General features: G+C 60.9%; 30 protein-coding genes and 1 pseudogene. 16 read left to right on the top strand and 15 right to left on the bottom strand.

What is annotated here, in order from left to right; all coding sequences use genetic code 11:
- The 4 genes from GHO03_RS13320 to GHO03_RS13305 form a co-directional block, all read left to right on the top strand.
- On the top strand, positions 1-219 hold a 219-nt coding region (locus GHO03_RS13320; protein ID WP_153399970.1), incomplete at its 5' end, for an ABC transporter permease subunit.
- A complete protein-coding gene (locus tag GHO03_RS13315; RefSeq protein WP_095002515.1) occupies positions 216-1,094 on the top strand; it encodes an ABC transporter permease in 879 nt (292 codons plus the stop codon). The genes GHO03_RS13320 and GHO03_RS13315, both read left to right, overlap by 4 nt.
- Entirely contained in the window at positions 1,091-2,797 is a 1,707-nt protein-coding gene (locus GHO03_RS13310; RefSeq protein WP_153399968.1) for an ABC transporter ATP-binding protein, read from the top strand. Before GHO03_RS13315 ends, GHO03_RS13310 begins: the two co-directional genes overlap by 4 nt.
- A gap of 25 nt (positions 2,798-2,822) precedes the next feature.
- Positions 2,823-4,049, top strand: a complete 1,227-nt coding sequence (locus tag GHO03_RS13305; RefSeq protein WP_153399966.1) for an acyl-CoA dehydrogenase family protein — start codon at positions 2,823-2,825, stop codon at positions 4,047-4,049.
- A gap of 106 nt (positions 4,050-4,155) precedes the next feature.
- On the opposite strand, the gene GHO03_RS13300 is transcribed toward GHO03_RS13305, so the two are convergent.
- From GHO03_RS13300 to GHO03_RS13255, 10 genes are all read right to left on the bottom strand, one after another.
- Positions 4,156-4,950 (bottom strand): ABC transporter substrate-binding protein, encoded by a 795-nt coding sequence (locus GHO03_RS13300; protein WP_153399964.1) that lies wholly within the window; start codon positions 4,948-4,950, stop codon positions 4,156-4,158.
- A gap of 13 nt (positions 4,951-4,963) precedes the next feature.
- Positions 4,964-5,743, bottom strand: coding sequence for an ABC transporter permease (locus GHO03_RS13295; RefSeq protein ID WP_095018739.1), 780 nt, complete (start codon positions 5,741-5,743; stop codon positions 4,964-4,966).
- A 2-nt stretch (positions 5,744-5,745) separates the two neighbouring features.
- The gene (locus GHO03_RS13290) at positions 5,746-6,612 is read right to left on the bottom strand and encodes an ABC transporter ATP-binding protein (protein WP_095031919.1); all 867 of its coding nucleotides are present in this window, start codon (positions 6,610-6,612) and stop codon (positions 5,746-5,748) included.
- On the bottom strand, positions 6,612-7,643 hold the full coding sequence (locus tag GHO03_RS13285) for an ABC transporter substrate-binding protein (RefSeq protein ID WP_095002509.1): 1,032 nt from the start codon (positions 7,641-7,643) through the stop codon (positions 6,612-6,614). The genes GHO03_RS13290 and GHO03_RS13285 overlap by 1 nt, the downstream gene beginning before the upstream one ends.
- Positions 7,644-7,743: 100 nt before the next feature.
- A complete protein-coding gene (locus GHO03_RS13280; RefSeq protein WP_130872484.1) occupies positions 7,744-9,075 on the bottom strand; it encodes an LLM class flavin-dependent oxidoreductase in 1,332 nt (443 codons plus the stop codon).
- Positions 9,076-9,106: 31 nt separating this feature from the next.
- Entirely contained in the window at positions 9,107-9,871 is a 765-nt protein-coding gene (locus GHO03_RS13275) for an ABC transporter ATP-binding protein (RefSeq protein WP_095002507.1), read from the bottom strand.
- 25 nt (positions 9,872-9,896) lie between these two features.
- Entirely contained in the window at positions 9,897-10,685 is a 789-nt protein-coding gene (locus GHO03_RS13270; protein WP_095027123.1) for an ABC transporter permease, read from the bottom strand.
- Complete coding sequence (locus GHO03_RS13265) at positions 10,682-11,584, bottom strand: ABC transporter permease (RefSeq protein ID WP_130872483.1); 903 nt, start codon at positions 11,582-11,584, stop codon at positions 10,682-10,684. Before GHO03_RS13265 ends, GHO03_RS13270 begins: the two co-directional genes overlap by 4 nt.
- Positions 11,585-11,664: 80 nt before the next feature.
- Entirely contained in the window at positions 11,665-12,759 is a 1,095-nt protein-coding gene (locus GHO03_RS13260) for an ABC transporter substrate-binding protein (RefSeq protein ID WP_095002504.1), read from the bottom strand.
- A 36-nt stretch (positions 12,760-12,795) separates the two neighbouring features.
- Complete coding sequence (locus GHO03_RS13255; RefSeq protein WP_095002503.1) at positions 12,796-13,707, bottom strand: TauD/TfdA family dioxygenase; 912 nt, start codon at positions 13,705-13,707, stop codon at positions 12,796-12,798.
- Between the two features lie 505 nt (positions 13,708-14,212).
- Here GHO03_RS13255 and GHO03_RS13250 point away from each other — a divergent pair.
- From GHO03_RS13250 to GHO03_RS13200, 11 genes and pseudogenes are all read left to right on the top strand, one after another.
- Positions 14,213-14,452, top strand: a complete 240-nt coding sequence (locus tag GHO03_RS13250) for a type II toxin-antitoxin system RelB/DinJ family antitoxin (RefSeq protein WP_095002587.1) — start codon at positions 14,213-14,215, stop codon at positions 14,450-14,452.
- Positions 14,442-14,722, top strand: a pseudogene (locus GHO03_RS13245) (type II toxin-antitoxin system RelE/ParE family toxin). Before GHO03_RS13250 ends, GHO03_RS13245 begins: the two are co-directional and overlap by 11 nt.
- A 128-nt stretch (positions 14,723-14,850) precedes the next feature.
- Positions 14,851-16,062 (top strand): CmpA/NrtA family ABC transporter substrate-binding protein, encoded by a 1,212-nt coding sequence (locus tag GHO03_RS13240; protein WP_095020657.1) that lies wholly within the window; start codon positions 14,851-14,853, stop codon positions 16,060-16,062.
- A gap of 14 nt (positions 16,063-16,076) precedes the next feature.
- Positions 16,077-16,652 (top strand): ANTAR domain-containing response regulator, encoded by a 576-nt coding sequence (locus GHO03_RS13235; protein ID WP_019827366.1) that lies wholly within the window; start codon positions 16,077-16,079, stop codon positions 16,650-16,652.
- A 226-nt stretch (positions 16,653-16,878) separates the two neighbouring features.
- On the top strand, positions 16,879-18,090 hold the full coding sequence (locus tag GHO03_RS13230) for a NarK/NasA family nitrate transporter (protein WP_095002501.1): 1,212 nt from the start codon (positions 16,879-16,881) through the stop codon (positions 18,088-18,090).
- A gap of 7 nt (positions 18,091-18,097) precedes the next feature.
- Entirely contained in the window at positions 18,098-19,768 is a 1,671-nt protein-coding gene (locus tag GHO03_RS13225; protein ID WP_153399962.1) for a bifunctional protein-serine/threonine kinase/phosphatase, read from the top strand.
- A gap of 317 nt (positions 19,769-20,085) precedes the next feature.
- The gene (nirB, locus tag GHO03_RS13220; protein WP_095002499.1) at positions 20,086-22,539 is read left to right on the top strand and encodes a nitrite reductase large subunit NirB; all 2,454 of its coding nucleotides are present in this window, start codon (positions 20,086-20,088) and stop codon (positions 22,537-22,539) included.
- Complete coding sequence (gene nirD, locus GHO03_RS13215) at positions 22,536-22,853, top strand: nitrite reductase small subunit NirD (protein ID WP_095002498.1); 318 nt, start codon at positions 22,536-22,538, stop codon at positions 22,851-22,853. Before nirB ends, nirD begins: the two co-directional genes overlap by 4 nt.
- Positions 22,853-25,570: a nitrate reductase gene (locus GHO03_RS13210; protein ID WP_153399960.1), complete on the top strand. Its 2,718-nt coding sequence runs from the start codon at positions 22,853-22,855 to the stop codon at positions 25,568-25,570. Before nirD ends, GHO03_RS13210 begins: the two co-directional genes overlap by 1 nt.
- Before the next feature lie 10 nt (positions 25,571-25,580).
- Positions 25,581-26,357: a uroporphyrinogen-III C-methyltransferase gene (gene cobA / locus GHO03_RS13205; RefSeq protein ID WP_095002496.1), complete on the top strand. Its 777-nt coding sequence runs from the start codon at positions 25,581-25,583 to the stop codon at positions 26,355-26,357.
- A gap of 279 nt (positions 26,358-26,636) precedes the next feature.
- Positions 26,637-28,037 (top strand): metallophosphoesterase family protein, encoded by a 1,401-nt coding sequence (locus tag GHO03_RS13200; RefSeq protein ID WP_153399958.1) that lies wholly within the window; start codon positions 26,637-26,639, stop codon positions 28,035-28,037.
- A 115-nt stretch (positions 28,038-28,152) separates the two neighbouring features.
- Here the strand turns inward: GHO03_RS13200 and garD are convergent, their stop codons facing one another.
- The 5 genes from garD to GHO03_RS13175 form a co-directional block, all read right to left on the bottom strand.
- On the bottom strand, positions 28,153-29,706 hold the full coding sequence (gene garD / locus GHO03_RS13195; RefSeq protein WP_153399957.1) for a galactarate dehydratase: 1,554 nt from the start codon (positions 29,704-29,706) through the stop codon (positions 28,153-28,155).
- Between the two features lie 11 nt (positions 29,707-29,717).
- The gene (locus GHO03_RS13190) at positions 29,718-31,073 is read right to left on the bottom strand and encodes an MFS transporter (protein ID WP_095002494.1); all 1,356 of its coding nucleotides are present in this window, start codon (positions 31,071-31,073) and stop codon (positions 29,718-29,720) included.
- 150 nt (positions 31,074-31,223) lie between these two features.
- Complete coding sequence (kdgD, locus tag GHO03_RS13185) at positions 31,224-32,135, bottom strand: 5-dehydro-4-deoxyglucarate dehydratase (RefSeq protein WP_095002493.1); 912 nt, start codon at positions 32,133-32,135, stop codon at positions 31,224-31,226.
- 354 nt (positions 32,136-32,489) lie between these two features.
- On the bottom strand, positions 32,490-33,239 hold the full coding sequence (locus GHO03_RS13180) for a FadR/GntR family transcriptional regulator (RefSeq protein ID WP_095002585.1): 750 nt from the start codon (positions 33,237-33,239) through the stop codon (positions 32,490-32,492).
- A gap of 263 nt (positions 33,240-33,502) precedes the next feature.
- Positions 33,503-38,215 carry an AAA domain-containing protein gene (locus GHO03_RS13175; protein WP_153399955.1) on the bottom strand — a complete coding sequence of 1,571 codons (4,713 nt, stop codon included), beginning with the start codon at positions 38,213-38,215 and terminating at the stop codon, positions 33,503-33,505.
- 182 nt (positions 38,216-38,397) lie between these two features.
- On the opposite strand from GHO03_RS13175, the gene GHO03_RS13170 reads away from it, so the two are divergent.
- Positions 38,398-40,486, top strand: a 2,089-nt coding sequence (locus GHO03_RS13170) for an autotransporter domain-containing protein (protein WP_153399953.1), incomplete at its 3' end; no start/stop codon positions are given.

Here is a 40,486-nt window from a genome sequence, read left to right as displayed (position 1 = left end):
GCCCTGCTCGGCGGCGCCGCCGTCACCGAAACCCTGTTCGGCTGGCCCGGCCTGGGCCGTCTCACCCTCGAGGCGGTGATGTCCCGTGACTACAACCTGCTGCTGGGCATCCTGCTGCTGTCATCGATGCTGGTGGTGGTGATCAATATCGCCGTCGACCTGCTGCAAGCCTGGCTCGACCCGCGTATCCAGGTCGACAGAAAAGGAGCTGCCCCATGACCACTGCCGTACTGCCAAACGCTCCGACCGGCTACAGCGAAAGCGTCTGGACGGCCCTGTTGCGCAATCCCTCGGCGCTGATTGGCGCGACCATGCTGGCACTGGTGCTGACCCTGGCACTGCTGGCGGGCACGCTCTACCCCGGTGACCCGCTGGATATGGTCGCCATGCCGATGCTGTGGCCCGGCGACGATCCGGGCTACTTTCTGGGCAGCGACTCACTGGGCCGCGACGTAGCTGCCGGGATCGCCCACGGGGCCCGCGGGTCTTTACTGATTGCCGCCAGCGCCACCCTGATCAGCGTGCTGATCGGCGGGCTGGTCGGGGCTCTGGCCGGCTACCACGGCGGCAAGCTGGGGGATGTGCTGATGCGCCTCTGCGAAGTGTTCCAGACCGTGCCGTCTTTTTTGCTGGTGATCGTGATCGTGGCCATCGGCAACCCGACGCTGGGGGTTATCGCGCTGGCGATCGGTATCTCCTCATGGCCCACGGTGGCACGCCTGGTACGCGCCGAGTTCCGTACCCTGCGTGAAGCCGACTTTGTCACTGCCGCGCGCAGCCTGGGCTTCGGCAACAGCGCGATTATCCTGCGCGAAATCCTGCCCAACGCCCTCGCGCCGCTGGTGGTCACCACCTCGATCCTGATTGCCCAGGCGATTCTGGTGGAAGCCGGGCTCGCCTTCCTCGGCATGAGCGACCCGAATCAGGCCAGTTGGGGCGCCATGCTCGGCAGTGGCCGCGAGCAGATCGCCAGCGGCTGGTACCTCACCGCCCTGCCGGGGCTGGCAATCATCTTCGTGGTGCTGGCCCTCAACCTTCTGGGCGACGGTCTCAATGACGCCCTCAACCCTCGCCTGCGACGGTATATCCCATGAGCCTGCTGGACGTACGCGGTTTGCGCGTGAGCTACGACAACGCCGATGCCGTCAAAGACCTGAGTTTCACCCTGCAAGCCGGCGAGACACTGGCGCTGGTGGGTGAGTCCGGCTGCGGGAAATCCACCACGGCTCTGGCCCTGATGGGCCTGCTGCCGGACAACGCCCGGCTGGGCGGCCAGGTGCTGTTCGAAGGCCGCGACCTGCTGGCCATGCCCCCCCGCCAACGGCGCCAATTGCAGGGCAGTGCACAGGGCATGATCTTTCAGGACCCGCTGTCGAGCCTCAACCCCGTACTCACCCTGGGTGAGCAAGTCAGCGAAATCCTGCTGACCCACACTGACCTGACCCGGCGCCAGGCCTGGCAGCGGGCCGAAGAACTGTTCGCCCTGGTGCAATTGCCGCGCCCGGCAGCGCATTTACGTGAGTACCCACAGCACTTGTCGGGCGGCCAGCGCCAGCGGGTAGTGATCGCCATGGCGATTGCCTGCCAGCCCCGACTGTTGATCGCCGACGAGCCGACCACGGCGCTGGATGTCAGCGTGCAGGCGCAGATCCTTGAGTTGCTGGCTCGTTTGCGGGGCGAGCTGGGCATGGGTCTGCTGCTGATTACCCATGATATGGGCGTGGTCGGCCAGCACGCCGACCGGGTCATCGTGATGCACGATGGCCACGCCCTGGAAAGCCGGTCGACCCGCGACCTGATTGAGCACCCGCAACACCCCTACAGTCGAGGCCTGCTGCAGGCGTCGCTGGGGGCTGAACATAAGCAGCATTACTTGAGTAACCGTCTGGCTGAAATCAATGTCGAGCGCCAGTCGGAGCAGGCCACCCGCTATGGCGTCAAGTCCACCCTCTACGCGCCGGGCCGCCAGCCTCGGGCACCCACGGGCAACCCGGCGCTGCTCAAGGTCAGCGACCTGACCACCGGCTATGGTAACAGCACCGTACTTGACCGCATCAGCCTTGAAGTGGGCGAGCGTGAGAGCGTGGGCCTGGTGGGCGAGTCGGGTTGCGGCAAGTCGACCCTCAGTCGCACCCTGCTGCGTTTACTGCCCGCACGCAGTGGCACAATCGAATTCGACGGACGCGATATTGCCAGCCTCAAGGACGAGTCGCTGCTGGGCTGGCGCCGTCAGGTGCAAATGATTTTTCAGGATCCCTACGCGGCGCTTAACCCGCGCCACAGCGTGGAGAGCATTCTCGATCGGGTGCAGCGCCTGCACGGGCAGACCGACCCGGGCCAACGCCAGCAGGCCCGCTTCGCAATGCTCGATGCCGTGGGGTTGGCGCGCAGCAGCCTGGCGCGCTTGCCCCATCAGTTTTCCGGTGGCCAGCGCCAGCGCATCGGCATTGCCCGGGCGTTGATCCTCAAGCCGCGGCTGGTGATCTGCGACGAACCGGTATCGGCGCTGGATGTTTCGACCCAGGCGCAGATCCTCAACCTGCTGGTGGAGCTGCGCGAAGAGCTGGGCCTGTCCTATCTGTTTATCTCCCACGACCTGTCGGTAGTGCGCTATTTCGCCGACCGGATTCTGGTGATGGAACAAGGGCAAATTGTCGAACAGGCCACCCCGCAAACCCTCTGGCATTCACCCCGGCACCCCTACACCCGTCGCCTGCTGGCGGCGATCCCCGGCGCCGCTGCGCCGGAACCGGCCCCTCAACCTGTATCCGGCCTGCGCTTTGCCGTCGGCTGGTAAACCGCTCAACGCCAAGGAGCACGACATGTCGCAAATTGACTCTGCCTGGGGCGCCGTCCCGTCGGCGCGATACGAAGCATTGGCGGACCGTTATCGGCCGGTCTTTGCGCAGATTCGTCAAGGAGCCGTAGATCGCGAACTGGAGCGGCGCTTGCCGCTCCAGGAGTTGCAATGGCTCAAGGAGGCAGGCTTCACCACCCTGCGCGTGCCCAAGGAATATGGCGGTGCCGGCGCCAGCCTGCCGGAACTGTTCAACCTGCTGATCGAACTCGCCGAGGCCGACTCCAACCTGGTGCAATCGTTGCGCGGGCACTTCGGTTTTTGTGAAAACCTGCTCAACAGCCGCGACCCTGAGTATCAGGGCGTGTGGCTGGAGCGCCTGGGTCGTGGCGAAACCGTCAGCCCGGCGTCCGGCGAAGTGGGCAATGCCAAACAGCTTGAATTCGGCACCCGCCTGAGCCTGCACGGCGGCCACTGGCAATTGAGTGGCAGCAAGTTCTACACCACCGGTGCGCTGTATGCCGACTGGGTCGATGTCAGCGCCAACAACCCGGATGAACAGCGCGTATCGGTGACGGTGCGCACCAATGATCCGGGGGTGGAAATCATCGACGACTGGAACGGTTTCGGCCAGACCTTGACCGCCAGCGGCACCGCGCATTTTCGCGAAGTGCCGGTGGACCCGCTCAATGTGATCCTGGCTGAAAACCGCTTTCGCTATTCACCGGCTTTTTTCCAGTCTGTGCACACGGCAACCCTGACCGGGATTGGCCGCGCGCTGGCCGAAGAAACTGCCGGGCATGTGGCCAGGCGCACCCGCAGCTTCAGCAGCGGCAATGCACCGCGCGTGGCCCACGACCCGCAAGTGCTGCAAGTGGTGGGCAACCTGCGCAGCGCGGCCTATGCCGCCGGCGCTATTGCAGCGCAGAACTTCCAGGCGCTGGAGCGAGTCCATCAGGCCCATTTGAGCAATGATGAACACGCCCTGAGCCACGCCGTGAATATTGCCGAACTGGAAGTGGCGCAGTCGCAAACCATAGTCTCGGACTTGATCATCAAGGCCAGTGGCGATCTGTTTGATGCACTGAGTGCATCGGCCACCCTCAAGCCCTTGGGACTGGACCGTTTCTGGCGCAATGCGCGCACGCTGTCGTCGCATAACCCGCGTATTTACAAGAGTCGCATCGTGGGGGATTTTGCGGTGAACGGCACACCGCCACCGGCGCAATGGCGCATTGGTGTGGCGGAGTAAACCCTGTGGGAGCGGGCTTGCTCGCGATGGCATCGACGCGGTTTGCCTGACAGACCTCACCGTTTGCATCGCGAGCAAGCCCGCTCCCACCGTGGCGTGGTATCGCTCAGTGACACACCAGCCCGTCGCCGATCTTCAGGCTGTCCACCAGCAACGCATTACTGCGCAGCTCCCATGCACGGTTCTGGCCGCCACGGGCCTGCCAGTCGCGCAGTGCCGCATTGATCAACGCGCGGCTCTGCTTGTCGACTACGGGCAGGTAAACCCGCAGGTCGCTGCTTGCCTTCAAGGTCTGCGGTAGCAGCGCATAGAAGCGCCAGTCCGGTGCCTGTGCCAGCGCCTGCAAGCTGTTGCGCTCTTCAGCCAGCAGGTTGCACTCGCCCGCCATAAACGCCACCGCGGCACGGATCGACGACACATAAGTGCGCAGCTCGGCGCCCTGTTGCTGCAGGGTTTGCGCCCACGGGCTACCCATCGCCAGGCATACGCTTTGCCCGCGCACAGGACGGGCGGGAGCATTGCGCAAGCCAATCAACGCCCCCGCACGGTAATGCACCGGTAAATCCCGCAAGCTCGCCACCCGGTCAGCTTCGACCGGCAGTTTCAGACTGCCGGCAATGACCAGGTCGAGGTGGCCGTCACTCAACGGGCCACTCTGCGGCAATGCCTGCAACTGCACCTTCAGTCCAAGGTAAGCCCCCAGGGCCTCGGCCAACTGACTGTCCAGTTCATCCGGCTCAGCCACCAGCGCCTCTTGCCCCAGACTCGGCCGTGGGTAACTGCGTACGCCCACACGCAAGACCTGGCGCTGTTCGGCTGCCTGCAACAGCGGCCCACGAGGCATCTCACCCGGTGCCAATGGCCATTGCCAGGCGACCAGCGACACAGCGCCAAGCACCATTGCTGCCAGCCACCTAACCACCGTGGCGCAAGCCCCGACGCCAGTAGGTAAAGCGCCGTTCCAGCAAGGCCAGCAAAAAGTTGAGCAGCAAACCCACCACCGCCAGCAGCAAAATGCCTGCGTACATGCTGGGAATCTGGAACACCTCCTGGGAGTTCAGCGTGAGGAAGCCCAACCCGGAATGAGCACCAATCATCTCGGCGGCCACCAGTGCCGTGATGCAATACGCCCCCGCCAGACGAATCCCGGTAAAGATCGACGGCGACGCCGCCGGCAGCACTATTTTGGTAAACAGAAACCAGCGGTTCGCGCCCATCGACAGCGCCGAGTTGATCAGCAACCCGTCGACCTGCTTAACGCCGCTGATGGTACTCAACAGGATCGGCCAGAACGACGCCCAGAAAATGATCGCGATTTTCGACAGTTCACCGATACCCAGAAACAGAATAAACACCGGAAACAATGCCAGCGCCGAGGTCTGGCGGAAGAACTGCAACAACGGATCAAGCACATGTTCGACCCGTGCAAACCAGCCCATTATCAACCCCAGGCTGACACCGCAGGCAATCGCCAGCAGCAGTCCGGCAAAGGAACGAAACAGGCTGGCCTGCAAGTGCTTGATCAGATCGCCACTGCTGGCCAGGTCCAGCACCGCACCCAGCACCGCCGATGGCGGGCTCAGGTAGCCGGGGTTGACCACGCCCAATTGCGGCAAGGCCTCCCAGAGGGCGAGGAACAGGACAATACCCACCGAGCTTTCGATCACCCGCCGTGAAGTCAATTTAAAGCCCATGTTTACACTCCAATCCGATAACCACCCAGGGTCGCGATGCTCTGCCAGTTCTGAGGCACTGGCGCCGCAACGGGCTCACGGGCCACGTCTGTGACCTCGTCGCGCAGGGCTTCCCAGGCACGCTGGCGGTAGTGCACAAAGGCCTGGGTATTACGCAATTCCGGCTGGCGCGGGCGCGGCAGGTCGATGTCGAAGATCTCCTTGATCCGCCCCGGGCGCTGGGTCATCACCGCCACCCGGTCCGACAGGAAAATCGCCTCATCCAGGCTGTGGGTAATAAACACGATGGTTTTTTTGTGCGTATCCCAAATGCGCAGCAACTCACTCTGCAGGGTCTCGCGGGTTTGCGCGTCGAGGGCGGCGAAAGGTTCGTCCATCAGCAGCACATCCGGGTTGTAGGCCAGCGAGCGGGCAATCGCTACGCGCTGGCGCATGCCGCCGGACAACTCGTGAGGGTAGCGCGAGGCGAAGCCATTGAGGCCCACCAGCTCCAGGTATTCGCGGGCAGTTTCCAGCCGCCGGGCCTTGGCCACCCCGCGGATCTCCAGGCCCACGGCAATGTTGTCGAGCACCGTGCGCCAGGGCAGCAATGCATAGCCCTGGAACACAACACCCTGGTTACGGTTGATGCCCTGCAGGGGCCGGCCATCGACCAGAAGGTCGCCGCCGGTTTTGTGCGCAAGCCCTGCAAGGATATTCATAAAGGTCGACTTGCCGCAGCCCGAAGGCCCGAGGATGGACAGGAACTCGCCCTCGCGTACCTGCAGTTCAAACCCCTCCAGCACGGGCACCCGCTCCTCTCGCCCCGCTTCATTCAAGGCCCGGTACTCCATGCTCAGGTCACGGGCGACGATCTTGTGTTCCGGCATCAGGCATGCCCCCGGGCGAACGGGTTGAAGTCGTTGGTGTAGACATCCTTGACCCCTATCGAACCTTTTTTGATCTTGCCTTCGTTTTCAAGAATGTCGATGTAGTACTGAATCGGCGGCTCGGTCACTACCAGGTCATCGACATAGGCAAAGCGCTCCACCAGCTCGAGCTTCATGCCGATGCGCTCGGAGGTGATTTTGCGCGCGTCGTCGGGGTTGGCATTGACCCAGTTGGCCGCGCGGGCGATCGCGTTTACAACGTCGCGGGTAGCCTCCGGGTTCTCGCGGCTGAACTTGCCATACACACTGTAGGGCGCCATGCCGCCCAACCCGCCATCCAGATCGTAGTCGCTCCACAGCTTGCGCAATGCCGGGTTGTGCTCGGCACCGCCGGACGATGGCGGATGAATGATTGCAATGTCGATATTGCCGGTGGCCAGGGTCTGCTCGGCCTGGTTGTCCGGCACCACCACCCAGTTGATCTTGTCGACATTGACGCCCTGCTCGCGCAGGTATTTTTTGGTGACAAATTCGGCGCAGGCGCCAAAGCTGTTGAAGCCTACGGTCTTGCCTTCCAGGTCTTTGGGCTTGACGATGCCGGAGTCGTCGCGCACGAAGTATTTCATGTGCGGAGCCTCTTGCAGGGTCTTGCCGCCGGCGGCCACCACCTTGAGGTCAAGACCACTGGCGATGGCTGAAATCACCAGCGGTACCATGCGCGCGCCGAAGTCTATTTCGCCGGTGCCGGTCAATGGAATGATCTGGGGCGCGGCAATACGGCCGATGTACTTGGGCCGTGCCCGCGAGCCTTCGAAATAGCCGAGGGAGTCGGCGACATAGACCAGATCGAATGAGGGGTTGTCGGGGTATTTGAAGTCCACCACCTGATCGGCGCGGCTCTTGATCACGGCGGCGCTTTTAGCGCCGCTGTCCTTTTTTTCGCAGCCGGGCAGCAGAATGCCCGCAGCGCCGACCGCACCCAATACCGCGCAACTACGCAGGAATGCTCTTCTGTTGTTGATCGGGTTCATGCCCGCTCCTTGTGGGTTTTGAATTGTGGGAGCGAGCCTGCTCGCGAAGGCATCAAGGCCTGCTTCGCGAGCAGGCTCGCTCCCACTAGGGTGGGGGGAGTCAGGCGGTTTTCAGGGTGTAGCGCGACTCCGGGCGAGTCAGGCCGTAGTGTTCGCGCAAGGTGCTGCCCGCATACTCACTGCGGAACAAGCCGCGCTGGCGCAAGATCGGCAGCACTTCGTCGAGGAAGACTTCAAAACCATCGGGGAATGCCGGCGGCATCACGTTGAAGCCATCGGCCGCACCGCTGCGGAACCACTGCTCAATCAAGTCGGCAATCTGCACCGGGGTACCCACCGGCACCCAATGCCCGCGCGCGCCCGCCAGGCGGTTGATCAGCTGGCGCAAGGTGACGTTTTCGCGGTCGACAATATCGATGATCAGCTTGAAGCGGCTGGACTGGCTTTCGACGCCTTCGAAGTTGATCAGATGGCGCGGAAACGGGGCGTCCAGATCCTGACCCGACAAGTCCACACCCAACATGCGCCGCAATTGGCCCAGGGACACGTGGGGCAATACCAGCTCATTGAGTTCATCAAACTTGCGCTGGGCTTCGGCTTCGGTGCTGGCGATATATGGGCTGATGCCCGGAAGAATTTTCAGCTGGCGCGGGTCGCGGCCCACGGCTTTCGCCCGGGCGCGGATGTCATTGGCAAATTCCGTGGCGCTTTGCAGCGTCTGGTGCGCGGTAAAGATGGCTTCTGCATGCCTGGCGGCAAAATCACGACCATCCTCGGATGAGCCGGCCTGCACCTGCACCGGTCGCCCCTGGGGCGAACGCGGCGAGTTCAGCGGGCCCTTGACCTTATAGTAAGCGCCGACGTGGTTGATCGAGTGCACCTTGCCGCTGTCGGCAAATACCCCGGCGGTTTTATCCAGCACCAGCGCATCGTCTTCCCAGCTGTCCCACAGGTCACCGACCACCTGTACGAACTCTTCGGCCTGGGCGTAGCGATCATGGGCCGAAGGGTGTTCATCAAGCCCAAAGTTGGCCGCTGCGGCAGCCATTGACGTGGTGACAATGTTCCAGCCCGCACGGCCCTTGCTCAGGTGATCCAGCGCGCTGAACGAACGCGCCAGGTTGTAAGGTTCGCTGTAGGTGGTGCTGGCCGTGGCAATCAGGCCGATGCGCTGGGTAACCGCCGCAATGGCTGCCAGCCAGGTCACCGGCTCGAAGCGGATGCGCAGGCCTTCGCGGCCGCTTTCGGCCAGTGACGGCGAGTCGGCAAAGAAAATCGCATCGAGCTTTTCGCGCTCGGCGCGTAACGCCAGCTGCTGGTAGTAGCCAATGTCCATTGACGACTCCGGCACTGACTGCGGGTGGCGCCAGGCGGCTTCGTGATGGCCGTTGGGGTAGATAAACAGGTTGAGGCTGAGCTGACGTTCGGACATGTTCTGTTCTCTGAATTCAGGTGGCAGGGGTTCAATGCAATTCGGCGAAGTCACTCAGCACGTCGTCGCGCAGGGCGATAAAGCGGCTGTCACTGCGGTTGCGCGGGCGCGGCAGGTCGATATCGAGGATGCGCCGGATACGCCCGGGGTTGGGCTGCATGACCACCACGCGATCACCGAGAAACACAGCCTCATCCACATCGTGGGTCACCAGGATCATGGTGATTTTTTCCTTGGCCCAGATGTTTTGCAGCTCGCCCTGCAAGCGCGCCCGGGTCAGAGCATCGAGGGCGCCAAGGGGTTCGTCGAGCAACAGCACGCTGGGGCGGTTGACCAGCCCCCGGGCAATCGCCACACGCTGGGCCATGCCGCCGGAAATCTGGTGCGGGTAGGCGTCGATAAAGTCCTGCAGGCCCACCAGTTCGATATGTTCGCGCACGGTGTCGCGCTTTTCCTTTGTGCTCAGCGGCGAGTTTTTCAGCGCCACGGCAACGTTCTGTTCAACGTTGAGCCAGGGGAACAAACGGTGATCCTGAAACACGATGCCGCGCTCCAGCCCCGTGCCGTCGATGGGCTGGCCATTGAGCAGGATGCGCCCCTCGTACTCCTCGTCCAGGCCCAGAATCAGGCGCAGCAGGGTGGACTTGCCGCAACCGCTGGCACCGACGATGCTGATAAATTCGCCGGGAGCGATATCCAGCTGGATATTGTCCAGCACTTGCAACTGGCTGCTGCTACCGGGGCGCGAAGCAAAGCGCTTGCTGATGTTTTCCAGGGTCAGGCTGTTATTGAGCATGCTGCAATCCTTTTGAAAGTGCCGATCAACGCGGTTCAATGCCGTACAGGCGTTGCATGCGTCGCTCAAAAATTCGGGCCAGGGCATTGAGGCTCCAGCCCACCAGGCCGATGACCACCATGCCGAACAGCACCAGGTCCATCATGAAATGCTCGCTGCCATCGATCAGCGTGTTGCCGATGCCCTCCCCCGACACCAGCAGATATTCGGCGCCGATGGTCGCCAGCCACGAGTACACCAGCGCCAGATACAGCCCGGTGAAAATCGAGGGCAAGGCGGCGGGCAGCATGACTCCGACGATGGTCTGCCAACGGCTGAAGCGGTAGACCCGCGCCACTTCCAGCAGGTTGGGCGGCACATTGCGCAGGCCGTCGCAGGTATTGACCACCACCGGCACCAGGGCCGCCAGTGACAAAAACACCACCTTGGCCACATCGCCCAGGCCGAACCACACCGAGATCAGAGGGATCCAGGCGAACAGCGAAATCTGTTTGAAGGTGTTGAAGCTCGGGCCTACCAAACGCTCGAAATAGTGCGACAGGCCCAGCAGGCAACCCAGCACCAGGCCCAGGGCGGTGCCGATAAAAAAGCCGCTCAGGTTGCGCGTCAGGCTGGCGCTGATGGCCCGCCAGAACTTGCCCGAAGCGATCTGGTCCCAGGCCGTGGCCGCCACTTTCTCCGGTGAAACCAGCAGCCCGGACTGGCTCCAGCCCAAATGCGAAGCCAGCCACCACAGGGCGACGGCACTGATCGGCAACACCCAGCCGCGATAGCGACGGCTGCTGCCATGACTGATAGCCAATGCGCTGCTCATGACAGGCGCCCCGCTACCGATGCGCGGCCACGATTAAGGCGGCGCTCGGCATAATCAAAACCACGGTCGATCACCAGGCCGATCGCCCCGACCACCACCACGGCGGCCATCACCAGATCCAGCTGGAACAGTTGGCGACCATAGACAATCAGGTAACCCAGCCCTTCGCTCGACGCCACCAGCTCAACCACTACCAGCGACAGCCAGGCCTTGGTGAAGCCCAGGCGCAGGCCGGTAAACAGGGTCGGGATAGCCGCCGGCAACACGATAAACACCACACTTTGCCAGCGGCTGAAACCATAGGCCCGCCCTGCTTCCAGCAAGCCCTTGGGCGCCTGGTGGAAAGCCTGCAAGGTGCACAGGGTGATCGGCACCATCGCCGCCTTGGCAATCAGCACGTACTTGAGCGGCTCGCCGATGCCGAACAGCAACAAGGCAAACGGCAACCAGCCCAAGACCGGGATTTGCACAATGGCATTGAAGGTGGGCAGCAGATAATCCTCGACGGTTTTCGACAACCCCATCGCCAGCCCCAGCGCCACACCGATAGCGCCCCCCAGGGCAAACCCGACGACTACCCGCTGCAGGCTGGCGGCAGCATTTATCCACAGGTCGCCAGAAGCAAAGAGATCCGACAGGGTTTCGTAAACATAGGCTGGCGGCGGCAAGACCTGCTCTGACAGCCAGCCCTGCTCAACCCCCAGATACCACAGGCCCAGCAGGGTCAGCGGCAAGAGCCAGGGCAAGCTCCGGTCACCCAGGGTCGTGGCCCAGGCCGAGGTGCGCGGCACTTCGACCTTGCGTACCGGGCGTGCCGGGGCCGGTGGCAAACGCTTGACGTTGCCCTTGGGTAGCGCCGGTGCGTACTGCTGCGGTATGACGGTCTGTGCCCTGGCCATATGCCTGGCTCCTTTGTTGCTACTACAAAAAACGGATTCCCTGTGGGCTCCCACAGGGGTATCCCCATAAGGGTATGCAGCTACTTGCCCGCTACCGCATTGCCGGCGGGCTGTTTGCCATCCACGCCATAGGCCGTCCAGAAGCTCTCCAAGCCCTTGGCTTTCAACGCGGTCTGCAAATAGTTCGGCTCAAACCAGCCTTCGATACTCACCGGGCGGCGGATCAGCTTTTCGTCCTTGGCCTGCTCTGCCACTGCCTGGTAGCGACTCACCAGAAAGGTGTCGATCAGCGGCGAATTCCGGTCCCGCAAACTGACCCCGGTAAAGTCGGCGCGCAGTGAGTCCACCGGGTCGTTGCTCTTGGCCCACTCGCTGAACACCTCATCACGATGGCTGTCTTCGGACGCCCATTTCGCCGCATCCACCAGGGTATCGACGACTTTTTGCACATTGCCCGGGTGCTCTTTTTCATAGGCACCGCGCACCACCAAGGCGGTCTGACGGGTGTAGCGCACATCCTGGGCAGGGTTGTCGTAAACGATGTCGATCAGGCCCTTGTCACGCAGCTTGAACAGCTCACGACCACCGAAGGCCGCATCCACGCCATTGGAAACCAGGGCTGCCTGGGTACTGCCGGCATCGAGGTTGATCACCTTGATATCGCGCTCGCTCATGCCGTGCGCTGCCAGCAGGTTGATCGACACCAGATGACCGTTGGTGCCGCGAAACACCGCGACCTTCTTGCCTTTGAGGTCTTCGATGGTCTTGATGTCAGAGCCCTTTGGCACCGCCAGATACAGGTTGGCCCGCACCCCCAGTGCTGCCAGCAGTTTGGTGTCCAGCCCGTTGGAGCGCCCGACCACCGCCGGCAGATCACCCTGATAGGCGAAGTCCAGCTGCTGGTTGGACAACGCTTCGTTGACCGCAGGGCCAGCGCCTTTGAAGAAGAACCACTGCACCTCGGTGCCGGTACCGGCGAAGGCTTTTTCCAGCAGTTGCTGGTTGCGCACGATGCCCAGCGGCGAGCCACTGAACGTGACCGGATCACCGCCACCGGCGCTCGCCACACCGACGCGCAACACATCGGCCTCGGCCAGCGGAACAGCCATGACCGCCGCCAGCACGGCGGCAATGCGGGTCTTGCGCAACAGGGCATTTACTTTGAATGTGGCCATGGGCAGGTCTTCCTTGAAGCAATAAGGCGCGGGCCGTCAGGCGGCGAGGTGTTTTTTGTCGGCTTCGGTTTTCGGCGAGCGGGTGTCCGGGGTCGGCTTGAGCGCCTGGCTCAGGCGGCCGTCGACACCCACCGGCACATCGCCGTCGATGGTGGTGCGACGTACGATGCGCGGGGCATCGCCGTAGTCGTTGATCGCAATATGCTGGGTGGCGCGGTTATCCCAGATCACCACATCACCTTCCTGCCAGCGCCAGCGCACGGTGTTGTCGACATGGGTAATGCGGTCATGGAACAGGCGAATCAGTTGCTTGGAATCGTTGCTGCTCACACCCTGAATATCTTTGACAAAGTGGCCCAGCAACAAACTTCTTTCGCCCGATTCCGGGTGAACGCGAACCAGCGGATGTTCAGTTTCATAAACTTCGGCAGTGAACTGTTCGCGATAGCGCTTGAGACCGGACTCATCGGTACCGCGAGGCGTCGCATAGTCATAAACATTGGTGTGCAGGGCGCGCAAGTTGTCCGCAAGTTGCTTTAATGGCTCGGGTAAATCGTTATAAGCCGAGGCGGTATTGGCCCACACCGTGTCGCCGCCATAGGGTGGAATGACCACACCGCGCAAGATGGAGATTTTCGGGTAATTGGCCACAAAGGTCACATCGGTATGCCAGGAGTTGGCGCGGGTTTCCTTGGCGTCCAGGTGCAGGATGGCGGAACTTTGCTCGGCAGAGCGCACGGTCGGGTGGGGCACCTGATCACCGAAGCGGCGGGAAAATGCTTCGTGCTCGGCGTCGCTTAAATGCTGGTCGCGAAAGAACAGGACTTTATATTTCAACAAGGCCTGATGAATAAACTCGAATGTTTCGCCACTGATATCACCGCCCAGTTTTACGCCTTCAAGTTGTGCACCAATTCGACCCGCTACGGGTTTTACTTGAATAGTCATCGCCCCACTCCTGCTTCACGAGTTGTTGTGAACAGATCATAAAGGCATAAAAACTCGGGCAGCCAATCACTTTTTAGTCTAACGATAGATGAGCAGTTTTATAGAACATGTCCGGTGTTAGCGACGTTAAATGGTTATAAACTTTTCAGTTGTAAGTTAATAACCCTTTCAATTATTCACCTGTTTGCCTGGCTCGCGCATAACCGCTTTACGACGTGGCAACCGGCCATTGAGCAGCGGTGGAGCGAGACTCTTCCCCGATTTGGACAGGCGCAAGCGAGCGGAATTACGCTCGGATGTTTCACGGGAATGAAAGCGAATCGTCGTACGAATCACCTGATTATCTCTAGCTAGGCTCACAGAACTGACCACCCTTCTTTGGTTTGGTGGCTTAAATTCAGGAGCGCATATGAACAACGCAGAACACTTAACCGCCCAATGGCACTTGCAAAAGAAACGGGCAGAGGTCAGCGTAATGACAAACGTCATTACACGAGTCAAAGCCATGGCCTCCATCAACATTCGCATTGACGATGAACTCAAAGCCCGCGCTTACCAGGAACTTGAGCGCCTGGGTGTCACCCCCTCTGAACTGGTCCGCCAGGCATTTCAGTACGTAGCCGAACGCGGCCAACTGCCCTTTCGCCCCATGCTGGTAACCGAAGAAGACGAAGCCCTCATCAACACTGTGCGCGAACGCCTGGCTGCACCGCAAAGGGTCAAGGTAACACTGGATGACCTTTGATCTTGAGTTTGACCAGCGCGCACTCAAGGAATGGCACAAGCTCGCAAACCGGTCATGCAGCAACTCAAGAGCAAACTGTCAGAGGTGTTGCTCAACCCCCGCGTTGAAGCCAACCGGCTGCGCAAGCTGCCCGATTGCTACAAAATCAAGTTACGCAGCGCGGGTTACCGACTGATCTATCAGGTCATTGATCAAGAGGTTGTGGTGTTCGTCGTCGCCGTTGACAAGCGCGAACACGAGACCGCGTATCGCAAGGCGCAGACCGTTTGAAGTAAGCCACCCCATTAAAGGCAAGCGCAAATCCAAAGCCCTGTAAAATCCAGGTTTTCAACTGGGTCAACACCTCTGGCATATGCCTTGCACCCTCGCAGTATGCTTTTGCCAAGGTGCTGCCTCCCATGAACGAATCACTCGCCGGGCCTCTGGCCTGGGTCAACGGCAGCGATGCCCCGGAAAAAACCGAAATCAATCTCGGTTTTATGGCCCTCAGCGATTGTGCCTCGGTGGTGGTGGCCGCCACTCAAGGGTTCGCCCAGCCCTTCGGGCTGACGCTGAACCTCAAGCGCCAGTCGTCCTGGGCCAGCCTGCGGGATAATCTGGTCAACGGCCAGCTCGACGCCGCCCACAGCCTCTACGGGCTGATCTACGCCGTGCACCTGGGCATTGGCGGCGTGGCGGCCACCGACATGAGCGTACTCATGGGGCTTAACCAAAACGGCCAGAGCCTCAACCTCTCCCACGGTTTACAGGCCCTGGGCGTGACCCGTCCTGAGGCGTTGCAACAACACGTGCACCAAAGTCGATCGAAACTGACCTTCGCCCAGACTTTTCCCACGGGCACTCATGCCATGTGGCTGTATTACTGGCTGGCGAGTCAGGGCATTCATCCGCTGCAAGACGTCAACAGCGTAGTGGTACCACCGCAACAGATGGTTGCGCACTTGCTGGCAGGTCGCATTGACGGCTTTTGCGTCGGCGAGCCTTGGGCCGACAGCGCGGTCAAACAAAATATGGGGTTCACCCTCACCACTACTCAGGCGCTGTGGCCCGACCACCCGGAGAAGGTCCTCGGCTGCACCCGCGCGTTTGTCGAGCAATACCCCAATACCGCCCGGGCGCTGGTGATGGCAATTCTCGAAGCCAGCCGTTTTATCGAACAAAATCACGAAAACCGTCGCAGTACCGCACAATTGCTGAGCGCCCCCGAGTACCTGAATGCACCCGTAGAGTGCATCGCGCCGCGCCTGCTCGGCGACTACAACGACGGCCTGGGCAAGCACTGGCAAGACCCGCACGCCCTGCGTTTTTATGGTGACGGCGAGGTCAACCTGCCGTACCTGTCCGATGGCATGTGGTTTATGACCCAGTTCCGCCGCTGGGGCTTGCTGCGCGAAGACCCGGACTACCTCGGTGTTGCCCGTCAGGTTCAGCAATTGGCCCTGTACCGCGACGCGGCCAACGCCGTTAACGTGCCGGCAGGTGCCGCAAACATGCGCAGCAGCCAGTTGCTCGATGGCAAGGTGTGGGACGGCTCGGATCCCGCAGGCTATGCCCGAAGCTTTGCGCTGCATGCCATGAGCACCCGCGCTCCTCTTGCTGCCCGTCGTTGACCGGAGCCACCCCCATGCTGCGTATCTTGCTGATCAACGACACGGCGAAAAAAGTCGGCCGCCTGAAAGCCGCGCTGAGTGAAGCCGGATTTGAGGTAATCGATGAGTCGGGCCTGACCATCGACCTGCCTGCTCGCGTCGAAACGGTGCGCCCGGACGTGATCCTGATCGATACCGAGTCGCCAAGCCGCGATGTGATGGAGCAAGTGGTGTTGGTGTCTAGGGACCAACCACGACCGATTGTCATGTTCACCGACGAGCACGACCCCGGCGTGATGCGTCAGGCGATCAAGTCAGGGGTTAGCGCCTACATTGTCGAAGGCATTCACGCACAGCGCTTGCAGCCAATTCTCGATGTGGCCATGGCTCGCTTCGAAAGCGACCAGGCCCTGCGCGCCCAACTGCATGCCCGCGACCAGCAACTGGCCGAGCGCAAGCGCATCGAACTGGCCAAGGGTCTGCTGATGAAGATGAAAAGCTGCAACGAAGAAGAGGCTTACACCCTGATGCGCCGCCAGGCCATGAGCCGCCAACAAAAACTGATACAGGTGGCGGAACAGATCATAGCCATGAGTGAGCTTCTGGGTTGACCCATGATCCTCCTCAATTGGCACAGTTTTCGCTAAGCAATCCTTACCGGTAACCAACGGCGGTTGCCCCATCTACGACAGAGACGTCGCTCCCCTGATTCGCCCATGGCGGATCCGGCAGCGGCGTTTTTTCGTTTTGGCCCCAGCGACCGGGGCCGGTGGTGCGGCCGTTACGGCGCCCCATCGCAACTCTTCTTCTAAAAACGATCAACCGTTGAGGTGCGCGATGAATTCAAGCTTCTGGAAGTCCGGCCATACTCCAACCCTGTTCGCGGCGTTTCTGTATTTCGACCTGAGTTTTATGGTCTGGTATCTGCTCGGCCCACTGGCCGTGCAAATTGCCACCGACCTGCACCTGACCACGCAACAGCGTGGGCTGGTGGTGGCCACGCCGATCCTCGCGGGGGCCGTGCTGCGCTTTGTGATGGGCCTGCTGGCTGATCGCCTGTCTCCCAAAACCGCCGGGCTGATCGGTCAGGTCATTGTTATTGGTGCGTTGTTTGTGGCCTGGAAGCACGGTATTCACAGCTACGAGCAGGCTCTTTTGCTGGGACTGTTTCTGGGCATGGCTGGCGCCTCGTTTGCCGTTGCGTTGCCGCTGGCCTCGCAGTGGTATCCACCGCAACACCAGGGCAAGGCAATGGGCATCGCCGGTGCAGGCAACTCTGGCACGGTGTTCGCTGCGCTACTGGCCCCGGTGCTGGCAGCGGCGTATGGCTGGAGCAATGTGTTCGGCTTTGCCCTGATCCCGCTGGTGCTGTGCATTTTCGTATTTGCCTGGCTGGCCAAAAACGCCCCGGAACGGCCCGTGGCCAAGTCCATGAGCGATTACTTCAAGGCCCTGGGCGACCGCGACAGTTGGTGGTTCATGTTTTTCTACAGCGTGACGTTCGGCGGCTTTATCGGCCTGGCCAGCGCCCTGCCCGGCTATTTTAACGATCAATACGGACTAAGCCCGGTGACGGCGGGTTACTACACAGCCGCCTGTGTATTTGGCGGTAGTTTGATGCGGCCGCTGGGCGGTGCGCTGGCGGATCGCTTCGGCGGTATTCGTACCCTGTTGGGGATGTACACCCTGGCGACCATCAGCATCGCCGCCGTGGGTTTCAACCTGCCAAGCTCCTATGCAGCACTGGCGCTTTTCGTCTGCACAATGCTGGGGTTGGGTGCAGGTAACGGGGCAGTTTTCCAATTGGTGCCTCAGCGCTTTCGTCGTGAAATTGGCGTTATGACGGGCTTGATCGGCATGGCAGGCGGCATTGGTGGTTTCGCCCTCGCAGCAGGCATGGGCGCGATTAAACAAAGCACCGGCAGCTATCAACTGGCCTTGTGGTTATTTGCCAGCCTTGGCGTACTGGCCTGGTTCGGCCTGCACGGGGTCAAGCGCCGCTGGAGAACAACCTGGGGCTCGGCTGCCGTGACCGCTGCCCGAGTGTGAGGCTGCGATGAGTCTGCAACTGAGTTTCGCCCACGCCAGCGCCATCGGCTCTCGCGCAGAGAATCAGGACGCACTGCGCGAGGTCACGCCTGTGCCCATGCTGGCGGCGAGCAAAGGGCATTTATTTGCCATTGCCGATGGCGTCAGCCAATGCGCCGATGGCGGCCTGGCCGCCCGTTCGACGTTGCAGGCACTGGCGCTGGACTACTACGCCACACCAGAAACCTGGAGCGTCGCCCAGGCACTGGAACGTTTGCTGCAAGCGCAAAATAGCTGGCTGCGGGTCAATGGCGGCGGGCAACCGCTGCTGACCACGGTAAGTGCTGTGGTCATGCGCGGCAGGCGTTTTACGTTGGCCCATGTGGGTGATTGCCGGGTCTACCGCTGGCACGCCACAACCTTGCAGCGCATCAGTGAAGACCACGTCTGGGACCAGCCGGGTATGCAGCATGTGCTCAAGCGGGCGCTGGGGCTGGATCAGTATCTGGTGGTGGATTTTCTGGACGGTGAACTGCAACAGGGCGAGACCTTTGTGCTGCTTAGTGACGGTATATGGTCGACCCTGGGCGATACCGCCATAGCCGCCCTGTTGCGTGATCTACCCGACCTGCAAAGCGCCGCCAGCACGCTGGTGAATGCCGCGCATCGGGCAGGCAGTCAGGACAATGCCAGCGCTCTGCTGGTGAGGGTCGACGCTCTGGGGGAAAGCGCCATCGGCGACGCCCTGGCGCAACTGCAGCAATGGCCACTACCGCCCGCGCTCAAACCGGGGCAACACTTTGAAAACTGGCAGGTCGAAAGCCATGTTGGCCAGAGCCAGCAATCACTGCTCTACCGGGTGCGGGATGCGCAGCAACAGCCCTGGCTACTGAAAACCCTGCCGGCCCATCTGCACGACGATCACCTGGCAGGGCAAGCGCTGCTATCGGAAGAATGGTTCCTCAAGCGCGTGGCGGGTCGTCATTTCCCCGAGGTGCACCCCGCCAGCCAGCGTCAGCATTTGTACTACGTGATGCGTGAATATCCAGGCACCACCCTGGAAAATCTCTATACCAAGCGCGGGCCTCTGCCCCTGGCACAATGGCTGGATCTGGCCGAGCGCCTGTTGCGAGCTGTGGGCCTGTTACACCGACGGCAGATTTTTCATCGCGATATCAAACCGCACAATCTGTTGCTGGGTGACGACGGTGAATTGCGCTTGCTGGACTTTGGGCTGGCCTACTGCCCCGGTCTGTCGGAGGATCTGCCATCAACGTTGCCCGGCACACCCAGTTATCTCTCCCCGGAAGCCTTTCGCGGCGAAAAACCCAGCCCCGGACAGGATCTCTACGCCGTGGGCGTGACGTTGTATTACCTGCTGACCGGGCATTACCCCTACGGAGAAATCGAAGCATTTCAGCGTCCGCGCTTTGGTATGCCTGTCAGCGCCAGTCGTTATCGACCCGATCTGCCGGAGTGGATTGCCCATAACCTTGAGCGCGGGGTTGCCGCCAATCCGGCGCAACGCTTTGAAACGGCCGAAGAATGGCTGCTACAACTGGAGCAGGGTGAGCGCCAGAGCTTGAGCGTGCGCCCCCGGCCCTTGCTGGAGCGCGAGCCGTTAAAGGTATGGCGGACGGTGGCATCAGTGTCGTTGTTGATAAATCTGGTGCTGATATTTTTGCTGTCTCACCCATAAAGGTGTTCGCTACAGGGCAAGCGGCGCCCCAATAACGGGCGAGGCGCATTGCATCGGTGCACAAAAACACCCCGCGAATATCCAGACATCGTGTAAACACGGGCTCTTGTCAACTTGGCACAACCACTGCATTAGCTAATCCATCAAACATAAAACCCGGTCTTCAACGACGAATACCAGGTTTCCCGAGAGAACGGGACAAGGACAAAGGCGTCCTCGCTAGGCAACTAGCGGGACGCCTTTTTTTGTTTTTGCACAATGTGTCGAGCAAGGCCGCAATGCCCCCCAGAAGGCCGGCCTTGCTCGCGGAGAACCTGATGAAAAAACTCAAACTGGTGATGATCGGCAACGGCATGGCCGGGGTTCGCACCCTGGAAGAGTTGCTCAAACTGAGCAACGAGCTGTACGAGATTACGGTCTTCGGCGCCGAACCTCACGCCAACTACAACCGTATCCTGCTCTCGCCCGTTCTGGCCGGGGAACAGACCTTCGAGGAGATAGTGCTCAACGATCTGGACTGGTACCTGGACAACAACATCAAGCTGCTGCTCAACCGCAAGGTGGTGCAGATCGACCGGGCCAGGCGCCGGGTTATCGCCGAAGACGGTACCGAAGCCGAGTACGACCGTCTGCTGATTGCCACCGGCTCTACGCCCTTTATCCTGCCGATCCCCGGCAACACCCTGGACGGTGTGATCGGCTACCGCGATATTGCCGATACCCAGGCGATGATCGATACCGCCAAAACCCATAAACACGCGGTGGTCATCGGCGGCGGACTGCTGGGGCTGGAGGCAGCCAATGGCCTGATGCTGCGCGGCATGCATGTGACCGTGGTGCATATCGGCGAATGGCTGCTGGATCGCCAACTCGACCCGATCAGCGGCCAACTGCTGCAAAATGCTCTTGAAGCACGCGGCCTGCATTTTCGCCTGCGCGAACAGACCAATGCCCTGCACGATGCTGGCAATGGCCGGGTGGGCTCGGTGGAGTTCAAGAACGGCGAGATCATCCCTGCAGATCTGGTAGTGATGGCTGCCGGTATTCGGCCCAATACCGAGCTTGCCGAGCAGGCGGGCATCCCCTGCAATCGCGGCATTCTCGTCAACGACACCCTGCAAACCTACGACCCGCGCATTTACGCCATCGGCGAATGCGCCAGCCATCGCGGCATCGCTTACGGCCTGGTGGCGCCACTGTTCGAGCAGGCCAAGGTCTGCGCCAACCACCTCGCACAACTGGGTTTTGCCCGCTATCAGGGCTCGGTCACGTCGACCAAACTGAAGGTCACCGGCATCGATCTGTTCTCGGCAGGCGACTTTATGGGCGGTGAAGGCACTGAAATCATCACCCTCAGCGACCCGATCGGCGGGGTCTACAAAAAGCTGGTGATCAAGGACGACATTCTGGTGGGAGCCTGCCTATACGGCGACACCGCAGACGGCGGCTGGTACTTCCGACAAATCCGTGAGAATCACGCCATCGGTGAGATCCGCGATCATTTGATGTTTGGTGAAAATGCCATAGGCGATGTCGGCCATCAGGGCCAGGACAAGGCCATGAGCATGGCCGACACCGCCGAAATCTGCGGTTGCAATGGCGTGTGCAAGGGCACCATCGTCAAGGCTATTCAAGAGCACGGGCTGTTCAGCGTTGATGAGGTCAAAAAGCACACCAAGGCGGCCAGCTCCTGCGGTTCATGCGCGGGGTTGGTGGAGCAGATTTTGATCAACACCGTGGGGGGCGCGGCGGACGTCAAACCCAAAAGCGAAAAAGCCATCTGCGGCTGCAGCGACCTGAACCACGGACAAATCCGCCGGGCCATTCGCGAGCAACATTTGCTGACCATCGCCGACACCCAGCGCTACCTGAACTGGCGCTCGCCCAACGGCTGCGCCACCTGCCGCCCGGCGCTCAACTACTACCTGATTTCCACCTGGCCGGGAGAGGCCCGCGATGATCCGCAATCACGGCTAATAAACGAAAGGGCCCACGCAAACATTCAAAAAGACGGCACCTATTCCGTCGTCCCGCGGATGTGGGGCGGCGTCACCAACCCCTCCGAGCTGAGGCGTATTGCCGATGTGGCCGACAAGTACAACGTGCCGATGGTCAAGGTTACCGGCGGGCAGCGCATCGATCTGCTGGGGATAAAAAAACACGACCTGCCGGGCGTGTGGAAGGATCTGGACATGCCCTCGGGGCATGCCTACGGCAAATCCATCCGCACGGTAAAGACCTGTGTGGGCAGCGAGTTCTGCCGCTTCGGCACGCAAAACTCGACGCAACTGGGCATCGAACTGGAACACGATCTGTTCAATATGTGGTCGCCGCACAAGGTGAAGTTGGCAGTGTCCGGTTGCCCGCGCAACTGTTCGGAAGCAGGCATCAAGGACGTAGGAATTATCGGCGTGGACTCCGGCTGGGAGATGTATATCGGCGGTAATGGCGGGATCAAAACCGAGGTTGCCGAGTTCTTCGTCAAACTCAAAACGGCTGAAGAAGTCCGCGAGTACAACGGTGCCTTTTTACAGTTGTATCGCGAAGAGGCCTTCTACCTCGAGCGCACCGTGCATTACCTGCAACGGGTCGGTATGGAGCACATCAAAAAGGCGGTGCTTGAAGACCCCGAACGGCGCAAGGCGCTCAATGATCGCCTGCAGTTTTCCCTGTCGTTTGAGCAAGACCCGTGGAAAGAGCGCCTGGTGCAGCCGTTGCTGAAAAAGGAGTTCGAGGTCATCCCCGTGAACAATCTGGAGGTGCCGGCATGAACTGGCTCGATATCTGTTCACTTGAAGAAATCAACACCCTGGGCTCACGGATCATCAGCGGACCGAAGGGTGATATCGCGATTTTTCGCACAAGCGACGACGAAGTGTTCGCCCTCGACGACCGCTGCCCGCACAAGGGCGGCCCGTTGTCCCAGGGCTTGATCTACGGCAAGCGCGTCGCCTGCCCGCTGCACAACTGGCAGATCGATCTGCAAAGCGGCGAAGCCCAGGCCCCGGATATCGGTTGCGCCCACCACCATCAGGCTCGGGTCGAAAATGGCCGTGTGCAGTTGGCCTTGCGGGATGCAGGCTGATGAGCCGCCAGATCACCGCCTCCACCTGCTGCTACTGCGGGGTCGGCTGCGGCGTGCTGATCGAACATGATGGCGAGCGTATTCTCGGCGTCAGCGGCGATCCGGCGCATCCGGCCAACTATGGCAAGCTGTGCAGCAAAGGCTCGACCCTGCACCTGACCGGCGACCTCAATGCCCGCGCGCTGTACCCGCAACTGCGCCTGGGCAAGGCGCTGGCCCGTGGTCGCAGCGACTGGGACAGCGCCCTTGATCACGCGGCCAATGTGTTCGCCGCCACCATCGCCGAGCACGGCCCCGACAGCGTGGCGTTTTATATCTCGGGGCAGTTGCTGACCGAGGATTACTACGCCTTCAACAAACTGGCCCGGGCGCTGGTGGGCACCAACAATATCGACAGCAATTCGCGGCTGTGCATGTCCTCGGCCGTGGTCGGCTACAAACGAAGCCTGGGCGCCGATGCGCCGCCTTGCAGCTATGAAGACCTGGAGCTGAGCGATTGCGTGATGATCGTCGGCAGCAATATGGCTTACGCACATCCGGTACTGTTTCGCCGCCTGGAGGAGGCAAAAGCCCGACGTCCGCAGATGAAAGTCATCGTTATCGACCCGCGGCGTACCGATACCTGCGATCTGGCCGACCTGCATCTGGCAATTTTACCGGGCACCGACGTCGCGTTGTTTCACGGAATTTTGCATTTATTGCTGTGGGAAGACTGGGTCGATCGCGACTTTATCCAGGCCCACACTCAGGGCCTGCCCGAGCTGAAAAGTCTGGTGCGCGATTACACCCCGCAGATGGTCTCGCAATTGTGCGGCATCAGCGTCGAGCAACTGCAGCAATGCGCCGAATGGGTAGGCACCTCGCCAAGTTTTTTATCGCTGTGGTGCATGGGCCTGAACCAGTCCACCGCCGGCAGCGCGAAAAACAGCGCCCTGATCAATCTGCATCTGGCCACCGGGCAAATCGGCCGCCCGGGTGCAGGACCGTTCTCGCTTACCGGTCAGCCCAATGCCATGGGCGGGCGCGAAACCGGTAGCCTGTCCAACTTGTTACCCGGCCATCGTGATGCGGCCAATGCCGAACACCGGGCCGAAGTCGCCGCTTACTGGGGGGTTGAGCAACTGCCACAGAACACCGGCCTGAGCGCCATCGAACTCTTTGAGCAAATGGCCAGCGGCAAGGTCAAGGCCGTGTGGATCGCCTGCACCAACCCCGCGCAATCCATGCCGGACCAGACTGCCGTGCGGGCGGCGTTGCAGGCCTGCCCGTTTGTGGTGCTGCAAGAGGCGTTTCACACCACCGAAACCGCGGCCTTCGCCGACCTGCTGTTGCCCGCCGCCAGTTGGGGGGAAAAGGACGGCACAGTGACAAACTCTGAACGGCGTATTTCCCATGTACGCAAAGCCATTCCGGCACCGGGCGAAGCCCGTTCAGACTGGGCAATTACGGTGGATTTCGCACAGCGCCTGGAAAAACATCTGCGTCCCGAGCACAGCAGCCTGTTTGCATTTGAAACTGAAGCCCAGGTGTTCGACGAATACAAGCACCTGACCTCTGGCCGTGATCTGGACCTGTCGGGTATCAGCCATGCAGTGCTCGATGCCATCGGCCCGCAACAGTGGCCTTTCCCGATAGGGGCCCGTGAAGGCACTGCGCGGCTGTATCTGGACGCGGTATTCCCTACCGCCACCGGTCGTGCGCAGTTCGTGGCCGAGCCCTACCGCGCCGCCAAGGAGCAGCGCGACGCACGCTTCCCCCTCACGCTGATCACTGGTCGCCTGCGCGACCAATGGCACGGCATGAGCCGCACCGGCACGGCCGCGCAATTGTTCGGTCACGTCAGCGAAGCGGTGTTGAGCCTGCACCCGGACGAGTTGCGCCGTCATCGCCTGCAGCCCGGAGATCTGGTCAGCCTCAAGAGTCGGCGCGGCGCCGTGATTGTTCCAGTCAGCAGCGACGACAGCGTGCGCCCGGGGCAGGCGTTTTTGCCGATGCACTGGGGTGACCGCTTCCTCAAGGGCGGGGTCAACACCTTGACCGTGCCAGCGTTTGACCCGCTGTCCAAACAACCGGAACTCAAACACAGCGCCGTGCGCCTGGAACCGGCGCAATTACCTTGGCACCTTTTCGCCCTGATCGAGGGTGATGTTCAACAGAACTTCGAGACACTGCGCCAGCTCTGCGAAACCTTTTCGTACGTCAGTTTCAGCCTGACTGGCCGCGAGCGCCCTGCGTTACTGATCCGTGCCGCCAGCGCCAGCGCACCCGATCCGCAACTGCTACGCGAGATTGATCAATGCCTGGGGCTCAACGAGGGGCCGGTACTGGCTTACGACGACCCGCGCCGCGCCATTGGCAAGCGGGTGCGCATCGAGCACGGAAGCATCACTGCGATTCGTCTGGCGGGCGAAACCCTGGCACGGCACTGGCTGCAAAACCTGTGGCAGGAAGGCCGCGCCGACGAGCAATTGCGCCGCTGGCTGCTGGCGCCACTGAGCGCGCCACCGGGCAACGCCAACGCCCCGACCGCTGGCAACTCGATTGTGTGCAATTGCAAGAACGTCAGTCAGAGCGTGATTGAGGCTGGCATCGCCCAAGGGCTGGACTTGCAGGGACTGAAAAGATCGTTGGGCTGCGGCACGCAATGCGGCTCCTGTGTCCCGCAAATCAAGCGCTTGCTGACTGCCCAGGCGCAGCCAGTCGCCATTAACCCGTGAGGAAATCACAATGAGTGCAAAAGTCTGGCTGGTGGGCGCAGGGCCGGGTGATCCCGAACTGCTGACGCTCAAGGCCGTGCGCGCCCTGCGCGAAGCAGATGTCGTATTGATTGACGATCTGGTCAATGACGCGGTGCTGGAGCATTGCCCCGCTGCGCGGGTGATTTCGGTGGGCAAACGCGGAGGGTGCCGTTCGACTCCACAGGCGTTTATTCATCGCCTGATGCTGCGTTATGCCCGCCACGGCAAATGCGTGGTTCGACTCAAGGGCGGCGACCCATGCATTTTCGGCCGTGGCGGCGAAGAAGCACAGTGGTTGCGTGAACACGGGGTTGAGGTGGAACTGGTCAATGGCATCACGGCCGGCCTGGCTGGCGCGACGCAATGCGCTATCCCCCTGACCCTGCGCGGCGTGGCCCGTGGCGTGACGCTGGTGACGGCACACACCCAGGATGACAGCCAGGTGAACTGGCAGGCGCTGGCGCAAAGCGGCACGACCCTGGTGGTGTATATGGGGGTAGCAAAGTTGAGCGAGATCCGCGAACAATTGCTGGCGGGCGGCATGACGGCGGACATGCCGGTGGCCATGATCGAAAATGCCTCCCTGCCCCACCAGCGCGAATGCCGCAGCGACCTGACGGCGATGGAGAAAGATGCCCAGGCGTTTGAACTCAAGAGCCCGGCGATTCTGGTGATTGGTCGCGTGGCGGCATCCAGCGCGGCACAACCATCACGGGAGGAGAATGTGTGGGAGCCGGGCTTGCCCGCGATGCAGGCAACCCGCTAGTTCTGAAGGGAATTTTAACTGTGGGAGCGAGCCTGCTCGCGAACGACTTTCGCGAGCAGGCTCGCTCCCACAGGGAGGGTTGACCGGCAACAGAGTATCTACAGAAATGGCGCAGAAGGGGTGATCTCAAACGACCCCCTTCGCCTCAACGTTTACCCCGCTGCGGGCCACAAGCCACGCGCAAAGCGACTTGTGACTGAGCCAAATCGACCCCCGCCGTCATCCCGGTGTCATGGGGCTTTGTTTCCTTGACGGGCATTCAGCCCTCAAGGAGCCCCCATGATTCGCCCCACATTACTGGCCCTCGCGCTTTTTTCCGTGATCAACAGCGCTTGCGCCGCCCCCGACACGCCGCTGCCCCACTCCCCCGGCGCGCCTTATGCCGCCAGTGGCCTGGCCGACCGTATCGTGCTGACCCCCGGGGCCGATCCTGCCAGGGAAATGGCCGTAACATTCCGCACCGATACCCGCCAGCAGGCCAGCCAGCTGCAACTGGCTCCTGCCCTCGATGGCCCGCAACTGGCCAAGGCGGCGCATGAGGTCCAGGGCACAAGCATCAGCCTGGACAACGAGAACGGCGCGGCGTTGTTCCACCAGGTACGCCTGCACGACCTGCAGCCGGGCACGGCCTATGTGTACCGGGTCAAGGGCAGCGACGGCTGGAGTGAGTGGTTGCAGTTCCACACTGCGACCAAGAGTTTCAAGCCGTTCAACTTTATTTATATGGGCGATGTGCAGAACGACATTCTGTCACTGGCCTCGCGCAGCATTCGCCAGGCCTTGCAGAGCGTGGCCAACCCCGCGTTGATCGTGCATGCCGGGGACCTGGTGTCGCAACGCGAAGACCTGGTACACGACGATCAATGGGGCGAATGGAACCAGGCAGGTGGTTTCAATTACGGGATGATTCCCCAGCTAGTGGCCGCCGGCAACCACGAATACCTCGACGGCCTCAACCCCGACGGCAGCGAAACCCGCACTCTCGGGCCGCACTGGAGCCGCCAGTTCGCCCTGCCGCAAAACGGTGTTGATGGGCTCAAAGACACCACCTACTTTGTCGACTATCAGGGTGTGCGGTTTATCGTCCTTGATGGCACCTCGGCGCTCGATATGGGCACCCTTGATCAACAGACCCGCTGGCTTGAGCAGAGCCTGAAAACCAGCCCCGCACGCTGGAATATCGTGGTCACTCACCAGCCGGTCTACACCTGCGCCCGCCCCGAAGATACCGAGCCGTTGAAAACTGCCTGGAAGCCGCTGTTCGAGCGTTATGCGGTGGATCTGGTGTTGCAGGGCCATGATCACTGCTACAGCCGTGTCAGCAACGAGGCCGGCCGTGTTGCGTCCAAAGCCGCACAAGCCGGCGGCAAGATTCAGGGACCGGTGTATATGGTCTCGGTGGCGGGTTCGAAGATGTATGGCCTCAATGACCGGGCCCGGCAGCAACCGGATCGCAGTGCTGAAGAAACCCAGCTGTACCAGACGGTCGACGTACAGGACTCAAGGCTGAAGGTGCGCAGCTACACCGCCGCTGGCAAGTTGTATGACGCCTTTGACCTGGAGCGCGACGGCAAAAATCGTAACCACTTGCGCGAGTCGGTGAAAAACCTGCCCGCCGAACGCGCCTGCACGCAAACGGCTGGCCCCGACGGCTTCGCCTGCAGCTCAAGGGCCAAGTAACCCGCTGCTACGGGAAAACTTCAACTGTGGGAGCGAGCCTGCTCGCGAACGACCTTCGCGAGCAGGCTCGCTCCCACTGGAAGGTATCTACGGGGTTCGGCGGCACCTCACTGCTCTAGGTGATCGGCGCCGGATTGAACAGGGTGATGTCGTTGTGCAATTTGTGCTGCTCGGCCCAGGTGTGCTGTTTGCCACTGGCCACGTCCAGGTAGTAATGGAACAGCTCCCAGCCCAGCTCTTCAATACTCGCGCGCCCGGTGGCGATGCGCCCGGCGTCGATATCGATCAGGTCCGGCCAGCGTCGGGCCAGCTCAGTACGGGTCGAGACTTTCACCACCGGTGCCATCGCCAACCCATACGGCGTGCCGCGACCTGTGGTGAATACGTGCAGGTTCATACCGGCGGCCAGTTGCAAAGTACCGCAGACAAAATCGCTGGCAGGCGTCGCACAAAAAATCAGGCCCTTGCCCTTGACCCGTTCGCCGGGCCCCAGCACGCCATTGATCGCGCTGCTGCCGGATTTGACGATGGAGCCCAGGGACTTTTCGACAATATTCGACAGCCCGCCTTTCTTGTTCCCCGGCGTGGTGTTGGCGCTGCGATCCGCCTCACCCTTGGCCAGGTAACGGTCGTACCAGTCCATTTCGCGCACCAGTTCTCGGGCGACGGTTTCGTTGGCAGCACGGGAAGTCAGCAGGTAGATGGCGTCGCGCACTTCGGTGACTTCGGAAAACAGCACCGTCGCCCCTGCCCGCAGCAGCAGGTCCGAGGCAAAGCCCAACGCCGGGTTGGCAGTGATGCCGGAGAACGCATCGCTGCCACCGCACTGCATACCCAAAATCAGCTCGGACGCCGGCACGGTTTCGCGGCGACGTTGATCGAGTTTTTTCAAACGCACTTCGGCCAGCGCCATGATCTGTTCGATCATTTCGGTAAAGCCGTGGCTGGAGTCCTGCAAGCGGTACAACCACGGCTCGCTCAAGTCCACTGAGCTGTCGTTTTCGTGCATCACCTGGCCGGCCTGGAGCTTTTCGCAGCCCAGACTGATCACCAGCGCTTCGCCACCCAGGTTGGGGTTGCGCGCCAGGTTGCGTACGGTACGGATCGGGATATAGGCGTCGGTGGCGCTGATCGCCACGCCGCAGCCGTAGCTGTGGGTCAGGGCCACCACATCATCGACATGCGGGTAACGGGGCAACAACTCGTCCTTGATGCGCTTGACCGCATGGTCCAGCACGCCGGTCACACACTGCACGGTGGTGGTGATGCCGAGGATATTGCGCGTCCCGACCGTGCCATCGGCGTTGCGATAACCCTCGAAGGTGAAGCCCTCAAGTGGCATTTGCGGTGCGGGAACATCGGTGGCCAGTGGCAGGCTATCGAGCGGCGGTGCGGTGGGCATGCGCAGTTGGTCCTCATTGACCCAACTGCCCCGCGCAATGGCTTGCAGGGCATAGCCGATCACCTGACCGTAGCGGATCACCTCGCCACCTTCGGCAATAGCCACCAGCGTGACCTTGTGGCTCTGGGGGACAAAATCCACCGTCACCAGCCCGTCGGCAAACACAGTACCCGCCGGTACGCCCTGGTCGTTGACCACCACCGCGACATTATCCCGCGGGTGCAGGCGGATCGAGCGCGGTGAGTCGGAATGTTCAATCAACGTCATGACGCCGCTCCTCAAATATGGACAGGTAAAATGTCAGCGATTTTCGGGTCGCTGGTCGGTGGTTCTTTAAGTACCACACGCTTGATCGGGCCGACGATCACCAGATAGCTGAAGACCGCCACCAGTGCGTTGCAACCGACAAACACCAGCGCCCATTTGAACGAGCCGGTGGCACTGATGATGTAGCCAATGACGATCGGGGTAGTGATGGAGGCGATGTTACCGAAGGTATTGAACAGACCGCCGCTCAAGCCGGCGATCTGCTTGGGCGAGGTGTCGGAAACCACGGCCCAGCCCAGTGCGCCCACGCCCTTGCCGAAGAAGGCCAGGGCCATAAAGCCCACCACCATCCATTCAATGTCCACATAGTTGCAGGCCACGATACTGCTCGATACCAGCAGGCCGGCGATGATCGGCGCCTTGCGGGCGAAGGTCAGGGAGTGGCCCTTGCGCAGCAGGTAATCGGAAATGACTCCGCCCAGCACGCCGCCGATAAACCCGCAGACCGCCGGCAGTGAGGCAATAAAGCCGGCCTTGAGGATGGTCATGCCGCGATCCTGCACCAGGTACACCGGGAACCAGGTCAGAAAGAAATAAGTGATGCCATTAATGCAGTACTGACCCAGGTAAACGCCGAGCATCATGCGATTGGTCAGCAGTTGGCGTATGTAGTCCCACTTGGGGCCGTCGGCCTTTTTGCCTTTCTGGTCCATGTCGACCATGCCGCCGTTGTCGGCGATGTGTTTGAACTCCGCTTCGTTGATGCGCGGGTGCTCACGCGGGCTGTAGATCACTTTGAGCCAGATGCCCGAGAAGACGATGCCGAACACACCCATCACGATAAAGACGTGCTCCCAACCGTAGGAATACACGATCCAGCCCATCAACGGTGCAAACAGCACGGTGGCAAAGTATTGCGCCGAGTTGAAAATAGCTGAGGCCGTGCCACGTTCGGCGGTGGGGAACCAGGCAGCCACGATGCGGGCGTTACCGGGAAAGGACGGCGCTTCGGCCAACCCCACCAGAAAACGCAGCATGAAGAGCGCCACCACGGCCGTGGACATGCCGAATTCACCGACAAAGCCTTGCAGCACGGTGAACAGGGACCAGGTAAAGATGCTCAGGGCATAGATTTTTTTCGAGCCGAACCGGTCGAGCAACCAGCCACCGGGGATTTGCCCGGCCACATAGGCCCAGCCAAATGCGGAGAAGATATAGCCCAGGGTCACGGCGTCGATGCCGAGGTCTTTTTGCAGGCTGGAACCTGCGATGGCGATAGTGGCACGGTCGGCATAATTGATCGTGGTCACCAGAAAAAGCATGAGCAAAATCAAATAACGGACATGCGTCGGCTTGGTCGCTTGCATGTAGTACTACTCCCACTGATTATTTTTATGTGCGGGTTAATCTGTTTTGGCTGTAGCTGACGGGTGGAACTTATGTGGGAGCTGCGTGAGCCACCGATCGTATTCCTTTACGTAAAAAGCCGCTGATTACTCAGCGGCCTTGGTCATTGCTTACTGCGGACCTTGCTTGTCGATCAAGGCTGCCAGCGCCTCGTACTCGTCCGGCAGCAGATCGGTCAACGGGGTACGCACCGGGCCTGCGCCGTAACCGGAAATGGTGGCCCCGGCCTTGACGATACTGACCGCGTAGCCGGCTTTGCGGTTGCGGATGTCCAGGTACGGCAGGAAGAACTCATCGATGATCTTGCCGATCGTGCCGTGATCGTCACGGGCCACCGCACGGTAGAACTCCATCGCGGTTTTCGGGATAAAGTTGAACACCGCCGAGGAGTAAACCGGTACGCCCAATGCCTTATAGGCAGCGGCGTACACTTCGGCCGTCGGCAAGCCGCCCAGATAGCTGAAGCGATCACCCAGGCGGCGACGGATCGACACCATCAATTCGATATCGCCCAGGCCATCCTTGTAGCCGATCAGGTTGGGGCAGCGCTCGGCCAGACGTTCCAGCAGCGGTGCGGTCAGACGGCAAACGTTGCGGTTGTAGACGATCACGCCGATGTTTACCGACTTGCACACAGCCTCAACGTGGGCGGCAACGCCGTCCTGGCTGGCTTCAGTCAGGTAATGCGGTAACAGCAGCAGGCCTTTGGCGCCCAGGCGCTCGGCTTCTTGAGCGTATTCGATGGCCTGGCGGGTCGAACCACCGACACCGGCCAGGATCGGCACGCTGGTAGCGCAGGTATCGACTGCGGTTTTGATCACTTGCGAGTATTCGCTGGCTGCCAGGGAGAAGAACTCACCCGTGCCGCCAGCGGCAAACAGGGCCGAAGCGCCGTACGGAGCCAGCCATTCCAGACGTTTGATGTAACCCTCAGGGTGGAAATCACCTTGAGCATTGAAGTCGGTTATCGGAAAGGACAACAGACCGGAAGAGAGGATGGACTTCAGTTCTTGTGGATTCATTATTCGAACACCCTGGGAGCACGTTGTGATGAGAAATACGTTAGCGATTCGTTGCGTCGTACGTCATCGTACAACTTAAAAAAAGAACGTCAATCTCATTTCTTGAAATCGCGGCTGCCCTGGGGCGAATCAGTTTCGATAAAAACAAAAAAGCCCGTCTAGTACGGGCTTTGGTGGAGTGTGGTGAAAGTGAAATTTAATTTTTGGTAAGTGACAGGTTGTCGTAGAACAGCTCATCGTACGCAGCAATACCCGGTGGGAGCGGGCTTGTTCGCGATGCAAGCGCCGCGTTCTGTCAGGCCATCCGCGTCGATACGATCGCGGGCAAGCCCGCTCCCACAGGTGGAGGACGCCCTACCCCCGCTGTGCCTCAGCTTCTTCGTGGGCATGGCGCAGGCGCTCGCGGCTGTTGGTCAGGTGCAGGCGCATGGCAGCGCGGGCCGCTTCCGAATCCTGACGGGCAATGGCCTGGTAGATTTCTTCGTGTTCACGGTTCAGGCGGTCCATGTACTGCTGCTGGTCATCATGGGCCAGACGCGCCGAATTGAGCCGGGTTCGCGGGATAATGCTGGTGCCCAGGTGAGTCATGATGTCCGTGAAGTAGCGGTTGCCGGTCGACAGTGCAATCTGCAAATGGAACTGAAAATCCGAGGCCACGGCATCACCGTTACGCGCGGTGTTTTCATTCAGGGCATCCAGCGCCGCGCGCATTGCGGCCAATTGTTCGGCACTGCGACGCTGCGCCGCCAGCCCTGCAGATTCAACCTCCAGGCTGATGCGCAACTCAAGAATCGCCAGCACATCGCGCAATGTGACGACAGTTGCCGGATCGATGCGAAAACCGCTCGGGCTCGGTGTATCCAGCACAAAGGTGCCGATGCCGTGTCGCGTCTCGACTTGCCCTGCGGCCTGCAGTCGGGAAATGGCCTCGCGCACCACCGTACGGCTAACACCATGGGCTTCCATGATCGCCGACTCGGTGGGCAACTTGTCGCCGCGCTTGAGCATGCCGTCGCGGATCTGCTCGGACAGCACCGTCACCAACTCTTGCGCCAGGCTGCGGCGCTTGCGAGGGAGGCGGGGTACGTCGTTGTGGTTTTCCATGGTGAACATTTTTCTCGAAATCAAAAGGATCGGAAGCATTGATGATTAAAGCAGCTGATCTATCGCCTTGGCCGACCTGAACACTGCGAAATCGCGCCCCCGTAGGGACGCATCATAGCTCAAGGTGGTTGTACGATCACCTGCTGACACATGACAACGCAAAACCCCAAGGGGCTGGCCTGCCTGTAATACAGGCGCTGCGGTCTGGCTGGCCGGGTCACGGTATCGCGAGCAGGCTCGCGCCTACTGTTCCCCAGCGACCATCAGACGGTCAGTGGCAAAGACTGCTCAGCCTCGACATCGCTCACGGCCAATGTGTCGTCCGGTACCCAGAACAAAAACGGGTCTTTGGCCGGACGGTTATCATGGGCCCGCACACGGCCCTCCTCGGTGACTGTTCCTGCGCGTTCAAAGCCATATACCTGACGGCGCTCGACATGAATGCTCGGCGCCGCGCCTTCGCCGCTGGCAGGCTCGATGTTCATTGCCTTCAAGGTAGCCAGCAAATCATCAATGATCTGTTGACGATCAAGGGTAAAAGCCGATGCAAAGCAACGCCAGAAACGCCAGCCCGCCCTCTCCAGAATACGCTGGCGACGCATGTCGCTGTCCCAGCGGTCCGGGCCGTGGAAGCGGTCGCCGTCACATTCGATGGCCAGGCGACTGTCGTTGTCGCCCTCGACCACCATGTCGATGCGATACGCACCAACGCCCACCTGCGGAATCACCCGATAGCCACGCTGGGTCAGCTCATCGTACATCTCCTGCTCGAAGCCGGATTCGCACAACTCGCGCAGATCACTGACCTGCGCAGCATCCTGGGTAAAAGGGGTTTCAAAGTGCTCAATCAGGCCGCGGCGCAAACTGTCCACAGGGCTGAGGTCGGTCAGCTCGACACTGCGCACCAGGTACATGCGATCCCGTGCCCGCGAAGCGGCCACGTTGAAGCGCTGGGCTATCGAGTCGCGGCTGTTGGCAAAGCAATCGCCGGGAGAGGCCACCATGCTCAGGAACATGATGTCGCGCTCCTTGCCCTGGAACGTGCGGGCATCGCCACAGCTGATCTGGAACTGGGTAATAGCCTCTTCACCCAGCTCCTTGGTCAGCATCTGCATGATCTTTTGCGCTTGCTCGGCGCCCAGCAGCGAGACCACGCCGATGCTGCGTCCAGTGATCTGCGGCAGGGCGATCAGGCGGCGAATTTCCTCGACGATCACCTGGGCTTCGCCAAGGTTGAACTTGCCTTTCTTCTCCCCGTCCATCACCAGCAGATCCACCAGCGGCGGGTCAAGACGCTCAGTCATCAACGGCAGGCGCAGCGGTTTGAGTTCGTGGTTGTAGAACTCTCGCTTGGAGTATTCGATGATCGGCGCCACACAGCGAAAATGCTCGCGCAGCATGGTGCCGCTCTTGGCAAATACCACTTTGAACAGGTCATACAGCGAACGCTCGGGCGACATCAAGGGCCGATACAGGCCCACCTGATTGCCCAGAAAGCGCGCCATCATGTTCTGCACGCGCTCTTCTTCCATGCCGATACCATCGGGCGATACTTGTTTGTCATCGCCCACCACCAGCACTTTTTTCGCCCGCAGCAACGCCGGCAATGCACTGAGATCCGACTGCGACGCTTCGTCGATAATCACCAGGTCAAAGGCACCGTACTGCGCGGGCAGGCTTTCGCAAATGCGGTAATGCGGCATGATCCAGCACGGGATGGCCGAGATCGCCACATCGGCCGCCAGTCGCGCATCCTGACGATAACGCCCGGCGCGTACGCCGGTGCCCTTGCCGATCTTGCGGATTGCGGTGCGGTACAGCTCAAGGGCTGCCCTGACACTCGGCGTGGCGTTTTCCGACAGCCGCAGCCAGGTTCGTTTGACCACCGCATCCTGATAAAGACGCGACAGACTCAGCTCCAGCTCACCGCGTAACTTGAACAATCGCTTGAGGTCTTCGCGTCCGTCGATGCTTTCGAGGTAGCGGGCCAGACGGCTCAGGCGCCACACATCCAGGCAGTTGTCCGGGAGCAGGCCGTCGACCGGCCCGACGACCGGCTCTTCACGCAAACGGGCGGCCCAGAGCAGGCCGCCGCTTTGCGCGATCAGGTCGGTTACCCGCTGTACGGTCTCAAGGGCACTGGCCAGGGCCATCACCCGGCGCAACTCGTCCATCAGCGCGGACCACCGGGTTTGCAGTAAGGCGGTATCAACCTGAGGCTGACCAAGGCTCAAATCCAGAAAGCCTTGCAACTGCTCACTGATATCGCCACCACACCCGGCCAGGGCTTTGTTGAAGGTTTCCTTGATGGCCCAGGTGGCCGCCAGGCGATGGCGTATCAGGTAGTGTCGCAGGATGCTTTCGGCCTCGGCCAATACCGATGCGTTGCTGCGCAACTGGCTAACCTCGGCCCAGTCCGGGAGCAGCTGCTTGAGTTCGCGGTGGGCACGGGCTTCGCCCTGCTCTGTGAGCACAATGGCATCGAACTGCTCGATCGCCCGGGCCGCTGCCATCAGTTGTTCGGCGTCGGTTTCCAGCGTCGGCAAGGGTATTTCGGCGGCCAGCGCATTCCAGCGCAGCAGCAAGGTACGGCTGTGTTGCTGGAAGTGCACAAAGGCTTGCACATGCTGCCAGTCCTGGTCGCTTTGCGGCTTGCTGCCCAACACCACAATGGTGTCCAGCAACTGTTTTTGCGTGCCCTTGCCAAGCAGGCCGGACAAGCCGAACGGGCGTCGCCCCTGGGCCATGTTATCGATAGCTGCTACCACCTCGGGTTGCGCATGCAACTCGAACGACAGGCTTACCGGTCGTGCCACAAAGGCCTTGCGCCCTGCCAGCGCGTCTTCGATCTCGCCCTTGAGGCTGGCAAACAGCGCCAGCACATCATCGTTGCCACCACGCATCAGACAAGCCTGCATGGGCGCGGCCCAGCTGTGGGCCGATGTGCTGATCTGTGTGCGCAGGGTTTGCAGTTGGCCCAAATGCTCGACCAGCGCCTGGGCCTGCTCCAGGGTTTCGGCACTGTTATCCAGCAGGCGCGGCACTTCGCCGGTGCTTTCCTTGAGCTGCAGCTGGCTTTCCTGAGCCAGATCCTGATGCACCTGAATCAGTGTCTGCGCGTCCGGGAAGTCAGCCAGCTGCGGCAGTTTCTGGCCCAGGTAGGCCAGTGAGTCCTTGAGTTCAAGCCGGGCTTCGCGCAAGGCGATGATGTCTTGCAACGTAAAGCGCGGACGATACGCTTCGTCCACGCCGATCCGGTCGGTAAAACCGCTGATTTCATCTTGGGCCGCCGCAACCTGCAAGGCCGCATGGGTAGGGCTCAGGCGCTCACCGTCGATCTCCAGGTCCGACAGATTACGCTCGGCCCAATGAGTGATCTCACGATCAACGCCGGCCATCTGACCATGAAGGGTGTTGATTTCGTCGTCAATCTGCCCGATTTCGCGCTTATACAGCGCACGATCGATGCGCTGTACTTCAGCTGAGATCTTTTGAATGGCGAACTCGAACTGCTTCATGCCGTCCGCTTCACTGCTCAACAAACTGATTGCCAGCGGACGTATGGCTTCCGGGAGTTTTTCCTGCAGCACCGCCAGGGCCGGGTCTTTCATCGACGTCACCAGCACCCGCTTGCCATTGGCCAGGTAATGGCTGATGACGTTGGCGATGGTATGGGTCTTGCCCGTACCGGGCGGGCCCTGCACCACAACGCCATCGTGCACTTGCAGCAGCTGGATGATTTGCACCTGCTCATCGTTGTACGGTTTGGGGAAATACAGCTCCTGCGCTTTTGCCGCCGGCGCATCATCCCCCTGGGTACCGCTGACGTAGGACAAACCACGAAACGGTGGCAGGACCACATCTTCCAGCACACTGGACGGTTCGGTGAGAATGGCCCGCAAGGCCGCCGGCAGCTCACCGGCCTCCTCGATCCCGGCTTCAAAGCGACCCAGGTCTTCAATAAACATATTGCTGTCGCGGGCGCGGGCAAACAGGCACCAGGTATCGGTGACACACAAGAACTCGGCAGCCTTGGGGACGGATCGATCGCCCTCGGCCAGCGTCACCGGCAAAAACTGACCATGGGCATCGAGCAGGGTCGATGCTGAACGAATCACCGGCTCGTAGCTGGCGGCGTTGAACGGGCTGATGCCGGCCTGATCCTGTTGGAAAAAATCCTTGGCCAGGGTTGCCAGCGGCCCGACACCGGCAATATCGGCCGCCACATAGGCATCCACTTCCAGGCGTGGCTCGGCAGCGCGCGGACGCACTTCAATGGCCATGCTGTCGGGGTTGATGGCGATCTCCACCAACTGGCTGATTAACGGGTAATGGATGACACCGACCACGGGATGTTCCCACGTCGAAACCCCCAGGCCCCACACCAGTTCCAGCTGCGCATCCCCCAGGTTGCCCTGCATCTTTTGCACCAGCATAAAAAGCTCGGCATACAGTTCGATGCTTTTGCGCCGCTGTTTTTCCTCAGCGGCCCACAGGCGCCAGGCCGTTTGGCTGTAAGACTTGAATTGCGCACGGATCTCGCCAGCATCCAGGCAGTCTTCCAGATTGACCCACTCTTCGACAGCGACGTCTTCCCCGATCTGCAGGGCTACAGGCATCAAGCGCGAGCGTTCGTCCTCGGAGATCGCCGTGCTGTTGATCAGGACCTCCCGTGCCAGGCGGACCTTGAGTGCCGGTTCGGTCTGCGGCGTGCCCTTGAGTTCGATCCACAACCCCAGCAGCGGGCTGAGGGGCGCCGGTGGCTTGCGCTCATGCAGACGTTCGAGCTGCAGCCAGACTTCGTCTTCCTCGCCGTTGTGCAGATCCAGGCTGACCCCGGGCAACGCCCGCAATTTTTCTTCGCTGGCACTGAAGGCGCTGTGTTGGCTAAGTGTTAACGCCGGCCGCTTTTGCATCAGCGCGGTCTGTTTAACAAATTCAATCAGGCCGGCAAGACGGGCACGTACTGTTTCCATGGGTGAGCTGAACCACTTCGATAAGGGGGCACTTCGACAGAATCTGGAAGCGCCGAGTAAAAGCGAAATTTCTTACAATGGCCGACACGATACAGAGGTTCTGGTGGTATTCGGATACATCATTTTGTAAAACCTGTTCGCTATACATGACGACCTTATTATTACAAAAAAGGTCGTTCGTCATGCCCGCCTCACCCCAGCGTCTTGCGCTCACCCTTGCACTGCTGAGTACCAGCTGTTTATCCCCTGTGGCGTTTGCCAAAGCGGCCCTCCTCAGCACCGCCAGCACCGACAGCCTGACCCTCAATGGCAACGACACCCTGACGTTGACGCCCAGCGGCAGCCTGACCACCACCAAGGTGGCGGTCACTCTGAAAGACGACACCCGCGGCTCAGGTGTCGTCATCGACAACGCCGGCAGCTTGATCTCGACAGGCGGGCGAGCCATCGATACCAGCGGCAGTACCCGTGGTGAACGCAACTACAGCATTATCAATCGCAGCGGCGCGACGATTCAGGGCAGTAACGATGCTTTGCGAATCGACACCAATTTCACCAGTGGCAGTGTGTTGATCGACAACAGTGGCACTGTGCGCTCGACCGGCAGTGGCCAGGCCATCGACCTCGACTCGCTGCGCAGCGAGGGTGTCCAGACCACCCTTATCAACCGCGAGGGTGGGCTGATCCGCGGCGAATTCAGTGACGGCATGAAAACCGGTTCCAACGCCACAATCCTCAACTACGGCGAGATTTCATCGGGTGATGCCCTGACCGACGACAACAAATTCGACGGCATCGATATTGACTCGGCAACCGGCGTGACCGTGACCAACCACGGCACCCTTTCAGGTGGTCGCCACGGCATGACCACCGATCTGGGCGCAACCCTGGTCAACTACGGCGAAGTCACCGGGCGCAACGGCTCGGGCTTTGGTTCGGACGGCAACGGCACCGTGATCAATTACGGCACCATCACCGGCGCCTACTCCGGGCTCAAGCCCAACGGTGACGGCGATGGCGTGGATATCGACCTGATCGCCCATATCGAAAACTATGGGGTGATTCAGGGCACCGGCGCCGGTGGCGTCGATAAAAACGGCTTTGCCAATGGCAGCGAAGGTATCGCCCTTGGCGGGGGTTATCTCTACAACGCCGCAGGTGCACTCATCAGTGGCGCCAACAATGCGGTGCTGGTGGATGACGGCAGCGATGGCCCCGGGGTCGCGGCCACCCGACTGATCAATAACGGCACAATCAAAGGGCTGGACGGTTTTGCCGTCAGATTTGTGGGAGAGTTCGATGATGTGGTCAGCAACAAGGGTCTGATCAGTGGCAGCAATGGTCTGGCCCTGGACCTCGGCGGCGGCGATGACCACCTGACCCTGGGCAGCGCCAGCCGCTTCGACGGCCTGGTGGACGGCGGTAGCGGCTACGACCGGGTGACATTGGATGACCCGGCCGGTGGCCGCTTCGGCAATAGCCAGAACGTTGAATGGCTGGACGTGAAGTCCGGCAGCTGGATCCTCACCAGCCACAACGACTTCAGTGACGGCGGCGAGGTGTTCAGCGGCGCCCGCCTGGTCAACCTGGGAGCCATCAGCGGCGCTATCACTGTCGATGAAGGTGGCATGTATGCCGGTGGTGGCAGCGTCGCCAACCTGCAGGTCAACGGCACACTGCAAACCGACACGCAGCTGGGCAGCGCCACCATCAGCCATGACTTGACCCTGAGCAGCGGCGCGACCCTGGCCTATGGCGTCACTGCCGATGGCAGCAGCGCACCGGTGCAGGTTGGCGGCACCGTCCACCTCAATGGCTCGACCCTGGCCATCAATGCCGGTAGCGGTACCTATCCGTGGCTAAGCCAGTACAGGGTGCTGAACGCAGCGGCCATCGACGGCACCTTTGGCAAAGTCACCAGCGATTATGCCTTCCTCACCCCGACCCTCAACTACACCCCCACCAGCGTCGAGCTGACCTATGCGCGCAATGACGTAGCATTTACCGATTATGCCAGCAGCGCCAACGGCCACAGTGCGGCCATCGGCCTGAGCCAGCTAAAGGCCGGCAACGCGCTGTATAACGCCCTGCTCAACACCTCGGCACAGACGGCGGGCGCCGCCATCGAGCAGCTATCCGCCAGCAGCAATGCGAGCCTGGGCAGCGCCACACTGGGCGCCTCTTTGCAGGTGGGCAGCAGCATGCTGGCGGCCATGCAGTCGTTGGGCGCAGGCGGTAGCCTACAGGTTGCCAGTGCCGCCAGTGATGCCC

This window comes from Pseudomonas sp. FSL R10-1339 (genome assembly GCF_009600545.1).
GTDB classification, from domain to species: Bacteria; Pseudomonadota; Gammaproteobacteria; order Pseudomonadales; family Pseudomonadaceae; genus Aquipseudomonas; species Aquipseudomonas bubulae.
This window is presented reverse-complemented; position numbering and strand designations above follow the sequence as displayed.

Coding starts and splice junctions, on each gene's coding strand:
- GHO03_RS13315 (WP_095002515.1), top strand. CDS start 216: ATGACCACTGCCGTACTGCCAAACGCTCCGACCGGCTACAGCGAAAGC.
- GHO03_RS13310 (WP_153399968.1), top strand. CDS start 1,091: ATGAGCCTGCTGGACGTACGCGGTTTGCGCGTGAGCTACGACAACGCC.
- GHO03_RS13305 (WP_153399966.1), top strand. CDS start 2,823: ATGTCGCAAATTGACTCTGCCTGGGGCGCCGTCCCGTCGGCGCGATAC.
- GHO03_RS13300 (WP_153399964.1), bottom strand. CDS start 4,950: ATGGTGCTTGGCGCTGTGTCGCTGGTCGCCTGGCAATGGCCATTGGCA.
- GHO03_RS13295 (WP_095018739.1), bottom strand. CDS start 5,743: ATGGGCTTTAAATTGACTTCACGGCGGGTGATCGAAAGCTCGGTGGGT.
- GHO03_RS13290 (WP_095031919.1), bottom strand. CDS start 6,612: ATGCCGGAACACAAGATCGTCGCCCGTGACCTGAGCATGGAGTACCGG.
- GHO03_RS13285 (WP_095002509.1), bottom strand. CDS start 7,643: ATGAACCCGATCAACAACAGAAGAGCATTCCTGCGTAGTTGCGCGGTA.
- GHO03_RS13280 (WP_130872484.1), bottom strand. CDS start 9,075: ATGTCCGAACGTCAGCTCAGCCTCAACCTGTTTATCTACCCCAACGGC.
- GHO03_RS13275 (WP_095002507.1), bottom strand. CDS start 9,871: ATGCTCAATAACAGCCTGACCCTGGAAAACATCAGCAAGCGCTTTGCT.
- GHO03_RS13270 (WP_095027123.1), bottom strand. CDS start 10,685: ATGAGCAGCGCATTGGCTATCAGTCATGGCAGCAGCCGTCGCTATCGC.
- GHO03_RS13265 (WP_130872483.1), bottom strand. CDS start 11,584: ATGGCCAGGGCACAGACCGTCATACCGCAGCAGTACGCACCGGCGCTA.
- GHO03_RS13260 (WP_095002504.1), bottom strand. CDS start 12,759: ATGGCCACATTCAAAGTAAATGCCCTGTTGCGCAAGACCCGCATTGCC.
- GHO03_RS13255 (WP_095002503.1), bottom strand. CDS start 13,707: ATGACTATTCAAGTAAAACCCGTAGCGGGTCGAATTGGTGCACAACTT.
- GHO03_RS13250 (WP_095002587.1), top strand. CDS start 14,213: ATGGCCTCCATCAACATTCGCATTGACGATGAACTCAAAGCCCGCGCT.
- GHO03_RS13240 (WP_095020657.1), top strand. CDS start 14,851: ATGAACGAATCACTCGCCGGGCCTCTGGCCTGGGTCAACGGCAGCGAT.
- GHO03_RS13235 (WP_019827366.1), top strand. CDS start 16,077: ATGCTGCGTATCTTGCTGATCAACGACACGGCGAAAAAAGTCGGCCGC.
- GHO03_RS13230 (WP_095002501.1), top strand. CDS start 16,879: ATGAATTCAAGCTTCTGGAAGTCCGGCCATACTCCAACCCTGTTCGCG.
- GHO03_RS13225 (WP_153399962.1), top strand. CDS start 18,098: ATGAGTCTGCAACTGAGTTTCGCCCACGCCAGCGCCATCGGCTCTCGC.
- nirB (WP_095002499.1), top strand. CDS start 20,086: ATGAAAAAACTCAAACTGGTGATGATCGGCAACGGCATGGCCGGGGTT.
- nirD (WP_095002498.1), top strand. CDS start 22,536: ATGAACTGGCTCGATATCTGTTCACTTGAAGAAATCAACACCCTGGGC.
- GHO03_RS13210 (WP_153399960.1), top strand. CDS start 22,853: ATGAGCCGCCAGATCACCGCCTCCACCTGCTGCTACTGCGGGGTCGGC.
- cobA (WP_095002496.1), top strand. CDS start 25,581: ATGAGTGCAAAAGTCTGGCTGGTGGGCGCAGGGCCGGGTGATCCCGAA.
- GHO03_RS13200 (WP_153399958.1), top strand. CDS start 26,637: ATGATTCGCCCCACATTACTGGCCCTCGCGCTTTTTTCCGTGATCAAC.
- garD (WP_153399957.1), bottom strand. CDS start 29,706: ATGACGTTGATTGAACATTCCGACTCACCGCGCTCGATCCGCCTGCAC.
- GHO03_RS13190 (WP_095002494.1), bottom strand. CDS start 31,073: ATGCAAGCGACCAAGCCGACGCATGTCCGTTATTTGATTTTGCTCATG.
- kdgD (WP_095002493.1), bottom strand. CDS start 32,135: ATGAATCCACAAGAACTGAAGTCCATCCTCTCTTCCGGTCTGTTGTCC.
- GHO03_RS13180 (WP_095002585.1), bottom strand. CDS start 33,239: ATGGAAAACCACAACGACGTACCCCGCCTCCCTCGCAAGCGCCGCAGC.
- GHO03_RS13175 (WP_153399955.1), bottom strand. CDS start 38,215: ATGGAAACAGTACGTGCCCGTCTTGCCGGCCTGATTGAATTTGTTAAA.